Raw genomic sequence first — 55273 nt, 5'->3', positions numbered from 1 at the left:
GTTGGAGACGATGACCAGGTCGGGCTTCTGGGCGACGATGGCCTCGACGTTCGGCTTGAAGCCGGACAGGTCGGTCTTGGGGGCCTCGGCCGGGTAGTTCGACTGGTCGTCCACGGCGACGACCTGGGGGCCCGCGCCGATGGCGAAGAGCGTCTCGGTGTGGGTGGCCGAGAGGGAGACGATCCGCTCGGGCTTCTTGGCGAGGGTGACCTTGCCGTTGCCCGCCTCGACGGTGACGGGGAAGCCCGCCCCGGAGTCAGGTGCGGAGGCGGGGGCGGAGGAAGCGCTGGGGGCGGCGGACGGGGTGGCTGTGGTGCCGGTCTGGCCGCATCCGGCCAGGATCAGCGTTCCCAGCAGCGCGCCCGCGAGGGCCGTACGTCGGGGCCTCACGAGTAGTCCTTTCACTGTCGGAACCGAGAGACCCGCGTTTGAGCGACGGATCACCCTTTTCCACGAGGGTTGATGACGTCAGCGCAGAGGCAGGCGACCTGGCTATGACAGTTGCGGGACAGCGCCGGACTCACACCGGACTTCGCTGCGACCCTGCGCATCGGACAAACGCTATCAATCCTCCGGATGCCCGCGGCGTCAAGGGGCCAGTTGGGACTCCGCCTCGGCGATGATCTCCTGGAGCCTGAGCCCGTGGGCGGCGTCGAGCGGGTGGCCGCCGCCGTTCCGCACGGTTCCGGCGAACTCCTCGGCGATGGTGTCCAGGGGGTCGTCGTCGAAGTGCGGGAGCACGGCGCTGCCGGTGCGGCCGTACACGGCGAACGTCGCGGGCGGCAGGTCGCCGACCGCGGCCATGCACAGCGACGCCTCGGAGACCGCGCCGCCCTCGTGCTCGAGCAGCAGCCCGGTCCAGCCGAGCGAGTTGCCGTGCGCGCGCACGCCGGTCACCGGGCCGAGCGCGGCGCCCAGCAGGTCGATCACGTGCGGGCCGACGTCGAGCAGCACGCCGCGCTCCAGCCGCCAGGGGGTGGCGAAGGGGTGGTCGCCGAGGAGGGTGCCGGAGATGTTCGCGGCGTGGCCGCCGAACGGCTGGATCTCGCGGCACCGGGCCAGGAAGGCGCGGGCCTGGGGGGCGTACCGCAGGGTGAGCACCAGCTGGGAGGCGACGCCCGCCTCCGCGACGGCCTCGGCCAGGCGCCGCGCGCCGTCCAGCGTGTCCGCGAGCGGCTTCTCCAGCAGCAGTGCCTTGCCCGCGCGGGCGGCGCGGACGCCGAGCTCGGCCTGTACGGCGGGCGGCACGCAGAACGCCACGGCCTCGCAGGCGTCGAACAACTCCTCGACGCGCTCGAACACCGGTGCTCCGAGCCGGGCGGCGGCCTCGGGACGGCGGGCCCACACCCCGGCCAGCCGCGTGTGCGGCCCCTTGGACAGCATCGGCGCGTGCGCCATCTCGGCCCACGGGCCCGCTCCGACCAGCCCGACCGCCACCGGCTCCATGAGACCTCCCCTGTTACCGCACGTATGGGGAGGATCTTCCCACACCACCGGCATGACGGCCGGTGGCTCGATGGGCGGGTGCCCCGCGCGGCGCCCGCCCATCGGCGTCAGTGGGGCCCGTCGTTCAGATCGCGCCGGCGCTGGACGGCGTGCTGCGGGCGGTGGGCCAGGGTGCCGGAGTCGATGGTCAGGGTCTGACCGGTGATGCAGCGGGCCTCCTCGGAGGCGAGGAAGCACACCAGGTTCGCGACGTCGTCGGGGGTGCACGGCCACGGCAGGAGGCGTTCGGCGGCCTTGTCGGCGAGCTGCCCCTGGCTCAGGGCCCGCTGGGCGGCCTGGGTGAGGACGAGGGCGGGGGCGACGGCGTTGCAGCGGACGCCGCGGGAGCCGTACATCGTGGCCACGTAACGGGTGAAGCCGATCAGGGCCGCCTTCGAGGCCCCGTACGCGGCGTGGACCTCGTCCCCGACCAGGGCGGACACCGACGACATGAGGACGATGGCGCCGCCGTCCGGCATGGCGGGCACCGTGTGCTTGACCATGAGCATGGCGCCGCGCAGGTTGACCTCCATCGTGCGGTCCCAGACCCCGACGTCGAGCGAGTCCAGATCCCGGTCGCGGCCGTAGACGCCGGCATCGAGCGCGGCGGCGTTGGAGTGCAGGACGTCCACCCGGCCGAACGACGTCACCAGGGCCGCGACCGCCTCCTCCACCTGCTTCTCGTCGGAGACGTCGCAGGTCAGGGCCATGGCCGTGCCGCCGTGGGCGCGGATGGCGGCCGCGGTGGACTTCGCCCCGGCCGCGCGCAGGTCCAGGACGCCGACGCATGCACCTTCGGCGGCCAGGCGGGCCGCGCAGGCCGCGCCGATGCCCGAGCCCGCGCCCGTCACCATCGCGACCCGCCCGTCGAACCGGCCCGAGGGGCGGGCGCTCACCACTCCACCGCCAGGGCCGTCAGGCCGCGGCCGACGATCGACCTGCGGTGGGCGACCGGCTCGCCGGGGACGAGCCGCAGGCCGGGCAGGCGGCGGCCGAGCACGTCGAGCGCGGTGCGCAGCTGCAGGCGGCCGAGCGCGGCGCCGACGCAGAAGTGGATGCCGTAGCCGAAGACCATGTGCTCGGCGGCGTTCGGCCGGTCGATCAGGAAGCGCTCGGGCTCGGGGAAGACGCTCTCGTCGTGGGCGGCGGAGTCGGTGGAGAGCAGGACGAGGGCGCCGGCCGGGATCGTGACGCCGTGCAGGGGGATGTCGGTCACGGCGTAGCGGAACGAGCCCAGCGACGCGCCGTCGATGCGCATGCACTCCTCGGCGGCGTTCGCGACCAGGTCGGGCGGCACCGGCCAGGCGCCTTCCCGCAGCAGGCGCAGGACGGTGTTGCCGAGCTGGTTGGGGACGGTGTCGTTGCCGCCGAGCAGGATCGTGGAGATCAGCTCGACGACCTCGCGATGGGTCAGCTCCGCGCCGATCAGGGAGGTCATCAGGGACGTGAAGTCGTCCTGCGGGTCCTTGGCCCGGGAGGCGACCAGACGGTCCACGTAGTCGAGATAGGTCAGGAAGCTGCCGGCGAGTTCGAGCTGGCGCTCCGGCGGCTGCGGCGACAGGAAGAGCTGGAACCAGTCCTTGACGTGCGCCTGCACGAACGCCTCGTCGGCCTCGGGCACGCCGATGAAGCGGGCGGTCAGCTTGATCGACGGTTCGTGGCCGATCTCGCCGACGAAGTCGGCGCTCCTGCGCGGCTCCAGGCGGTCGAGCAGGTCCTCGTTGAGCCGCCGGAACTCCTGCTCCATGGCCGCCACGGCGCGCGGCGTGAACGCCTTCGACACCGATCGGCGCAGCCGGGTGTGGTCGGGCGGGTCCACGTTCGCCACGAAGCTGGACAGGAACGAGCCGTGCTCGCCCAGCTTCTCCCTGGTCTCGCGGGTGAGGCTGCGGGAGATCGTGAGCGAGCCCTTGGAGGAGAAGCGCCGCGGATCGCCGTAGGCCGCCCGCACGTCGGGGTAGCGGGTCAGGACGTACGCGCCGAGGTGCTCGCTGCGGAAGACCGGCCGCTCCCGGCGCAGCCCGCGAAGGAAGTCGTACGGGGCGGCGACGTGCCAGTCCGCGCTGACGTCGAAGTCCTCGATGTCACCGGTCATGCGAAGATCCTCCGCGGGTTGTCGACGAGCATCTGGTGGACCTGGTCGTCCGTGACGCCCCTCTTGCGGAGCTCGGGAACGACGTCGCGGGGGACGTGGAGAAGGTGGTAGTTGGGGTGGCGCCGCCGTACGACGTCGGCGTCGAAGCGGTCGTTGAAGCAGTATGAGTCGTGACTTAGGACCATTTTTCCGGCGTGTCCGCGCTCGCATAGCTTCGCCACGATCTCCACGCGGTCCTCGAACGGGCTGATCGTCTCGATGCCGAAGCGGTCCATGCCGAGGTAGGAGCCGTTGGCGATCAGCTCTTCCAGGTAGGCCACGTCCGTGGAGTCCCCGGCGTGCCCGATGACCACCTTGCCCAGGTCCACGCCGAGCTCGCCCAGGAGGCGCTGCTGTTCGAGGCCGCCCCTGGAGGCGCTGTGGGAGTGCGTGGTGATCGGCGTACCGGTCTCCAGGTGCGCCTGCGCGACCGCCCGGAACACCCGCTCGCAGCCCTTGGTCATCCCCAGGTGGTCGGAGGCGCACTTGAGCATGGCCGCCTTGACGCCGGTCCGGCCGATCCCCTCGACGATGTCCCGTACGAAGAACTCGGCCAGCCGGTCCGGCCCTCCGAACAGCGACCCCGGGCCCCGGTTGGCGAAGTACGGCGGCAGGGCGTCGTAGGTGTACAGGCCGGTGGCGGCCACGATGTTCACGCCGGTCAGCTCGGCCACGCGCTGGACGGCGGGGACGTACCTGCCGAGCCCCACCACGGTCAGGTCCACGACCGTGTCGATGCCCTCGGCCTTGAGCGCGTCGAGCTTGCCCGCCGCCTCGCGCGCCCGCGTCTCGAGGTCCCAGCCCTCGGGGATGTCCGGCCAGCTCCACAGGATCTCGGGGCTCAGCCCGAAGACGTGCTCGTGCATGAGCGTCGCCCCGAGCTCCGCCACCGGCCCCCGTAAGGTCTCAGGCATCCCGGCCTCCGAGGCTCACGACGGGGAATCTCTCGTGCTCGAACGGCCGGTTGACCTCGAGCCCGAGCCCGTCGGTCTGCCGGTAGGGCAGGCCGGTGTAGAGGGCGTCGGCGTCGAAGTACGTGACGGTGAACGACAGGCGCGGGCTGTCGCGGCGGTTCGCGGGCGCGCCGTGCACGGTCAGGGCGTGGTGCACGGTGGCGTCGCCCGCTTTGAGGTCGAGCGGCGGCGACAGCTCCAGCTCCTTGAGCCACGGGTGCTGGGTGAGCTGGTCGTCCCCCGGTCGGGTGAAGCTCCGGCCGAGCAGCCCGTACCGGTGCGAACGGTCGTAGAAGCGCAGCGACCCCATGTCGGCGGGCACGTCGGCGAGGGCCAGCCACACGGTCAGCATGGCCGAGCGGTCCATCGGCATCCAGGGGAAGTCCTGGTGGAACTCGGTCGCGCCGTGCTCCCCCGCCTCCTTGACCAGGAGGTTGGTGACCTGCACGCGCACGGCCCGGACGCCGCGCAGCAGCCGTACGGCGTTGCGCCCCATCTCGGGGCTCGACGTCAGCGCGCCGAACATCTCGTCGCTCGCCGCGATGTCCCTCGACTGCCCGAACGCCTCGTCGACCAGCGTCTCGTGGCTCCTGGACCGGCCGTTCATGAAGCCGGTGGCGCGTTCGCGCAGGGCCGCGACGGTGCCCGGGTCGATCAGCCGGCCGAGCCGCACCCAGCCGTGCTCGCCGAAGAACGCCGCCTCGTCGTCCGTCACCTGGCGCACCGGGATCTCCATGCCCCCAGTCTGGCACCTAAGCAAGCGCTTGGTAAACCCGCGATTTGAGTAGCCCATACTCATGCACGCCCCGCCCCCGCGGGCTCACCCTCGGGGCATGACCACAGTTGAGACAACCTCCTCCACCGCCGGTTTCACCCGGAGCGCGATGATCGCCTGCGCCGCGATCTCACCGCTCACCGTCGCCGTGTCGCTCCTGCTCGGCTCGTTCGACGCCACGGCCGAGGGCGAGCCGTACATCCGCGCCATCGTCGCCGACCTCGGCGCGTACGCGCTCTGGAGCTGGGTCGCCGCCCTCGGCGCCGTCACCCTCATCCCCGCGATCTTCGCGGTGAGCAAGGTGGCCCGGTCGGGGCGGCCCGTGCTGGGGCTGATGGGCATGATCCTCGCCTTCGCCATGGCCCTGCCCTTCGGCCTGACCTCCGACGACACCATCTACGCGGCCGCCAAGGCCGGGCTCGACGTGCCCACCACGAACCGGCTCGTCACGCAGCTGAGCGAGGGGATGCCGACGTCGGTCCTCGGGTTCACGTTCTTCCTGAGCCTGCTCGGGTTCGTGCTGCTGGGGGTCGCCGCACTCCGCAGCGCCGCGCCGAAGTGGGCGGCCATCGCCATGATCGTGGCGCCGTTCCTCATCCCGGTCGCCTGGATCGCCGGGCTCCCGGGCGCGGTGGGCGGCGTGGCCTGGCTCGTCTTCACGGCCGCCACCACCGGCATCGCCCTCGCCCTCCCCTCCCGCTGACCCGCGCGGCCGGTCGGCGCGTACAGTGTCGCCCAAGCGCTTGCTCAACGTGATGGGAGGCATCGTGCGGCGGTTCAGGTTCGGGGCGGTGGTGCGGGAGGCCGAGTCGGGCGCGGCGTGGGCGGAGAAGGCGCGACGGCTCGAAGCGCAGGGGTACGACGTGCTCCTCGTGCCCGACCATCTCGTCGGCCCCAGGTTCGCCCCCATCGCCGCGCTGACGGCGGCCGCCTGCGCCACCACCCGGCTGCGGGTCGGCACGCTGGTGTTCGCCAACGACTTCCGGCATCCGGCCGTGCTGGCCAAGGAGGCGGCCACGCTCGACCTGCTGTCCGGCGGGCGGCTGGAGGTCGGGATCGGGACCGGGTGGATGGCGCGCGACTACGACGGGGCCGGGCTGACGCTGGAGCCGCCGGGGGTGCGGGTGGAGCGGCTGCGGGAGGCCGTGGCCGTGCTCAAGGGGCTCTGGGGGGACGGGCCGTTCAGCTTCCAGGGCAAGCACTACCGCATCGACGGCCTCGACCAGCAGCCCAAGCCCGTACGGAGGCCGCGCCCGCCGATCGCGCTCGGAGGTGGCGGGCCGCGCATGCTGCGGCTGGCGGCCGAAGAGGCGGACGTCGTGAACCTCGGGATGCGGGTCCGGCCGGACGGGAGCGGGCCCGACGACCGGGACGGCGGGCCGGCGGCGTTCCTGAGGAAGATCGAGATCGTGCGCGAGGCCGCGGGCGAGCGCTACGACGCGCTGGAGCTGGGGACGAGCGTGGTGCAGGTGGGCGAGCGGAAGGCGGAGGAGGCGTGGAGCGCGGCCGACAGCTCGTCGCTCGGCGAGACGCCGCAGGTCCTGCTCGGGACTCGCGCCGACATCATCGACAAGCTCCGCTATTGGCGGGATGAGCACGATATTTCGTATTTCGTGGTGCATCATGAGCGCGACCTGGACGCCTTCGCCCCCGTGGTCGAGGAGCTCGCCACCTGACGCCGGGCCGGAATCGGGCATACCGGATGATGGACTCCATGGAAGAGATGCTGCTGCTCCGGCACGGTGAGACCGAATGGAGCAAGGCGGGTCAGCACACCGGACGGACGGACCTGCCTTTGACGGAGCACGGCGAGGACCAGGCCAGGGCGTTGGCGCCGCTGGTCAAGGGGCAGTCGTTCGACCTGGTGCTGGTCTCCCCCGCCCAGCGCGCACGGCGTACGGCGGAGCTGGCCGGCCTGACCGGTTACGAGGTGGACCCGGACCTGTGGGAGTGGGACTACGGCGGCTACGAGGGGATCACCACGCCGGAGATCCGCGAGAGCCACCCCGGCTGGTACCTGTGGCGGGACGGCGTGATCCCCGGCGACGCCGAGCACCCCGGGGAGAGCGCCGAGCAGGTCGCCGCCCGCGCCGACCGGGTGATCGAGCGGGCCAGGAAGGCCGGGGGGCGGGTGGCGCTGGTGGCGCACGGGCACTTCCTGCGCGTGCTGGCCGCCCGCTGGCTGGGCCTCGGGCCCGAGGAGGGCAGGCTGCTGAAGCTGGACACGGGCACGTACTCGCGGCTCGGCTTCGAGCACGCCGAGCCCGTGCTCCTGACCTGGAACGCCCCGATCAGCTGACGGGTCAGCCGACCTTCGAGCGCACGGCCGACTCGTGCAGGGCCCGGCTGACCAGCCAGCCGCGCAGCGACCCCAGCGCGGGGTCGTAGGAGAGCGGCTGCTCCCACAGGGCCGTGAACACGTTCTGGGTGATCTCCTCGGCGTGCGCCTGGCTGCCGGTGACCCTGACCGCGACCCCGTACACGTACGATCCGTGCTGGTCGTAGGCGTCGGCCAGCGCGTCGAGGTCACCGGCGGTCAGCCGCGTGCACAGTTCCAAATCGCTCATCAATCGCACCCCAACGTGGCGGCGGCGCTGATCATGTCGCGGGCGAGGGCGGAGTCGCCCTCGGCGGCGTACGGGAAGGAGGCGGGCGGCCGGCGGTTGGCCAGCAGCCGGCAGAAGTCCACCGCGCCGGCCGACAGCAGCACGGCGACGTGGTCGGAGGTGGGCGACAGCGGGATCGTCCAGGTGCCGCCGCCCGGCCCGGTCAGCACGACGGTGGCCGAGACGTCGCGGCGCGGCTCCCGCATCGCCCGCGGCAGCAGCGCCAGCCCGAACTCGGCGATCATGTGCACGTGCTCGGGACGCGGCGGCTCCTGGGAGCGGTCGGTGGCGGCCCTGATGTCGTCGGCGTGCGTCCACGTCTCGAACGTGCGCTGGATCAGGGCCTGGCGCAGCGGCGCGCGGGCCGGCCGGGCTCCCGCCAGCGCGACCTCGACGCCGAGCAGCACCTCGCTGCCGGCGGAGACCCGTTCGAGCAGGCTGCCGGCCTGCTCGCGCCAGCGCCGGTGCACGGGCAGGCCGCTCATGCCGCGCACGCCCATGAACCGGGCCACGGTCGCGTCGTTGGCCGCCAGGTGCTCCATCAGCTCCCTGACCGTGCCGTGCCCGGCGATCGGGGCCTCCCACTGGGGCCCGCTCAGCTCGCCGAGCAGGTCGTCCATGAGCGCGACCTGCTCCGCGTACGGGACCACCACGGACGACACGCCCAGCACGGCCGGGCTGCGGCGGCGGCGCGCCTTGGACAGCACCGCCTCGCGCAGCGTGGGCGGCGGCTCTGCCGCCGGGTCGGGATGGTCGAGCAGCGCGATGGCGGCGCGGCAGTCGGGGCACGCGGCGACGTGCTCGTCGGGGCTCTGCCCGTTGGAGAGGTACGAGTCCGTCATGGCCACCTCCGCAGCCGACGCTAACCCGGCGGGACCTCCGGCGCCAGGCGGCAACCGGGGAACGGTGCCAGAAGCGTCTCACGCCAGGGGCCTTCCAGATAGTCGCGAGCCCGTTTGCTCCAGTCCAGAAGCCGGGAATCGGGCGCGACCTCGTCGTCGAGGCCCAGGGCGGCGTCGCGGGCGCGCTGGGTGGCCAGGTGGTCGTCGAGGGAGACGGCCCAGACGGTGACGGCCTCGGTGTCGCAGAACAGCACCTCGTACAGCCCGACCAGGGTGTGGCCGTGCTCGGCGAGCAGCGGCGCCCGCTCGGTGCGCACGGCGTGCAGGTAGTCGAGCGCGGCCCCCGGGCGGACCCGGGCGCTCTCGAAGAGGTAGAGCTCGGCGGCGGGCGCCTCGGACAGCGGCGGGCAGCCGGGCACGGCGCCGAGGGGCCGGGAGAAGGCGGAGAAGCGCAGGTCGTCGATGTCGGACAGGAAGAGCCGCTCGTCGACGCCCTGGTAGATCTCCATCATCTGCCGCCAGCCGCCGTCCCACCCGCCGTGGCAGTCCCACAGCGTGACGGCCTTGAACTGCGGATGGCCGGTGATGCCGACGGCGTAGAAGGCGCCCACCAGGTCGATCTCGCGGGACCTGATGGACATGCCGGAGGTGAGCGAGGGCGCGGCACGGCTCTCGTCCTCGCGCTTGTAGCGGGTCAGCCAGGTGAGGTACTCCAGGGGCCGCCTGGAGTTCATCGGCCGGAAGTCGACCTCCTCGATCAGGTGGATCGCGCGCCGCACCACGCCTCCTCTACCAAGCGGTTGCTTGGCACGAGGATAGCGATCAGGTCAGCGCTTGGGAAGGTTGCGGCCCCCGCCCCGTGAGCCACTCCAGGACCCTGCGGTGCCCGGAGGCGGCGTCCTCGAAGTGGCCCCAGTGCCAGTACCGCGGCTGGTCGCGGATGCCGGTCACCCAGGTCCGGTAAGAGACGGAGGCCCCCGTGGTGGCGGGCGCCACTCCATACGTACGGATCACGACCTTGCCGCCGGGTGCGAACAGCACGTCGTCGGCGATCGGATACAGGGTCATCTGGTCGAGCATGAACCTGATCCTCGCGGCAACAGAAGGCCGGGCTGTTAAGCCTCCGGCGCGCCCCCGTTAAGCGGGCGCGCCGGAGGTTACAAGGCTGTTAAACGAGCAGGCCGTCGAACTCTCCGTCCTTAACCCCGAGCACCAGGGCCCGGATCTCGTCGCGGGTATAGATGAGGGCAGGGCCGTCGGGGAAGCGCGAGTTGCGGACCGCGATCCCCCCGTCAGGAAGCTCGGCGAGCTCCACGCAGTTGCCCTGCGAGTTGCTGTAGCGGCTCTTGCGCCAGGCGACCTGAGTCAGGTTCGCCGCGGGCATGCCGTTGTAGGTCTGGTTCATCTACATCTTTCTGAGAAGACCGCCGATGAGCTCGACGGTGCCCCCTGGCGTGGTGCTCTCCACGCACAACTGCTCCATGGCCGTGAGGTACGGGTCGATGTCCTCGCGTTTGTCCAGGTACAGGGCACCCCATAGCTGCTCGACGTAGACAACGTCCGACAAGTCGGACTCGGGAAACCGCAAGATGCTGAACGCGCCCCCTTCAGCGGCGTGCTTGCCGAACCTGAAGGGCATCACCTGAATGGTGATGTTGGGAAGGGCAGCCACTTCCAGCAGATGCTGGAGCTGCTCCGCCATGACCTCCCGCCCGCCGATGGTCCTCTTGAGCGCTGCCTCGTCGATGACGGCCCACAGGCGGGGTCCGTCCTTCTGGGTGAAGCGCTCCTGACGCTGCATGCGCATATGCACGCGGCGCTCGATTTTGTCCGGACTCAGACCGGGGTTGCCAAGCTGGAATACCGATCGCGCATACGAGGCGGTCTGCAACAAACCGGGCACGAACTGCACCTCGTAGGTGCGGATCATCTCGGCGGCCTCCTCCAGGCCCACGTAAGTGGTGAACCACGAAGGCAGCTCGGCCGAGTACTTGTGCCACCACCCGGGGGTGTTGGCCTCGCGAACCATCTCCAGCAGGGCACGGCGCTCGGCATCGTCGACGACGCCGTACAGGGTGAGCAGGTCTTCCACGTCACGTGTCTTGAAACCGACCCGACCGAGCTCCATCCGGCTGATCTTGGACTCGGACGCCCGGATGTGGAATCCGGCCTGTCCGCGGTCGAGCCCGCTGGCCTCACGCAGGCGCCTGAGACTCGCCCCCAGCATGATGCGCCGAACGGTCGAAGCAGAACCGGGCGGATCAATGGACACGTGCTGCTCCTTGTTCGTTTCCTTGCGACGCGGTGGGCCGCGTTCGGCGGTCCACCGCAAGTAGCGGAGTATGCACCTATGGTGGGCCGCGCCCAGCGGATCGCCATAAGTAGCGGAGTCTGCACTTACGGTGAGCTGCGGTCGGCGGCCCACCGCATGTTGCGGGGTATGCACGTACAGTCTGTCACTTCACGGCCGAAAGATCATGGGCCGCGGACAAGATCCCCTTTCCCCCATATTGACCATTTGAGGGCAACGGTAGCGCGTGCACAGGTTGTCTGCACGTGCATTCGCTCTTGCACCTGCACGCGAGTTTGTCGCAGAATGATCACGTGCAATCCACCACGGCGCCCGGCCAGTGGACCACGTTCGATTGGTGGCCTCCGGTCGGCTGGTGGCCGGAGGCGGCCCGCGATCTGCTGGTCCCCGGCCCGTCCGCGAGCGCCACGTTCGTGCTCCCGCCCAGCCCCGCCTCGGTCCACTCGGCCCGCAGCTTCACCACCGGCACGTTGTCGGGATGGGGGCTCGCCGAGCTGACCGAGAACATGGAGCTGGTGGTCTCCGAGCTCGCCACCAACGCGCTGCGCCACGGCCTGCATCTGGACGAGCCCCACTGCCGGCGCCCCGTCCACATGTCCCTCGTCCGCCGGGGACCCCTCGTGACCGGCGCATTCACCGATCCAGGCTCATCGGTGCCGGTGCTGCGATACCCTGGCCCCCTTGACACCGGCGGCCTCGGACTCCACATCGTCGAATCACTCAGCCTCCGCTGGGGCTGGTCCGCACTTGCACCTCACGGGAAGATCGTCTGGGCAGTCCTCTCCTGACCGGGGGTGATCTGCATTACCGTGGATGCTCATGGCTCACGGTGAGTCCCCGCGTGCGACCCCATGAGAGTTGCTCACAGATGGAAGATCACCTGCTCGGCTGGCTGCGAAAACTGAACGAAGACAGGCTGGGCCGTGTCCTGGCCAACAGGCCCGACGCCATCGCCGCTCCCTGGCCGCGGCGGCTCGACACCCTGGCCCAGCGGCTGAGCAACGGCTTCGCCGTGATGGAGACCCTGCGGGCCCTGCCGCTGCCCTGCCTGCAGCTCGCCGAGGCCGCCCTGGCCATGACCCGCCCCACGGCCGAGCGGCTGGCCGGCTTCGTGGACGCGCCGGTCGAAGAGGTGACCCCCTGGCTGGAGCACCTGTACGACCACGCGCTGGCCTGGCCGGGCGAGGACGGCGTCATCCATCTCGCGGAGGGCGTCGCCCGCTGGTGGTCCGCCCCGCTCAGCCTCGGCGAGCCGCTGGACCACTACCTCAACTCCTGGTCGATCGGCAACGACGCGCTCCACGCGCTGGCCCGCAACCTCGGCCTGTCCTCCCAGGGCCACAAGCGCCGCGTCATCACCCGCGTCACCGAGGCGCTCGCCGACCGCGAACGCCTCAACGCGCTGCTGCGCAACGCCCCCGACGGCACGATCCCGCTGCTCGACCGGGTCGCCTGGCAGGGCCCGGCGCTCAACGTCGACGGCGGCCGGTTCGTCACCCCCGGCACGCCGGAGAAGTGGTGCGCCGACCACGGCCTGCTCTTCCGCCCGAGCTGGCACGTCGCGGAGATCCCCCGCGAGGTGGCGATCTGCCTGCGCGGCCCCGGCTACCACCCGGCCTTCAGGCCCGAGGCTCCCGAGGTGGCCACGATCCCGGTCGACCCCGAGGAGGTCGACCACCTGATGACGCTGGCCGCGCCGCACGTGGTCGAGCGGTGCGCGGCCCTGCTCGACAACACCGCCAAGACGCCGCTGCCCCTGCTCAAGACCGGCGGCGTTGGCGTGCGCGAGGTGCGCAGGGTGGCCAAGGAGACCGGCTGCGACGAGGACGAGACACGGCTGCTCCTGGAGGTCTGCGCGGTGGCCAGGCTGCTGGCCTGGGACGAGCAGTCGGGCGGCATGATCCCCACCGAGCGCTTCGACCGGTGGCGGCTCGACGAGGGCTCGGCGCGGCTGCGGGTGCTGCTGGCGGCCTGGTGGCGCATGGAGCGCACGTCGCTGCGCAAGGTCGACGGCAAGTACGGCACCGTGCTCGGCGACGACCCCTCGGGCAGCGCGGTCGCCAGGATCCGCAGGGCCGTGCTGCCGGTCCTGTCCGGTCTGCCCGCGGGCACGGCGTTCGCCGACCGTGACAGCCTCGTGGCCAACGTCCACTGGCACGCGCCGCTGCTCGACCTGGAGCTGCTGCTGGCCTGCGCGCCCGCCGTGCTCGACGAGGCCACGCTGCTGGGCCTGCTGGCCAACAACGCGATCACCGACCTCGGCCGGGCGATGGCCGGGCTCGTCGCCGGGCCGGGCGACGAGAACGACGACGCCGTGCCCATGGTCGAGCACGACCCCGTGCTGGCAGAGGCGGCCACCAGGGCGCTGGCCAGCGTGCGCAGGAGCGCGCTGTTCGGCCCCGACCTGACCGCGGTCGTGACCGGGCCGCCGTCGGCGGAGCTGGCGGCGCTGCTCGACCGGGCCGCCGACCGCGAGTCGCGGGGCGCGGCCTCGGTGTGGCGGTTCACGACCGAGAGCGTGCGCCGGGCGCTCGACCACGGCTACGACGCCGACGCCCTGCTCGACGAGCTGGCCGGGGTCGGCACGATCCCGCAGCCGCTCGAATACCTCGTACGCGACACCGCGCGCAGGCACGGCGAGGTCACCGTCACCACCGTCGGATGCGTCGTCCAGGCCGGCGACCCCGCGCTGCTGGCCGAGATCGCCGCGCACCGGCGGCTGGGCCGGCTGGGCCTGCGGCTGCTCGCGCCCACGGTGCTGGTGAGCGCCGCGCCCGCCGACCGCACGCTGGCCGCGCTGCGCGAGGTCGGCTACTCCCCCGTGCCCGTCGCCGACACCGGCCAGATCACCATCCACCGCGCCAGGCCCGAGGAGCCGCCGAACGGCAAGCTGATCCTGCTGCCGGGCGGCCAGGTGGCCGAGCTGTCGGAGTTCCCCGGCCTCGCGGAGCTGGAGGTCCCCTACATGCTCGCCGAGCCGACGCCCGACCCGTACGAGCATGCCCGCCGCCTGGTCACCGCCGGCCGGACCGCGGACGACAGGAACGGCCGCACGTGGGCGATCATCGGCAGGATGGCCACCAGGCTGCCGACGGCCCAGCAGTCGCTGCTCGGGTTCGTGGTCGACCGGGGCGTGCGCGCCGGCATCACGCTCACCGACGGGCTGACCGCCACGATCAGCCACGGCGAGCTCAAGGGCGGCGCGCTGGACGCCTGGTGCGAGGAGGCGGGCGACTACCTCGAGTTCCCCCTCGCCGAGATCGTCGAGGTCAGGGGAGCTCTTTAGCCTTCTTCAGGTTGGCCACCAGCCCTTCGAGGAAGGCCGCGTAGCCCTGGTAGCTGTAGGGCGCCTCGGCGTTCCACGGGTAGAGCTGGCCGGCCTTGACCGCGGGGAGCTTGGCGAAGGTGGGCTTCTTCATCATCTCCTCGGGCTTGAGCGACTGGGTGCGGGTGTCGTAGAGGATCACGTCGGCGTCGTACTCGTCGGCGTTCTCCCAGCTCAGCGTCTGGAAGAAGCCGCCCTCGTCCACCTTCGCGGGCTTGACGACGTCGAGGCCCGCGTCCATCAGGTGCACGATGTCCGGGTACTCCGGCGGGTTGACCACCCACATCGCGTCGGGGCCGCCGGACATCATGAGGATCTTGAGATTCTTGAACTGCGCGAGCTCCTTGGTGGCGGCCTCCATGCGGGCCTTGGCCTCGGGCACGCCCTGCATGTCGGCGCCGAGTGACCTGGCCAGTTCCTCGTACTTGCCGATCACCTGGGTGGCGCTGCGGCCGGTCAGCATGATGCCCGCGGTCGGGGCGACCTGCTCGATGGTGTCCTTCGACTTCTCGGGCACGTACCAGAGGGTGCCCTTGATGTACATGCTGCTGACCAGGAGGTCGGGCTGGAGCGCGATGTACTGCTCGACGTTGAACTCGTCCCACACGTTGCCGAGACCCTGGACCTTGGTGATGTCGACGTTGCCGACCTGCGGGTCCTTGGAGCCGTCCTTGAGCTTGTGCGGGCCGAACACGGCGACGGGGCGCACGCCGAAGTCCCACAGGGCGGCGGCGGCGCCGACCTGGGCGACGATCCTGGACGGGGTCTTGGGCTGCTCGGCCTTCTTGCCGCGGTCGTCGGTGAACGTCCAGCTCTGTGCGGTGGAGGACGAGGCGGTGGGAACGGCTGACCCGCCGGGGGCCGCCGGCTCGCCGCCGCACGCCGCCAGTGTCAGGGCTGCCGCGAGGCCCGCGGCGGACGCCAGAAAACCCCTGCGAGGCAGAACCGGTCCCGACATGTACATCTCCTAAGGTTAGGCTTGCCTGATTACTGGGCGTTTAGATTAGCCTTGCCTAAGTTTGACCGCTACGAGAGGGGGTCGGGTGCGCCCGGCTGAAGACACGTCCCCGCCGCGCTGGGGGGCCGTGGAGGACGATCCGCCCGCCACCGGCCGCCCCGCTCCCGCCGCACGGGCCTTCGTGCTCGTCACCGGGCTCGTCGTCACGGTGGGCGTGCTGGCGCTCGTGGCGATGGCGAGCGTGGCGCTGGGGGCGCGGTCCGTGTCGTTCTCGACGGTGATCGACGCCTTCCTCGCCCCGAACGGCTCCAACGACCACACGGTCATCCGCGAGCTGCGCGTCCCGCGTACGCTGCTGGGCCTCGGCGTCGGCGCGACGCTCGGCCTGGCGGGGGCGCTCATGCAGAGCCTGACCCGCAACCCGCTGGCCGACCCCGGCCTGCTGGGCATCAACGAGGGGGCCGCGCTCGGTGTGACGCTGGCGCTCGGCCTGTTCGGGGTGTCCGATCCGGCGGTCTACGTCTGGTTCGCGTTCGGCGGCGCCGCGCTGGCCTCCGCCGTCGTCTACGCCCTGGCCTCCGCGGGCCGCTCGGGCTCCAGCCCGGTACGCCTCGCGCTCGCCGGCGTGGCCTTCGGCATGGTGTGCACGGCGGTGGCCTCGGCCATCCTGCGCATGGACGCGCAGACGTTCGACCGGATGCGGTTCTGGCTGACCGGGTCGCTGGCCGGGCAGACGGCAGACACATTGGTGCGGCTGGCGCCGTTCATGGTGGCCGGGCTGGTGCTGGGGCTGCTGCTGGCCAGGCCGCTCAACCTGCTCGCCCTCGGCGACGACGCGGGCAGGGCGCTCGGCGTGGCCGTGAACCGTACCAGGATCCTCACCGGGGTGGCCGTCACTCTGCTGTGCGGCGCGGCCACCGCCGCCGCGGGGCCGCTGTGGTTCGTGGGGCTCATCGTGCCGCACGCCGTGCGCGCGGTGGTGGGGCCCGATCAGCGCTGGGTGCTCCCCTACTCCGCGCTGGCCGCGCCGGTGCTGCTGCTGGCGGCCGACGTGGTGGGCCGGGTCATCGCCCGGCCCGGAGAGGTGCAGGTGGGGATCGTGTGGGCGGTGATCGGCGCGCCGATCTTCATCATGCTGGCCAGGCGCAGGCGGGTGGCGGCGCTGTGACCGTCCGCGTCGGCCCCTGGTCCGTACGGCTCGCGCCCCGCGCCCTGCTCGTCGGCGCGATCCTCGTCGTGGTCGCCTGCGCGGTGACCGTGGCGGCCATCTCGACGGGTGAGTTCACGGTGCCCGTGCCCGAGATCGTCTCCGCGCTCTTCGGCCAGGGCACGCCGGTCGCCGAGCTGATCGTCAACAAGCTGCGCGCCCCTCGCGTGGTGACCGGGCTGCTGGTCGGCGCGGCGTTCGGGGTGAGCGGCGCGATCTTCCAGAGCCTCACCAGGAACCCGCTGGGCAGCCCCGACTTCATCGGCTTCACCGCCGGCGCCTCGACGGGCGGCATCGTCGCCGTCGTGGCGGGCGGCTCGGCGATGGCGATCGCCGGTGGCGCGCTGGCCGGGTGCGTGCTCACGGCCGTGCTCGTGTACGCGCTGGCCTTCCGCGGAGGCGTGCAGGGCTACCGGCTGGTCCTGGTCGGCATCGGGGCGAACGCGCTGCTGCTGGCGGTCAACTCGTACCTGCTGACCAGGGCGAACATCAACGACGCGGCCACCGCGGGCGCCTGGCTGACCGGCAGCCTGAGCGGGCGCGGCTGGGATCACGCGATCCCCGTGGCGCTGGCGCTGGCCGTGCTGCTGCCGGTGTGCGCGTTCGTGGCGCGCCCGATGCGGATGATCGAGATGGGCGACGACGCGGCCAAGGCCATGGGGATCCGGGTGGAGGTCGTGCGCGCGGTGGCGATCACGGCCGGCGTGCTGCTGTCCGGGGTGGCCACGGCCGCCGCGGGGCCCGTCGTCTTCGTCGCGCTCGCCGCGCCGCAGCTCGCCCGGCGGCTCACGCGTTCGGCCGGGGTGACGATGGGGGCCTCGGCGCTCATGGGCGCCGTCCTGCTGACCGTCGCCGACCTGGCCGCCCAGCGTGTCCTCGCCCCCACCCAGCTGCCCGTCGGCGTGCTGACCGCCGCCATCGGCGGCACGTACCTCGCATTGCTCCTGCGAAAGGACCGCCACTGATGGCCCGTTTGTCAGGCACCGATCTCACGCTCGCCTACGACCAGCGCGTCGTGGCGGCCGACCTGAGCGTGGCGATCCCCGACGAGTCCTTCACCGTGATCATCGGCCCGAACGCCTGCGGCAAGTCCACCCTGCTGCGCGCCCTGGCCCGGATGCTCAAGCCGAAGTCCGGCGCCGTCCACCTGGACGGGAGCGTGATCACGTCGCTGCCGTCGAAGGAGGTGGCGCGGCGGCTCGGCCTGCTCCCGCAGAGCTCGGTCGTGCCCGACGGGATCACCGTGGCCGATCTGGTGGCCCGCGGCCGCTACCCGCACCAGCGGCTCATGCGGCAGTGGTCGCGCGCCGACGAGGCGGCCGTGTCCGAGGCCATGCGCGCCACCGACGTGGCGGAGCTGGCCGACCGGATCGTGGACGAGCTGTCGGGCGGGCAGCGGCAGCGGGTGTGGCTGGCCATGGCGCTGGCTCAGGAGACGCCGATCCTGCTGCTGGACGAGCCGACCACGTTCCTGGACATCTCCCACCAGATCGAGGTGCTGGACCTCTGCGCCGACCTGCACGAGGCCGGACGCACCATGGTGGCCGTCCTGCACGACCTGAACCAGGCCTGCCGGTACGCGACCCACCTGATCGTCATGCGGGCCGGCGAGATCGTCGCGGAGGGGGATCCGACGGAGATCGTCACGCCTGAGCTGGTGCACCGGGTGTTCGACCTGCGCTGCGAGATCATCCCGGACCCGCAGTCCGGCACCCCGCTCATCGTCCCCGAATCCCGCCGCCGCATCTCCACCTCCGCCTGACCCACCACCCCGCCGACGACCGGCCCGCGGGCTCGGCGGACCGCGCGGTGAGGTCAGGGGGTAGTGGTCAGGGCGGTGGCGAGGGTGGTGACGGCCGTGGCCGCACGCGCGGGGCCGTAGGCGTCCTTCAGGGCCGCGGCCGCCTCCGCGCCCATCGCGGCCAGCAGCGTGTGGGACAGCGGGTCCGCGTCACCGCCCGGGCGGCACTCGGCCAGCAGGATCGCGACGTGCCTGTGCCAGAAGCGGTAGGCCCCGATCCGGTAGCGGGCCCCCGGGCTGGCGGTCTCCGACATGCGGACCAGGTCCAGGTGGGCGAAGAGGTAATCGAGGTAGGCGGCCACGAAGGCGGCCAGCCGCTCGGACGCGGGAGCGCCGGGCCCGAGGGGCGGCGGGCCGGACAGGACGCGCTGCTGCAGGTCGCGTTCGCGATCGTCCAGGAGCGCCACGGCGAGCCCCGACTTGTCACCGAAGCGCCGGAAGAGCGTGCCCTTGCCCACCCCGGCCTCCGCGGCGACGGCGTCCATCGAGACCGCCTCCACCCCCTTCTCCGCGAACAGCCGGGCGGCCGCGGCCAGCACCTTCTCCCGGTTGCGCGCCGCGTCCGCCCGCTCTTTCACCGGCTGGCCGACCAGAAGCTCCAGTGACTCCGACATGATTCGGACTCTAGTCCATTTCAGTGCCCGCCGCCGTCGCTGATGAGCCCGGGGACCCTGCTCAGAGTGCTCCGCAGCGGCGCACAACGAGCAGTGCCAGTGCCCGCGTGACCTCGCGCAGCTCCCGCAGTTCGACCTGTTCCCTGGGAGCGTGCGCGTACCGCACGTCCCCGGGGCCGTAGTGCAGGGTCGGGATCCCGCCGGCCGCGTACAGTCGCAGGTCGCTCCCGTACGGCGCCGCCGCCTCGGCGGGCCGCGCGCCCGTGACGTCGGCGACCGCCCGGCCGACCTCGTCCAGCAGCGCATGCCCGGCGGGCAGCCGGCCGCTGGCGAACTGGCCGCCGGGCCACGTCACCACCGGCGGGTTCGCGCGCAGCCAGGGATCGGCGACGTCGGCGACCGCCTCCTCGAACGCGGCCCGCGCCGCCGCCGGGTCCTCGTCCAGCCGCACCCCGAGCCGGCCCTCGGCGACCAGCAGGTCGGGCACGGTGCTGGCCCAGTCGCCCGCGCGCACGGTGCCGACCTCGATCGGGTACGGCGCTCCGTCGCCCCGGAAGAGGCCGGGAACGTCCCGGTTGCGCTCGGTCTCCAGCCGCCTGATCGCCTCGAACACCGGCCAGAACACCTCGACCGCGCTGACCCCCTCGTGCCGCGTGGCCCCGTGGGCGGCCCGACCGGCGATCTCCAGCCGGAAGGTCAGCGCGCCCGCGTTGGCCGTGATGACCGCGCCGCTGGTGGGCTCGGTGATGACCGCGGCCTGCGCCGTGTGCCCCCGCGCGAGCGTGGCGAACGCGCCGAGCCCGCCGTCCTCCTCGCTGATCACGCAGTGCACCGCCAGCGGCCTGGCCAGCCTGACCCCGGCCTTCTTGATCGCCCGCGCGACGGCCAGGTTCGCGACCAGGCCCGCCTTCATGTCGCAGGCGCCCCTGCCGTGCAGCACGTCGCCGGTGATCCGGGCGGCGAACGGGTCGTGCCCCTCCCACTTGGCCAGGTCGCCGGTCGGGACGACGTCCACGTGACCCTGGAGCGCGAGCGCCGGCGACCCCTCGCCCTCGGTGACGGCCACGACGCCGTACCCCTCGCTCCTGGGCGCCTCGGTGCCGGGGAAGCCGGGGCGGGCGGCCAGGCCGGCGAGGTCGAGTTTCCAGACGTCCACGTCCATGCCGGCCTCGGTGAGCAGGCGGGCGAAGCGGTGCTGCAGCTCCGACTCGGCGTCGGTGCCGGTCACGCTGGGGACGCCGACGGTCTCGGCCAGCAGGCTCACGGTCTCGACCTCGTCGATGGCGTTCAGGACGCCTGCCTCCACGTCGCGCATGGAGCACACCTTACTCATGAACCCGAATCGCGCTTTGTGGCGATACAAGGCGTGCGGACATGGGTGAGCTGGATCGTGGTGGTGCCGTTCGCGGGGTGGGCGGCGGTGCGGTTGAGCGGGTTCGAGCCGGACTGGCCGTGGGTGCCGGTGGTGGCGTACACGCCGTACGCGGTGTGCGCGGCGGCGGTGAGCCTGGCGCTGTCCTGCGTGCTGCGGCGGTGGGCGGCGGGCACGGTCGCGCTCGTCACGGTGCTGGCGTTGGTGCCGGCCGTGCTCCCCCGGGCCCTGGTCGACGGCAACCCCGACGCCGACGGGCCGGTGCTGCGGGTGCTCGCGGCGAACCTGCTGGTGGGGCGGGCCCACACGGCGGAGCTGATGGCGCTGATCAGCAGGTTGCGGCCGGACGTGCTGACGTTGCAGGAGTTCACGCCGGACGCCATGCGGCGGCTGGACCGGGCGGGGGTGCGCGCGCTGTTGCCGTACGCCGTCACGCGGCCGCGGGAGGGGGTCGGCGGGTCGGCCGTGTACGCGCGGCACCCGCTCACGGCCGGGCAGGCCATCAACTTCGGCGGCTTCGGGCAGGCCAGGGCCTGGCTCAGGCATCCCGGCGGGGCCCGCGTGGAGATCGTGTCGGTGCACCCGTGCGCGCCCAAGCGGATCGGGCGGCAGCCGTGCTGGCAGTCCGGCCTGGAGGCGCTGCCGCCCGCGGGCAAGGAACTGCGGGTGCTGGCGGGCGACTTCAACGCCACGCTCGACCACCTGCCGGTACGCGCCCTGCTGGCGAGCGGCTACCGGGACGCGGCCGACGTCATGGGGCGGGGATTCGTGGCGACCTGGCCGCAGGAGGGCTCGCGGGTGGGTCTGCCGGGCGTGGCGATCGACCACGTGCTGGCGGACTCGCGGATGGCGGTGCGGGAGTTCCAGGTGCTGCCGCTGCGGGGCACCGACCACCGGCCCGTGTTCGCCGAGCTCAGGCTGCCGTGATCGCGCTTCCGGAGTCTCGGGGGTGTCCTGACTCGTAAACTTGGGCTGTGGTTGAGCCCAAGTTCGAAATTCAGATGCTGCACGACCGGGTCATGATCAGGCTGGAGCCGGAGGCACAGGAGCGGCGCAGCGGCTCCGGGATCGTCATCCCCGCGACGGTCAAACTGGCCAACCGGCTGGCCTGGGGCGAGGTGTGCGGCGTCGGTACGAACGTGCGCTCGGTCAAGGTGGGCGACAAGGTGCTCTTCAACCCGGAAGACCAGTCCGAGGTCGAGGTGCACGCGCAGGTCTATCTGGTGATGCGCGAGCGCGATCTGCACGCGGTGGCCACCCAGGAGACCGACCACGGCACCGGCCTCTATCTATGATCCTCGGGTGAAGGAGAGCCAGAGTTCCGCTGCCCACGTCGTACGGGGCAGTTCCGCGAGCACGCGTGTCGCCTTGCCGGTCAGGTCCAGCACCACCAGCCGGTAGGCGGTGCCGCGCGCCACGACGGCGATGACGTGGCTGTCGTCCCACCAGCCGAACAGCGCCTCCGGCCGGGCGTTCACCCGCTGGGCGATCTTGCCGGTGGCCGGGTCGACCAGGCAGAGCTGTTCCTTGAAGCGTGCCGGGCACCAGGTCGTCAGGCGGGTGCCCGACGGCGAGAACGAGTCCTCGGGGCCGGTCGGCAGGCCGACGCCGGCGTAGGTGCGCAGGACCGCGCCGTCCGAGGCCCGGTAGACGCGCAGGCCGGTGCCGTACATGGAGACGAGGTTGCCGTCGGGGCTCCACCAGAAGCCCGCTTTCGCGCTCAGGCCGGTGACCCTGATCGTGCGGGCGGTCTTGGCGGCCACGTCCACGACGGTGTAGCCGATCACGCGCCACGTGCCGCCGGTCTTCTGCTCGACCGTGAGCGCGACCCGCTTCCCGTCGCGGGACCAGGAGGCGTAGGAAGCCGTCAGGGGCTTCTTGACCGTACGGATCCGGCCGGCGGCGCCCGTGGTGCGGTCGGTGACGATCAGGGAGTCGTAGCCCGACCGGTACGCCCTGGGCACGCCTGCCGTCAGCCGGCCGCCGGGCGCGACGGACACCTCGGACAGCGCCTGTTGCCAGGTGAACGTGCTCCCGGTCGTGGACCTGAGGTAGGTGCGCTTGGTGCCGAGGCCGTAGGCGGTCAGGCGTACCGGATCACCCGTTGTTTCGCGATATTTCACGCCTGCGGTCCCGGGGAGGACGAGGTCCGCCCGGGCGGCGGGACCCGTGAACCCGGCGGACGCGTGGCCGGAAAGCGTTAAGGACAGCGCGATGGCGATTTTGGCGATCACGCCCGCAGAATAGGCAGGAAAGCATGGAATATCGGGCCGGTATACCGGACCGATCTATATGTGACCCCGGACGAACGCGATCGCGTCGAAGCCGAGCGTGCGCAGCCCGAAGTAGACGATCACCGCGGCGGCGGCCACCGTCGCGACGAGCACGACGACGCGCACCAGCCAGCCCTGCCGCTTGTACCACTCCATCCAGGCGTGCAGCGTGCGCTTGCCGAACTCCAGCACCCTGCGGGCCCAGTGGAACTCCACGGCCAGCACCGCCAGCCCCGCGAACACGACCGCCCACCCCGGCCCGGGGAAGGGCACCATGATCAGCCCGGCCACCACCATGACCGTCCCGATCACGCCGAACACGATCTTCAGCGTGAGCGCGCCCGTGCGCGTGGACCTGATCCCGTCCAGCCACCCGTGAAGGCCCGTACGGCGCTCGGGCATGCTGGAATGCTCGGCGGCCTCGCCCTTGAGCATGTCGGCGTCGCCGGTGTCGGAGTTCTGAACCTGCACAATTCCCCCCGGCAGTCGGTGTGCCATCCAGGATACGGGCCCTCACTGGGTGCCGACTTGCAGGCGACTAGCAAGGCCTGAAACCCTCCGAACGGCAAAATTTCCCGCCAGAAGAGGCTACTTCCGGCAAACATCGGTTAATGTCTGCTATGCCCGAGGTCTTGCTTCGCACCGTCACCGGCCCTGTACGAGCCGCGGCCATCACCGGCCCCGTCCTCCCGCACGAGCACCTGCGTACCGACATGCGCTGGGCCGTCGGCATCGACTCGGACCCGTACCGGTGGCTCGACGAGGAGCAGGCCGTCACCGCCGAGCTCCGCGAGCTGCGCCAGGCCGACGGCCTCGGTCTCGTGGTCGACCTGACCTGCATGGGGATGGGCCGCGACGCCGCCGCCCTGGCCCGCATGGCGGCCGGCAGCCGGGTGCCGGTGATCGCCTCGACCGGCCTGTTCGCCGAGCCGTTCACGGACGTCGGCGACGCGGACGTGGACACGCTCACCGCCCGCCTCATGGACGAGATCCTCAGCGGCGTGGACGACATGGGCGTCTTCCCCGGCGTGATCGGCGAGGTCGGCACCTGGGGCGCCGAGCCGACGCCGCGCGAGGAGCGCTGCCTGGTCGCCGCCGCCCGCGCCTCGCTGAAGTCGCGCCTGCCGGTCGCCACGCACGGCGCGCATGCCCCCGCGCTCCTGGAGATCCTGCTCGGCCAGGGCCTGCCGGGCTCCCGGGTGGCCGTCGGCTACGCGGGCACCGACCTGGGCGCGGCCAGGAAGATCGCCGAGGCGGGCGCGTACGTGAGCCTGGGCGTGCTCGGCCTGGGCGCCGACCAGGCGGCCAGGATCGCGCTCGGCCTCATCGAGGACGGCCACGCGGAACGCCTGCTGATCAGCACGGGGCTGAGCCGGGTGGCGCAGCTGCGCAAGTACGACGGGCCGGGCTACGCGCACCTCTTCCACGCGCTGCTGCCGCGCCTGCGCGAGGCGGGCGTCGGCGAGGACATGATCGGCCTCATCACCACCGCGAACCCGGTGCGCTGGCTCACAGGCGGAATGGCTTGACCCCAACCAATGTCAAGGTTGCAGACTCGCCTGCATGACCTTCACACCAGCGGAACTTGACTACCTGTCCTCGCAGCACCTCGGCCGGCTGGCCTCCGTGTCGCCCGACGGGCAGGTGCAGAACAACCCGGTCGGCTTCTTCGTCGACGCCGGGACCGGCACGATCACCATCGGCGGGCACGCCATGGGGGTGTCCAAGAAGTTCAGGAACGTCGGGAAGGGCAGCACCGTCGCGCTCGTCGTGGACGACCTGGCCTCGGTCGATCCGTGGGTGGTGCGCGGCATCGAGATCAGGGGCACGGCGGAGGCGCTGAGCGACGTCGACCCGCCCGTGCCGTACTTCTCGAGAGAGATCATCAGGATCACCCCGAGGAAGATCACCTCGTGGGGGCTGGACGGCCCGCGCCAGACCCGGAACCTGTGAAAGCTCGCTAGGATCGGGGCAACGCGAACCTTGGCCGGGTGGGGATGGTGACGGAGCAGACGCACAGGGCCGGCCGCCTGCGCCGGCCGCTCGCCGCCCTGTCACGCCTGACCCGGGTCGGCGACGTCCCCGTCGTGATCATGCTGGCGTGGGCGGGCTGGCTGGCCGTCCCGTGGTCGTTCAGCGGCCTCGCCCAGGCCCGCGCCGCGGCCGCTGCCGCCGCGGCGGAGGCCGAGCCGCCGCCGTTCTCCACGGAGTCCGTACGCGCCGAGCCACCGTCGTTCTCTTTCGCTGAGCCGCCGCTTTTCGCCGAGTCCGTACGAGCCGAGCCGGCGTGGGGCATCCCCGCCGCCCAGCCCCACCGGCTCACCACGGTGCGTTCCGCCGACGGCGCCGGGCCCGACCTGCTGGCGGCGGAGCGGGCCAGGATCGCCGGAGAGGTGCACGACGCGGCCGGGCACGGGCTGGCGGCCATCGCCATGCAGGCCGGGATCGCGCTCGTCACCCTGGACGACGACCCCGAGCAGGCGCGCGCCTCGCTGCAAGCGATCAGGGAGACCAGCACGACGGCGCTCGCCCAGCTGCGGGCGGCGCTCGACGGCATCGACCCGCCGGGGGCCGACCTCGCCGGGCTGATCGACGGCGTCCGGGCGGCGGGCGTGCCGGTGGACGTCGAGCCCGCGGACCTCGCCGTGCCCGCCCATCTCCAGGCCGCCGTCTACGGGGTGGTGCGCGAGTCGCTGACCAACGTTCTGCGGCACGCGGGGCCCACCAGGGCGCTCGTGCGGGTGGGCGGGGGTCCGGGCGAGTTCGTGGTGGAGGTGGCCGATCGGGGTGTCGGCCGTACGGGCGCGGGCGAAGGGCGTGGGCTGGGCGGGATGCGTGCCAAGGTCACCGAAGCGGGCGGCCATCTCGCCGCGGGACCGCGCGAGGGCGGCGGCTTCCAGGTGACCGCCCGGTTCCCCCGGACCTCCGCGTGACCACCCCGGACGGCGCGACCTCCCCAAGCCGGACGCCCTCCCCGGACGGCGCGGCCCCCTTGGACGGCGCAACCGTCCCGGACGGCGCGTCCTCCACTGAGGGCGTGGTCAGGGTGGCCCTCGCCGACGATCAGGCGGTCGTGCGGATGGGGCTGCGGGCCCTGCTGGAGCGCGCGCCCGGGATGGAGTGCGTGGGCGAGGCCGCCGACGGCGCCGCCGCGCTCGCGCTGATCCGCCGCACCCGCCCCGACGTCCTGCTGCTCGACATCCGCATGCCCGGCATGGACGGCCTGGCCGTGCTGCGGGCCATCGCCGACGACCCCGAACTGCGCGCCACCAGGATCGTCGTGGTGACGACCTTCGCCGTCGACGAGTACGTCTTCGCCGCCCTCCAGGCCGGCGCCAGCGGCTTCCTGCTCAAGGACAGCGCCCCGGAGGAGCTGGTCAACGCCGTACGTGTGGTGGCCGCCGGGGAGGCGCTGCTCTCACCGGCGATCACGAAGAAGGTCATCGGGCTGTTCGGGCGGCACGGCACCGAGCCGGTCGAAGGGCTGGAGACGCTCACGCCCCGCGAACGGGAGCTGGTGGCGTGGGTGGCCACCGGCCGGTCGAACGAGGAGATCGCCAAGGAGCTGGTGATCAGCCCCGACACCGTCCGCACCCACGTCAGCCGCGCCATGCTCAAGCTGCATGCCAGGGACCGGGCCCAGCTCGTGGTCTTCGCCATGCGAGCCGGGCTCAGCGTGTGACTTACCGCAGGAAACCCTCGTAGTTGCGCTGCTGGAGCTGGGACTCGATCTGCTTGACGGTGTCCAGCCCGACCCCGACCATGATCAGCACGCTCGTCCCGCCGAACGGGAAGTTCTGCTGCGTACCCGGATCCCGGAGGATCGCGAACGCCACCAGCGGCAGCAGCGCCAGCACCCCCAGGTAGAGCGCCCCGGGCGCGGTCAGCCGGGAGAGCACGTACGCCAGGTATCGCGCCGTGGGCCCGCCCGGCCGGATCCCGGGAACGAATCCCCCGTAGCGCCGCATGTTGTCCGCCACCTCCACGGGGTTGAAGGTGATCGACACGTAGAAGTAGGCGAAGGCGACGATGAGCAGCACGTACACGCTCATGTAGAGGGGATGCGTCCCCGAGGTCAGGTTGAGCTCCACCCACGTCCGCGCCGAGTCCCCCAGCAGCGGCGCAGCCAGCGTCGGCAGGTACAGCAGCGAGGAGGTGAAGATCACCGGCACGATCCCCGCCTGGTTCACCTTCATCGGGATGTAGGTGTTGGTGCCCCCGTACATCCGCCGCCCCACCATCCGCTTCGCGTACTGCACCGGGACCCTCCGCTGCGCCTGCTCCACGAACACCACGGCCGCCACCAGGCACAGCCCGGCCGCCGTCATCACCACGAAGCTCACCGGGCTCATCACGAAGATCTTCGCCATGTATCCCGGGAAGACGGCCACGACCTGCGTGAACATCAGGATGGACATGCCGTTCCCGATGCCCCGGTCCGTGACCAGCTCGCCGAGCCACATGACCACGCAGGCCCCGGCCACCATGGTCAGCACGATCACGGCCACGGGCAGCAGCCCCTCGTCGCGCAGCAGCGGCTTCGCGCACCCGGGCAGGAGCTGCCGGGAGCGGGCGAGCGCGACGATCGTCCCGGCGTTCAGCACGGCGAGCCCGACGGTCAGGTAGCGCGTGTACTGGGTGATCTTCGCCTGGCCCCGCTGCCCTTCCTTCCTGAGGGCCTCCAGCCTGGGCACCGTCACGGCGAAGAGCTGCATGATGATGCTGGCCGTGATGTACGGCATGACGCCCAGCGCGAACACCGACAGCTGCAGCATCGCGCCCCCGCTGAGCATCTGCACCATGTCGAACAGCCCGCCCCTGGCCGACCCCACGCACTCCCGTACGGCCACCACGTCCACCCCCGGGGAGGGCATGAGCTGCCCGAGGCGGAACAACGCGATCAGTCCCAGCGTGAACAGCAGCTTCTTACGCAGCTCCGGCACCCGGAACGCCCTGGTCAAGACGGTCAGCATGGTCAAGGAGTCTGACCTGGGCGGCGCCCGGGGTCGTCCGCCGAGACGAGGCACCCGCGTACGCAAATCCGCGTAGGCGGGCGTCAGGACGGCAAGGCGGTCAGGACGGCACGCGGTAGTCGTCGTCGCGGGCGTCCAGGATCGCCATGTGCCCCGGCAGGTGGCCGATCGCGTACTCGACGCCGCTGGCCATGACCGCCGCCTGCGGCGTCACCCCGCACGCCCAGAACAGCGGCACCTCCCCCTCCCGCACCTCGACCGGATCGCCGAAGTCCGGCCGGGCCAGATCGTGGATCCCGATCCCCGCGGGGTCCCCGACGTGCACCGGCGCCCCGTGCACCAGCGGATACTGCCCGCTCACCTCGATCGCGGTCTTCACCAGCTCGCCCGGCACCGGCCGCATCGACACGACCAGCGGCCCCGACAGGCTCCCGGCCGCCGTGCAGGCCACGTTCGTGACGTACATCGGCACGTTCGTCCCCAGCTCCAGGTGCCGCACCGGCACCCCGGCCGCGAGCAGCGCCCGCTCGAAGGTGAAGCTGCACCCGATGAGGAACGGCACCAGGTCGTCCCGCCACCGCTCCACCACGTCGCCGAGGTCCGCGACCGGCTCGCCGTCGCGGTAGAGCCGGTATCCGGGCAGGTCGGTACGGAGGTCGCCGGGGAACAGCGGCGTGGACCAGGCGCCCGGCTCCCCTACGTCCAGGACGGGGCACGCCTGCGGGTTGAGGTGGGCGAACAGCAGCAGCTCGTACCGCAGCCGCCGGGGCACGGCGATCAGGTTGGCCTGCGTCCATCCCAGGCACCACCCCGCCGTGGGCACGCGCTCGCCGGCGCGGAAGCGCTCCCGCGCCTGCGCCGGGCTGAGATCGGCGACGTCCACACCCCCGACAGTACGCCCGCGTGACAGGTCCGCGTGATGCCGGGCGTTTCCGGGGTAGCGGGCCTGCCGTGCGTCTCGACGTGAACCTCCTCGACTACGTGCTCATCGCCATCTACTTCGCCACCGTGCTCGCCATCGGGTTAGCCGCCCGCAAACGGATCAGCTCCAGCCTCGACTTCTTCCTCGCGGGGCGCGGCCTGCCCGCGTGGATCACCGGGCTCGCGTTCGTCTCGGCCAACCTGGGCGCGATCGAGATCCTCGGCATGGCGGCCAACGGCGTGCAGTACGGCGCCATGACCGTGCACTACTACTGGATCGGCGCCGTGCCGGCCATGGTGTTCCTCGGCATCGTGATGATGCCCTTCTACTACCGCTCCAAGGTCCGCAGCGTCCCCGAGTTCCTGCGCAAGCGCTTCAACGGCGCCACGCAGCTGCTGAACGCGATCACGTTCGCGGTCGCGCAGATCCTCATCGCGGGCGTGAACCTCTACGCGCTCGCCCTGGTCATGGAGGCGCTGCTGGGCTGGCCGCTGCCGGTCTCGGTGGTGGTCTCGGCGGTGATCGTGCTGGCGTACATCACGCTCGGCGGGCTCTCCTCGGCGATCTACAACGAGGTGCTGCAGTTCTTCGTGATCCTCGCCGGGCTGATCCCGCTGACCGTGCTCGGGCTGATCAAGGTGGGCGGCTTCTCGGGGCTGGCGGACAAGGTACGGCAGAGCCCGCTCGGCGAGGGCGGCCTGCACACGTGGGCGGGCACGGCGGGCGACAACCCGATGCACGCGCACTGGATCGGGATCGTGTTCGGCCTCGGGTTCGTGCTGTCCTTCGGGTACTGGACCACGAACTTCGCCGAGGTGCAGCGGGCGCTGTCGGCCAGGAACACGAACGCGGCCCGGCTCACGCCGATCATCGCCGCGTACCCGAAGCTGTTCATCCCGCTGGTGACGGTGCTGCCGGGGATGATCGCGCTGGTGCTGTTCAGCGGCTGGGGGCAGGGGCAGGCGTACAACAACGCGATCCCGATGCTCATGCGGGACCTGCTGCCGAACGGCGTGCTCGGGGTCGCGGTGACCGGGCTGCTGGCCTCGTTCATGGCGGGGATGGCGGCCAACATCAGCGGGTTCAACACGGTGTTCACCAACGACATCTGGCAGTCGCACCTGCGGCCGGACCGCGACGACGGCTACTACGTGCGGGTGGGCCGGATCGCGACCGTCGCGGGCGTGGCGCTGGGCGTCGGGACGGCGTTCATCGCGGCCGGCTACTCCAACATCATGAACTACCTGCAGGCCCTCTTCTCGTTCTTCAACGCGCCGCTGTTCGCGACGTTCATCGTCGGGCTCTTCTGGCGGCGGATGACGCCGTGGGCCGGCTTCTGGGGACTGCTCGCCGGCACGCTGGCGGCCTTCGCGTCGTACATCGCGTTCAAGGCCGGGATCGTGGACTTCGGCACCGAGCTGAACGCCAGCTTCTGGGGCGCGGGCCTGGCGTTCGTCGTGGACGTGATCGTGTCCGTGGCGGTCACGCTGGTCACCACGCCCAAGCCCGCCGAGGAGCTGCGCGGGCTCGTGTACGGGCTCAACGCCACCGACCTGGAGGACGACGCGCTCGCGGGCGACGCGCGCTGGTACCGCTCGCCGGTGCTGCTCGGCACGGGCGCCCTCGTCCTGGCCGTTGTGATGTACGGGGTGATCCTGTGAGTGACATTCGGATGGTGATCGGCGGGTTGTTCCTGGTGTACGGGGTGATCCTCGTGGTCGCAGGGGCGCTCGGGAGCGCGATCAACCTGTGGACCGGCCTCGCCATGGCCGTCTTCGGCGGCGCGTTCGTGGCCTGGGCCCGAGCCAGACGCCTCTGACCGCCCCTCCGGGCCCCGGCCCTGACCGGCACCTTTCGCTTTCGCGGCCCCGGGCCCGGCAGCACTGACCAGCACCTTTCGCAGCCCCGGCCCGGCAGCACTGACCGGCACCTTTCGCAGCCCCGGCCGACGGCCCTGACCGGCACCTTTCATGGCACCGGTCCGGGCCAGACGGCCCTGACCGGCTCGGTTCGCCCGTTCATCGCAGGCCTTACCCGTCGCAGGCCCTACGCGCCGCGATCACATCGCCGACATCTCGTCCAGGCAGCGCGCGATCAGCACCCCGGGTGGACCGGGTGGACCGGGTGGACCGCTCATACGCGCACCGGGGACGGCCGACGATGCCTCAGCACCCTCAGACCCTCAGTACTCGACCTCGAACGTATGAGCCCCAAGGGCGTACCCGTCCTGCCTGGGCACCACGTACCCATGCTCGATCAGGTGCTTGAGGCTCTCGCGCACCTGCTCCTCGGTCAGCCCGCACGCCCGCACCAACGCGGCCGGTACCGCCATGCCGTGCTCCACCGCCAGGGACGCCACCGCCTCGTAGACGTAGACGTCGACGTCCGACAGAGCCTGCACATCGTGGGCCTCGATCATGATCGCTGTCTCGCCCCCTCCCTCAGCCGGTTCGGGTCGACCTCACGGTCCGGGTTGCGGCGAAGGTACTCGGATTCCAGTTCGTTCATCCGGGACGTGTGCACCGCCAGAGCGTCGTCCGACCCGTGGAAGAAGGTGTCGCTCCGGGTGGCGTGCAGTTGCCGCAGCTCGCGGACCAGATCCTCGTCGCTGAGCTGCGCCGGATCTATTCCCATCGTCGTCATGGGCTCCCCCTACCCCAGAGACCCTCGACAATATCTGTCACATTTCCTGACATATGGGCATTGTTTGTAAGAGATCGCCGCCTTACCGTCCCCTTATGGACCTCGAGCTCAGGCACCTCAGGATCGTCCGTGCGGTCGCGGACGCGGGAAGTGTGAGCAAGGCCGCATCCCAGCTCGGGCTGGCCCAGCCGGCCCTGACCGCCCAGCTCAAGCGCATCGAGCGGGTGCTCGGCGGCACGCTGTTCGAGCGCGACAGGCATGGCGCGCGACCCACCAGGCTGGGCGAGCTCGTGCTCTCCAGGGCACGAGTACTGCTTCCCGCGGCGCAGGAGCTGCAGGAGGAAGCCGTACGTTTCGCCGCCGCCCCCTCCCCCGGATTCCGCATCGGCGCCACCAACGGCCCCATACTGGGCGGCCTGGTCGACCGGCTCGCCGCGGAAGGGGCGGTCAGCACGTACACCTCCTGGTCGGCCCACGAGCTGACCAGCATGGTCGAGCTCGGCCGCCTCGACTACGTGCTGACCGGCGCCTGCGGCGACTCCGGCACCCCCACCGGCGCGCTCATGTGGGAGACGATCAGCCTCGACCCCGTGTTCTGCCTGGTCGGCGAGGACCATCCGGCCGCCAAGGAGAAGGAGGTGGAGCTCGCCGACCTCGCCGGCGAACAGTGGGCGGTGACACCCGGCGACGGTTGCTTCGCCGACTGCTTCGCCACGGCGTGCGCGCGAGCGGGGTTCACCCCGGGCACGATCTACGAGACCGACGTGTCAACCTGCACCCACCTCGCCCAGGTCGGCCGCGCGGTCGTGCTCTGCCAGGCCACCCACCAGGCCGCCCAGGGCCTGACCATGGTGCCGTTCGCCGGCGCGCCACTGCGCTGGCGCCAACTCCTCGGCCACCACCCCACCGCCCCCAAAGCGGACTGGGTGGTGGCACAGGCCAAACAAGCCCACCTGGACGCCGTACGCCGCAGTCCCGTCTACCACGACTGGCTGGTCCGCAACCCCAGCTACGGCACCGCCCCATAAGCCCCGCCCCGTAAATCAGCGCCCCCGCCCCGAAGACCACCATCTACCCCGGACACCACCCCCACCCCTTGAACCCAAACACCACCTCGGGGAGGGCACCCCACCCTCCCCCGCACACCACCCCACCTCAGGCGATGCTGTACCCCCGCCTCGGCCGCCACTCGAACGGCGCGTCAACCAACTCCTCCAACGGAGTCCCATCCAGCAGACTCTGCAGCACCCACCGATTAGCGAAATGCAACACCACGAGCACCAGACCCCTGCCACTCATCCATCATGCCCCGCAGAAACCCCGCCATCTCCGCCACGACCTACCGATAGCTCTGCCCACCCGGCCACGGCATATCGATATGCCTACTCCGCAACGCCGCCACCTCACCGACCGGCCGCCCGTTGCAGACCCCGTAATCGCACTCCCCGAGCCGCCGATCGAGCCTGATCTCCTTGCCGCCGCCCGCAAAGGCGATCTCCGCCGTCCGCACAACCCGCCCCAGGTCGGAGGCATAAACGACGTCCACCGCCGTCCACCGCGCCCCCAGCTCCACAGCCAGATCCCGCCCCCACGCGGACAACTCCCCGGGTAACCACCCGGTGGCGATGCCCGTCTCGTCGTCCACGGCGATGGAGTGAGTCTCGTAACCCAGCGTCACGGCCACACCCAGACGCTACCGCCCCATCAATCCCTTACGACTCCGCTGGTAGCGAAGACCCCGAATATGATCGACCGAGGCTCCAACAACACTGCCGGGCATGGAATGATATCCGCGGAGACTCGTCTCCCGTTCGGCCGGACGCCACGACCGCATCCGATGCTCTAGCCTTAGCATGCGCAGGGGCTCGGCACGGTCTTCCGACGTCCCACCGCACGTCACACAACTTAATCCAGGGGCGGTAGCTCAGCCGGTCAGAGCATCGGACTCATAATCCGTGGGTCGTGGGTTCAAGTCCCACCCGCCCTACTCTTTCTCTTAGGCGTTGACCTGCAGTTCCCTTGATCACGCCGAATCCGTAGGTCGGTCATGGCCCCGAGGGGAGACCGAAGGGAGACCGGCAGTCTGGGATGCCTCCTGTGGGTGCCAACAACTCGGCCGCCCTAAGCGACCTGCGCGTACTCGTGGATCAGCCCGCCGAGGCGGTCACGTCGAATGACCTTGATATCGCCCTCGGCCGGATCGGGAAGGGCCCGCAGCGGAGCGGCTTGGCTCAGGGAGCGATGTGGGCGATGCGCATTGAAGTGGATCTCGTAGGCAGCCAGCACGCGTCGTAAATGGCGGGCGTTGACAATAAGGATCCGATCGAGAAGTTCTCTGCGCAAGCCGCCGATCCAGCGTTCGGCGAACGCGTTGGCCCGCGGAGCCCGAGGCGGACTCTTGAGAATGCGGATGCCTGCGGCCGTGAAGACTTCGTCGAACGCCGCGGTGAACCTGGTATCCCGATCGCGGATGAGGAACCTGAACCCCTGCGCCCTGTTCCCCAGCTCGATCATCAGGTTCCTGGCCTGCTGCGCAGCCCACGGCCCGGTCGGATGCCCGGTGACACCGAGAACGTGCACACGGCGGGTGCTGATCTCCATGACGACCAGGCCATATAGGCGCTTGAACAGCACGGTGTCGCAGTGGAAGAAGTCGCACGCCAAGATCCCTTCAGCTTGAGCACGCAGGAACTCACCCCAGGTCGGTCCTGCGCGTCGCGGCGCTGGGTCGATGCCGGCCTTCTTCAAGATGAGCCACACTGTGGAGGCCCCGACCCGGTACCCCGAAGCGGCGAGTTCTCCGGCGATCCGCCGGTAACCCCACAGCGGATTCTCCCGGGCCAGACGAAGCACCAAGGTCCGGATGGAGGCGCGGGTGGGAGGCCGCCCCTGGCTGCGGCGTTTGAAGGTCCAGCGCCGCCGTACCAGGTCGGCGTGCCAACGCAGCAGCGTCCCCGGCGTCACGAACAACCGTCGACGACCGGCCGGAGACAGCAGCCGCGCCAGCGCGCTGATCACCGCCCGATCCGCCCACGACGGCCGAGGCCTTGCCACCTGCCGACGCAACACCGCGAGCTGATGACGCAAGACGAGGTGAGTAGCCGGGGGGAGTTTCACCCCCCGGCTCTCTCAGAACCGGACGTGAACCTCGCAGCTCATCCGGCTCCCATTGCCCAGCCATCAGGACGTGCGCCGAAGCGCCAGTGCGCGAACAGTGCGCCTGCCGACAATTCCATCCACGCAGCTCAAGCGGCATATGAGTACTCGTGGAGGACGCCGCCGAGCCGGTCTCGTCGGCGGACATTCAGGTCGATGATTCGCTCTGGGTCCGTAATCGGATCGGGGACGGTGCGCAGCGGGGCTGCTTGGTTCAGGGCTTGATGTGCTCGGTGCTGGTTGTAGAAGTGTTCATATTCGCGCAGGGCGTGCCGCAGGTGGTGTTCGTTCCAGATCAGGCAGCGATCGAGCAGCTCGTGACGGCACGACTGCACCCACCGCTCCATGATCGAGTTCATCCGCGGCATCCGGATACCGGTGAGCACCGTCTTGATGCCGGCCTCGGCGAGCACCTCGTCCATGAGGGCAGGGAACTTTCCATCCCGATCGCGGAGCAGAAAGCGCGCCCGACAGCCCGCATCGTCCAGATCCATCACCAGATTCCTAATCGCTTGGATGACCCAGCTGGGGCTCGGGTGTGCGGTGGTGCCGAGCACACGGACCCGCCTGGTGGCGTGCTCGATCACCGCCAGGATGTACTGGCGTTGCCCGTTGAGGGTGATGGTCTCGATGAAGTCGCAGGCCAGCATGGCGTCGGCTTGCGAGCGCAGGAAGTCGGCCCACGTGGTGGCCGCCCGCTCGGGCACCGGATCAAGACCTTCCCGCTTGAGGATCTCCCACACCGTGGACGGCGCGACCTTGATACCGAGTGTGGCGAGCTCACCATGCACCCGCCGATAGCCCCAGCCGGGGTTCTCTCGCACCAAGCGCAGGATGAGGGCGCGAATAGAGCGGACGATGGGTGGGCGGCCAGGCCGCTTCGGCCGGCAGGTACGGGCATGACGACGTCGCATGAAATCGCGGTGCCAGCGGAGAACCGTGTCCGGACGGATGAGGAGCCGCAGCTGGCACAGGACCTCGCGCGGCAGCGACGTCAGAAGCGCGGCAAGGAAGGCTCGGTCCTCGGGCGCGAATCTCACTCTCGTGTCGGCGCCGAGGTGGCGTTCAAGGACGGTGATCTGGTGACGCAGAGCAAGTATCTCCACGTCCTTGTCCCGATCGCCCATGGGCAGCAACCGCAGCGCGGCGAACGTGTTCGTGACGGTCAGGTAGGCCAGGCGAAGCAGCACAGCGGATCATCCTGCCGTACGCGCTTCCGTCTCCCGGGTGACCAGAGCTCGCGAACGCCACGCGAAGCCCTCGCAGAGTCATGACCTGGGTGGACGTAATTATCGGCAGGCGCAGAGTCGGTGGGATGGCGGTCCCGGTCGCTTTTCCGGCCCTCAGGGGCTTCAAGTTCAGCGGCGGTCCAGGGTCATGAGCCGCTTGTGGGCGTTGGTCTTGATCTCGTCGTCCGCACCTTCCAGGAGGGCGGTGGCACGGGCGATCTCCTCGGTCATGGTGCGGCCGGGGCGGCGCGGTGCGATGTGGTCGAGGTAGTCGGTGATGGTGCGCTCGGCGGCGTACGCAGTCCTGCTCAGGCGCTCGGTCTCAGCCCGGTACATGGTGGCGAGTTGGTCACTGCGGCGGGTGGCAGCATTGCGGGTACGCAGCGGAGCGTCGTCCTTGACCGGCCACAGGTCACCGATGAGCTTCTCGAAGTCGCGCATGGCGATCTCGGTCTGCGCAAGCAAGGGTCTCCTCAGCCGCCCACTCCGCGTAGTACTCGACCGCCAGCCCGAGCATGACGACGACCAGTTTCTACGCCCGGCAAAGACCGTCCAGGAGAGCCTGCTGCTCCGCAGTTCTGAGGCGTACGACACGGTCTCATCTCATCTGTACGCGAAGCTGCCGCACTGCCGCGGCTGCTCCTGTATCTGAGCGACGCGGTGCGCCGATGGCCGGCCACTTGGGAGCGGAAGAGCGGCCGACCCCGAGCGTCGGCCGGATAGCCCTTCTCTTTCGAGCGCTTGACCATAATCCAGGCGCCCGATCTACTATGGCCGGGTCCCCACCCCACATGAGTTCGCGCCTGCGTGCGCGGGATTTGGAGGCGGGGAATGTTCCCTGAGCCGATCTGCATCTACGAGCACCACAGCGATGGCATCGAAGTCAGCGACTGGCAGCCCGAGCATCGGCAGCTGCGTGTGATCGAGACGCAGTATCCGACGCCGTCGTACCGCTATGACACCGTCCAGGCGTCGGTGCACGTGACGTGCCGTCGTCATCGCTGGAGCGGCCGCGTCAGCGTGAATGCCGACTGGCGGCCGCCGGGCTTCGCTGCCTGAGCGTGCGGGGCCTGCAGCAGCGGGCTGCAGGCCCTGCTACAGATCATGAGAGCAGTGCGGGCAGACTGCCGAGTCACGAGGCGTAGAGCGGCGAAATCCGATAACGTCCCAAAATGTGGACAATAAGGAATTAGACGCAATCACCGACGAGGTGATGGCGCTCCTCGCGGGCGTGCCAGATGTCCCGCCGCTCAACCCTGAAGAGCCCCGATACCAGGACATCCGGCGGCTCCTGCGCAGCTTCGCCGAAACGGTGACGTGCCTCCCTGGAGTTGAAGAGAGCGTCATGCGCCTGCTTCCACCCCAGCCTCTGCCACCCTTCGAATCGATCACCGAGTGGCCGCCCATTGGTGTCTTGGTCACAAAGAACGCTGCAGCAGGGGCACAGTTCGACCCCAAGCGCGCGAAGCTCGTCGTCTTCCTCCTGCTCATATCAATCAATTTGGTCCTAATGAAGGATCAGCCCGAGTTTGCCGCTGCCCTGGATCTGCTGATTGGCGGGGTTACCGTCTCCGGCCATGCCGCCAGAGCGGTCGAGCGGGCTGTGGAGAAGCGGGCGCGGGATCGAGGCTGAGGACGCACGGAGGCTCTCGACCAGGACTGATCCTCGGAAGTCGTGCGAGCAGTGCGGGCAGCAAGGTGAATCCGCTCGCTCGGGCGCCGGTTGGGACGTTGTGGTCACAAACCTTCGAGCGGGGCTCGTCGGAGCTCCTTGCCAATCGCAAGCTGCGCCGTCTGAAAGGCGTCGCGTGAAGTCTCTGCGTTGCAGGTCATTTCGCCAAGCGTGGCGCTGTCCACGAGCACGTGCGTGGTTCGAATGAATGCGCCTAGCGCTTCGCGGACGGCATCGGATCGGCAGCGCTCGCGGCGCACTGTGAACTCACTGATCAGCTGGTTCTGGCGTTCCATGAGATCGAATGGCATCTGGCTCTTGGCGTCTGGCCGCCCTTCGAGGCGCACCCTGTTCTCCGCCAAGATGCGGGCGTTCAACGTTGCCAGGTCCAGGAGCGATTGCTGCAGCAGATGTAGATTCTCCCGGTCCTCCTGATACAACTGGACGCGCAGAGCGTCCTTGCGTGCCTCTGACTCTCGCCGCTGAGCTCGGCGATCCGTGAGCGTCTGTCCTACCATGGTGAGCACTCCGCCGAGGATGACTCCGCCTGCCGGCAGTAGGGCGAGTAGTACTGGATCGACCTGGACAGCGCTCGCCATTGTTGCCATCACATACATCGCGTTCTCCTACGACACCCAAACCCTGTGCGTTTCCATCTTGCAGATCTCCTCGGCCGCGACCTACAGGTCGTGCGCCCTCATCTGAGCATGAGCGCCAGCGTGCCCAGTAGCCCCGGCGCGCTGACGACGGCGATCACCGTGCACAGGCGGAGGGTGGTCCCCCACGTCTTGATCGCGGTCCTGACGGTGGTCCAGTACCCGGCGATCGGGCCTCTCCCCTCGTGTCGTTGAGGAAAGCGTTTCGCGAGCCGTCGTAGGTCGGCGGGTAGGCCTGTGGGGACGTTCGGTATATGTCATGCCGGGCATCACTGATCCCCGACGTAGCGGTAGACGCGTACGCCGTCATCGTCCACCGAGGCTGTGGACTGGTAGGTAGGGCAGCGTACGGGCGCGAGCGAGTCGAAGGAGGGGCTGTCGAGCGTGAACCAGGGCGTCACCGGAGACATTCGCCAGAGCGCGGGCCACTCCCGCACGAAGGTGACCCGCAGCCCGTCGTGTGGGCCACCGACCAGCCTGCCCACGTTGGGCTGGACATCGTGGAGCTGGTCGAGCCTCACAGCGTGCCCTCCTTCATGATCTCGCCGTCGCGGTCGATCACCCGCCAGGCGCCGGGCGCCAGGTCCCCGCGCAGCACGACTGGTACACCGAACATCGCGCCGGCAAGTGGCGGCGGTGTCCAGCCGACCGGCCGCCACGCGTCCTCGGACGGCGCGCCCTCGGGCTGAGCGGTAGCCTTCAGCCAGTTGAACATGCTCTGGCCCACGTCCATGCGGGCCACCCGGGGCGGCTCGGGCAGGTGCTGGGTCAGTCCTTGCAGGTGGGCGAGGATGTCGCTCACGGCTGTCACCATTCGCGGAGCGCGTCCATGCGCGCCCTGGCCACGTCTTCGGCCAGCCGGCGGTACTGGTCGACAGGGACCGACTCCACGTTGACGACCTGCCGGAGCATCGTCGTCGTGGCTCGTCTCGGGCACACATCGCACATCGTGATGCCGCCGATCATCCGCCGGGCTACGTCGTCGCCCCACGGCCCGTCGAGCCGCAGATGCCCGCATTCCAGAGTCAGCCGCCAGATCATGGCATCCACTCCTTTCGCTACTCGCGGTGGCTGGCGTACGACAGGCCGGGCGCTTCCCGAGCGGCTGGAGGTCGGCGACGGCTTTCTGAGTCTCCAGCCAAATCGCTGAATCCTATAAAAGGCTCACGCTCAACCTGTACGGGAGTTAGCGTGTAAGCGCGGATCATGTGCCTCTCTCGGCGGAGACGACTGGGGGTGCGCACGGCGTTTCTCAAACGATCGAGGAACGCCGTGCGAGCCAAGTACGGCTGAGTCGATAGGACGCCTGGAGGCTACATGTTGCCCGAAGAGGGAAAGCGGAACCGATGGTGGTGGGTTCCGGGATCTGCCGCGGCGGTTGCATCACTGCTCCGCCTGGCTTATGAGATCCTCCGCGACCACTCCCGCCTCTAGCAGGCGAAGAGACCGGGGAAGCGCGGAACCCCCGCCGTGCCCACCCCGGTCTGGCCTTGCTAATCGCGGACTGGGCGTCCGACTGCCGGATGATCTGGTTACCCATGATCAGAACCTCCCTTCAGCGACTTGGACGACGGTCAGCCCGAGCGATCGCCACATTGCCACCACCGAAGCACGGTCGTCGATCACTCCGAATACCTCCCGGTCGGCGAAGTGCTCCTTGTAGATCTCTCGTTTCACCACCGTGTCGGACCGATTGTCCCGATCGCCTCGCATCCACACACCTTCGGCCTCACCACCGACATGCCGGGCAAGCCACCTCTCGGTCTGCCGCCGGCACCGCTCCTTCCGGCCGGACACGTACGCGATGCGGTGGCCATCGTTGAGCAGGGCTTGCACGATCGCAACGACGGGCGGATTCGGCAGGTCCTCGCCTACCCGGTCCCAGTCGTACGGACCCCGGTCACCGCGCAAGGCGAGCGTGCCGTCAATATCGACGATCCACAGCTTCGCGTCGGTCAACGATCCACCTCAGGGTCGCCGGACAGCATGCGACCGGCCCGTTCGGCGCGGCCTGTCTTGCGCTCCAGCTCTTCCACCCGGGCGCGCAGCTGCACGTTCTCCTGGCGGAGGCCGGCGACGGCGCGGTCGGCGTTGATGGCGGCGTCGGCCAGGGCCACGAGGTCCATCACGACGACCTCGCAGTTCGGCCGGAGGACCTCGACGGCGTCGGCGAGGTAGCGTGCAGGCTCGCCACGCTCGGGGTCCGGGAGTGGGCCGTAGACGGGATTGCTGGGCATGATGGCCTTCCTGGTGGTGGCGGCGTGATCCACGTCAGTGAGCAGGCGGCGCAGGTCGGTGGCGGCGTGCTTCAGGAACTCGACGATCGCCTCCTCGCGGGCGTAGCTGGCCTCGGCGCGCTCGATGGCCGCTGGCCTCTCCGCGCTGGGCCGAAGCCGGGCTACGTCGCGTTCTTCGGCTAGGTTCGTCCGAAAGACCATGACCTGTCCGATGGCGGTCCAGTCCCGTAGAACTCCTCTTGCCGGGCGTTGCGCGCGTCGGCCCAGTCGATGCGCTCGACGGCGGCCAGGCGCTGCCGGATGTCGTCATGGTTCGTGGTCACGTCGCCTCTTCTTGGCCGATCACTTCGGCGATGTTGTCTGCCAGCTCGGCGTAGATCATGAAATCGGGAACGTCCTTCGCATCGGCCCCATGGACCGCCAGACGGCGCTGCGCCTCGGCCTGGACCTTCTCCGTGTAGAAGTGCTGCATCGACTCGGAGAACTCGGTCATCTTGAGCAGGGACGCATAGTGTCCAGGGACAGCCGCGAGATGCGCATGGAGGCGAGCTTTCGCGATCGCGGTGTGAGGGCGAGCTTCCGCTGAGGCGACCGGGCCAGTCCCTACGAAGACGCCTCGGTTGCTGATCCTGAGGGCTGCAAGTTCCGCATAGAGGTCTGTGACGCGCTGGAGTTGCTCAACGAGGAACTCTCGTCGTTCCCTGGCCCTGAGCTCCCGGAATTGCTCTTGCTGGTCCTGGGCAGCCTTTCGAGCGGTGACCCACAGACCGAGTAGGGCGACGATTACAGCGGCCAGGGTTCCCCACCCCTGTAGGTGATCAGTGATGGTCACTGTGTCTGCCTTCCGCTGAGCTCTTCATCGGCGAGACTGGCCAGGGCCGCGGCGGCCGCCGACACCTCTCGCAGCTGCTCGGGGCTCATCGCGGCGAGCCCGGCGCGGGCCTGGCTGACCTCACCCCGGTACATCCACCCCATCGCGCCTTGGGCGGCGAAGGTGCGGCCTACCTGCCCGAGCGTTTCGCCGAGCTGGCGCATGGAGCGCTCGAAGTTCTCCTGCCACTCCGGGCTGCCGAACGGCGGCGTGGTCACGGCTTGGTCTCCACTCTCTTGATGCCGCCCCGCACGTTGACCCGGACCTTGATGACGGTGTCACCGGGGACATCGCTGTTGCGGGCCTCCTCAACGAACAAGGCGAGATCGTCAAGCATGAGGCCCTGCTTGGGGTCGGCAGCGTCGAACTGGACGCTGCGGGTGATCATGATGCCTCCAGGGGTAGTTCGCTGGGCGTCTTGAGAGCGGCGGTCTCCACGAGAGAAGGCATAGGCGGGAGGACGGATGCCAGCCACCCGCCCGGTTGTGCGGTGAAGTGCGGCGCAGCTTCCGACGTCCAGTGGGAGCGCATCGCAGTGGACGTCATCACGTCGCCCGTGTGTCGATTAGTCCAGGTGACGTCCTGCTCCTCAGCGAGGCGGACGCACACCCGGCCGCGCTTGGCGCCGTCGGGGTAGGCGTTCCAGTTGATGCCGTGTTGGGACCACAGCATCTCCTGCATCTGGTTTGTGCTCACGCCATGGAGTTGCTGGTGGGAGAACTTGGACTGCGCCGCCATAGTGATGCTGTTACGTACGCAGTCTCTCTGTCGCCACAGGAAGTAGTTCGCCACCTCAACCACGTCGGGGATGGTGAAGGCGCGGGCATCGAAAGTGGCGTACGCGTCGTCGTAGTCCACGCTGTAGCGGCGGTTGAACGCTACCGAAGCCGTAGACGCTGCGATCGACACGACCTTCTGAACGACGCCACCAAACCATGGCTGCGTGCCGTGCGACTCGAAATCCGTGAGCAGTACGGAGCACTCGTCCGACTGCGTGTACGCGAACACGGCGCCGGACATCTCCTCGCACAGCGCGTTTGCCACGGCGTCCATCGACGCCATCACGTCGTCATCGAATGGCCTGTCGGCGTGCCGCAAAAAGCTGTGGAACGCCCGGCCGTCCACGCGCACCACGGCGTACGTACGGCGCGGCAGCAGCGTTCGTGTGACCGCCTCGTAGCTCTTCATCCGATCGCCCAGAGCTGTCTTGTCGCTCACGATGCCTCCTGGCCGTAGTAGTAGGTGGTCCGGCCGTCGCTCCAGCTCAGCATGGCGGAGCCGTCGAGGCGATTCTTGTCGATGCGGCCGCGGGGCCGCTCGCCGTTTTCGTCTTCACAGCGCGAGTTGGAGCACGCCACGCGGCCGGACTCCTGAGCAAGCCGGATCGAGTAGGTCTTGCAGTACGGGCAGGCGGGCGGCAGCTGGCCCTTGGGGACGTGAATCGGGATCCGCTTCTCGCTCTCGTCGATGTCGCGGATCTGCCGGACCTGCTCGACCCATCGATACAGGTGCCGGCACACGTCCCGGGTAAGGTCATCGCCTACGCCATGCATGAGGCGGACGATGGAATCGAACGCGTCGACCGCGTTCTGGTCGCTGCCGCCACGCTCTTCCGTCAGGGCACCCACCGCCTGGTACTTGAGGGTCAGCTCCCACTCCCGGGCGCCGGCGTGGATAGTCATGAGCGCTGGGCCGGCCTCCGCGTGCCAAGTGCTGGCGACCCGGTGACCTTGTGATGCTGCATGCTGCCTTTGGTGGCGTCGGCGACGGGTTCGGGCAGCAACTCCTGGAGGCGGGGCAGCAGGGCCTCGGTCTCGGTGACGAGCGTGGGGATTTTCTCGGCTGGAGTTCACAGGGCGAACGCGACGCCTCTCTCCCGCAGTCATTGTCCGCCGACGTTGCCATCAAACGACACGACGCCCTCCCAAAAAATTCGGAAGGGCGTCGTGTCAATTATTACGAGATTTTCGCCAGCCATTCCCGGTCACCGGACCGGGAATGCAACCGCGTGAATTCCTGCTCGAGACAATCACTTAGACTGGACGATTCAGCGCGGATGAATCCTTCGCCCCCCGAGCCCCGAACCCGACATACTCCCGAATCCCACCACGAGCACGCAACCACGCCGTGTTACCTCAGACGTTCAACCGCTGTACGCCAGCCAAATAGCCTTGCTCCGCTGGCACAGCAGCCCGACTACGTAGCTCAGGATCGAACGCAGTAAATCGACAGCCGTTTGGCAGAATAGCATGTAGAGCCCCTGGTTGTGACGGCAATGGTTGGATGATCAACCCGCCTACCAGGAGCTCTACTACGTCGCCAGGCGAACGACCCACTCGCGATCAGACTTTAATCAGCGCAACTCTGGCGCGGGAATGAAGGGCCAATTTAATGAGCCGCCCTCCTATGAAGCGTGACTTTCCGCATTGTGCCTGCTGCATTCCTGAACCAGACTGTCAAGGTCGAGCCTTGAGGAAACATCGCAGAAACTGCCGCTGCACAGGAGTATTTTCTTGTGCATGGACCACCCGAATGGTTGACCTGACGTTCAGTGATTTATTCCCTTCTGCCTCATGGCCATGCGAGTTTCGTCTCTACATGACTGACTGATCCATGCAGGCCATTCGGCGGATTCCCGATTGCGGGAGACTCCAGGAGTTTTTATTGATTTCATCCGAGAAGGAGGAATAGCCGCTGGGGACCGCCGCAGCAATGCGGCGGTCCTACCCGACCCGGAGGTGAGGTTCCTCCGGGCGACCCGACCTTCACATCACCGGCCGACGCCGGCATCGCGAGCATGTTGTGACCAGGACACCCCCCGGGGAGCCTGAAACGGTTTGTTGTAGAGCAAGTCGTCAGCTTTCCCCAGCAAGATAGCTTCTGGCTGCTGCCCAGACGTTCTCGAATTCATCACGGCTTATCTCGGTGACTTGCTCTGCGTCCTGCCAGCCTTCGAGACTGCCATCAGCCAGGACGCCGTATCGGCCTTCGTAGTTCTGAAGAGCGACAAGGTCATGATGATCACGCAGCCGGAGGACTTCGTCGAGTGCAGCTGCGGTTATGGGTTCCCGATCGGGCCCATACAGGTCGACCTGCCGGGCAGCCCATTCATCATCGGTAAGCTCGTAGTAGGACCAGATGTCGTTTTCGGCGGAGTAGCCACGGATCCAACGTGTCATGCCATCATAGTCTCAGGTCCGACGGAGTTTTGCTCGATGCGTTGTCGTAGCGTCGATGACTCAGGCGATAGTTTTCCCGCCCGAGAGTTTCCACGTAGAGGAGGCTCCCGCCTGATTGGCTGCTCGGCGGGCGGGACAGCAGGGATATGTCGCCCGGGGTCGCTCGGATGGGCGACGGTTCCGCCGCCCGCAGGGTAGGCAGTCACCCCTTCCAACGTTCGTGAGGGCAGCGTGCCGGTACTGGCCACATGGGTACTGGCAGGGCGCATCGGCGCTGCCAGCAGACGAGGGGACTCCGTGGTTCCACGACCAACTGACGCTTGACTCCGTATCGACTTCGGGGCATGGTCGCGATGCCCGGCGTCAACGAAGGCCGGCTGTGCCTGCCGCCGATGCCGCGAGGCCAAGATTGACGGCGATAATGACATGCTTTCAGCGGGCTTTTCTCCAGGGCGGGTGAAGCTAGCGAGCGCCGCGAGCGGAGCAGCATCAGCCATTGAAACCTTCCTGCATTGGTATTGTGGAAACTGCAGCCGATACGGCGAGGAGGCTCCCACATTGGAAACCTCCTCGCGCTACGCCACAACACCGTCGCCGCCCGGTAGCCTCGGCGACAAAACCGCACGGCCACCATGCGCGATCGCTGATACTTCTTGTCTCAGCGGCCCAGTGCTGCTTCTATCATCCATCAGCGCCAGTGACCGGTTGATGTCGACGCCCCCTAGCCGGAGCGGCGCTGGGCTCTCCATAGTGTCGGGACTAGGCATCTCTCAGTTCAATTGATCTAGTACCCCCTACCGTCCTCCCATTAATAGCGCCATATCGGATGTTTCGTGCCGCTTTGTGAACCTCGACTAGTTTCTGCCCCAGCCCGCTAGTCGGTCGCGAATGTCGAGCGGTTGCGAGTTTGGTACGACGTACACGTTCTTTCTACCCCTGACTACCTGCAGGTTAGTTACGTCGATCATCACATAGTGGGTAAACCTCTTCCCCTGGAATTGGTTTCTTATGAAAGCCCATGACAGCTGCCCTCGCCTTTTCGTACCAGGCTCGATGTCCGTAAAGTACTGACCGTCACCGTATCGGGCATCCTTTGGATTGACGGCCTTTAGAGAGGGCAGGAGAAGGCCACTTTTTATGATTGCCTTCATGCCCTCTTCTGTCGTGTAGTGATATAGATACTGTCGGTCGTCGTCATCATCGATGATGTCGTCGAGCAGACCCTTGATATTCTTCTGGAGTGTTGGCGGCTTCACCTTGCCGCCGTATTCGTCGGACAGCCCGGAGTTCGCCGCCGCATCAAAGCCGCGATTTATGGCACCGTAGGTGGTCAGATTCCAGGTTGCTGCTGGGCAACGGCTCCCCATCTGCGTGCAGATTCCCTGGGCGTAATACCAGCCCGCCCTTTCGAGCGTGGCGCTATCATGAGCTTCCCGGCTCCCACTTGTACGAACGTTGGGAATATTGTCTTCCTGGCCTTCGCGCCATCTCTTTCGGAACTCATCCCGCGCCTTCTCGTCGGGGAGGCTGTTAATGATCCGAGTGTCCGGTGCTGTGCCGCCCCAACTGCCACCGCCCGTGTCGACATTATGGCCATCGATTTCGATCCCGCCGATGGGGTTGCCGCCGGCGAAGGCGTAGCGGTTGGCGGTCCAGGGGTCGAGGGAGAGGGACAGGTCGTCCAGGGCGCCGTTGTAAGCATCGAGGTTGAGGAATCGGTTGATGCCGGGGTTGTAGTCGCGGAACCCCATGTCGTACATGCCGGTGGAGTTGTCCCAGCGCTTGGCATTGAAGCGGTAGGGGTTGTACTCCTCCTTGGCCGTCGGATCAACCGGGTCCGGCTTGTCGACGCCGGTGAAGAGCTTGTCGTCGTTCTTGCCATAGGCGGTGTAGCCGTAGGTGGCCCGGGTGTCACCCGACTCCGAGGTGATCTGCTCGACGTCGGTGTGCGGGTTGTACCCGTAGTAGGACGACTCATCGCTGTTGTCGGCCTTGACCTTGACCTGGGACAGCCGCTCGCCCCACGGCGAATATTGGAAGGACCTGACCAGTTTGCCGGCCACTTCTTCGTCCAGGACCTCGCCGGATAGGCCGAGGTAGGAGTAGGCGGTGGTTTTGGCTGAGGCGGTGCCTTCTTTTTCGGTCTTGGTGGTGGTGCGGTCGAGCGGGTCGTAGGTGTAGGTGGTGACCGTGTTGGTGGTGCCGTCGGCGCCGAGCTTCTCGTGCTTGGTGACGTGGTCGAAGCCGTCGTATGTGTACTTCTCCCAGGTCTTGCCGCCGCCCTGGATGGTGCGCAACCGGCCGTAGGGGTCGTACGTGTAGGTGGAGGTTTGGCCGCCGGTGACGGAGGTCATCAGGCGGTTGCGGTCGTAGGTGAAGGTGGTCTTCTTGCCGAGGACCTCTTCTTCCCAGACGTTGCTGTTGGCGTCGTGGGAGTAGGTCTCGGTCTCCGCCGTCCCGCCGCCGACCGGGGTCTTCACCGTCTTGGTGATGCGGTCGCGGGGGTCGTAGGTGTAGGCGTAGTCGTGTTCCAGGTAGGCGCCGGGGTTGTCGGCGTTCTGGATCTTGGCGTGGTCGCTGGCGCGTTGCAGGTTGCCTTGGTAGCCGATGGTGTGCTCGGCTACGACGGTGGCGTTGGGCTTCTTCTCCAGGCTGTGGCGTAGGACGCCGGACAGGAAGTAGTCGTAGGTGACGGTGTTGCCGTTGGCTTTGGTCTCGGTCTCGCGTTCGCCGCGGCTGGTGTAGGTGTAGCGGGTGGTCTTCGGCGCCGGGTCGGTGGCCGACTTCTTGTTGACCACCTGCTCGACCAGGTCACGGACGTCGTAGCCGTAGGTGGCGACCGTCTTGTCGTGGGTGCGCTCGGTGACGGCGCTGTTTTCGTTGTAGCGGTAGCCGGTGGTGTTCTTCAGCGTGCCGTTGAGCGACTCCTTGATGGCGTCGATCTGGTTGAGGTTGGTGTAGGAGATGTCCCACAGGTCGATCTTCGCGGTCGGGGACTTGTCCTCGATCTGGGTGAGGTTGGCGTTGGCGTCGTAGGTGTAGGTGAAGTCCTTCTTCTCGCTGTCGGTCTCGCCGCTGTTGTCGCGCACCAGCTTGACCGCGTCGGCCGCCACGGTGCCGTTGGCGTCGTCGGTGAGGGTGACGCTGTGGGCGGTGCCAGCGGTGAAGGCGAAGGAGCCGAGCTCGACCCAGGTGCCGGGGTTCTTGGTCTGGTCGAGCGTGACGCTCGCTTCACCGCCCTGATGCTTGACCTTGTATTTGGCGTTGGTGGCCGTGGCACCGGACGGGTAGCGGACCTGCACCTTGTAGGTGCCTTCCGACGGGGTGGTCAGGTTCCAGGCGAATGACGATTGGCCGGTGCCCGCGGGGGCGGTGGCGTAGTCGTAGCCGACGAACCCGGTGGCCGGCTCGGCCTGGGGGCCGACGATGTTGGACGCCGAGCTGCCGGTGAGGGTCCAGGTGCCGGTGGTAGCGGTCTGGCCGGTGTCGGAGTTGTCGGACAGGACGACGTCGAGGCCGAGGGGGATTCCGTCGTCGGAGTGGGTCTTGAGTTTGCCGTCGGGGTAGTACGACCAGTCCAAAGCCCGCTGGCTGGAGCCGCCCGCGCTGGTGACGGTGCGGTTGGTCTGCAGGCCGAGTTCGTTGTAGTCGTAGGTGGTCTTGATGTCCCAGGGGTCGGTGGCGGTCTTGGACCAGCCGTTGTCCCAGTAGGTCATCGTGGAGACGTTGCGGATGCTCTGCCCGTGCGAGGGCGGGTGAGAGATCTCCTTCAGCCGGGAGACCGCGTCGTAGGTGTACAGGACGCTGTCGGGCTTGTTGTAGACCGGGTCGGACCGGTCGTAGGGGTAGATCTCCTCGATCGGACGGTTGAGCTTGTCGTATTTGGTTTCGGCGACAAAGTCGACCAGGTCGCCGCCGCGTTCCACCCCGCGCGGGGTGATGGTCTTGGTCTTGTTGCCGACCTGGTCATAGGCGAACTGGGTGGTGACGTACTTGATGAGACCGTCGGTCTCGGAATGCGGGACCTTGGTTTCGACCACGTCGCCGCGCTCGTTGTAGGCGGTGATCGCCTTGTTGTCGTCCTGGTCGGTCTGGCCTACGACCCGGCCATCAAGGTCGTACTCGGTGGACGTCTCGTATCCGGCCGCGTCCTTGACGGCGGTGACGCGGTGGTTGCGGTCGTAGGTGTAGAACGCCGCGTAGTCGCCGGTGTCGGCGGTGGCGTTCTTGCGCGGGTCGACGACCTTGATGACGTTGCCGACGTCGTCGTACTCGTAGGTGATCTTGTTCTGTCGAGCGTTGGCGACGTCGGTGGCAGTGACGCCGATCAGCTGGTAGATGTCGTCGTACGTGTACGTGGTGGTGAACTGGGCCGGCTCCGCGCCGGGCAGGTTGCCCTTGGGTTCGGTCTGGTTCTCCAGATTGCCGGCCACGTCCCACGTGAAGGTGGCCTTGCGTACCGGTCCGTTGTCGCTGTCCTTGGGCAGGAACGACTCGGTCAGCTGGTCGGCCTTGTCGTAGACGGCGGTGGACACGGCGCCGTTGGGAGCTATCGCCTTGGTGACGTTGTCGTTGGCGTCGTATTCCGGGGCCGGGGTGACGATGAACACCGGCGGGGAGGCGTCCTGGTCCTTGGGGACCTTGGACTCGAGCGGGCGTTTGAAGATGTCGTAGGTCTGGCTGGTGGTCTTGCCGAGTGCATCGGTGACCGACCGCACGTTGCCGCGCACGTCGTAGTCGGTGACGGTGCTGTGCTCGTACGCGTCGGTGATCTTCTGGGGGTAGCCGGTCGGGTGGTAGTCGGTGAAGGTGGTGGTGCTGCCCTTCGCGTCGACTGACGTGGCCAGTTGGCCGACAGGGTCGTAGGTGTAGGTGGTGGTGTAGTCGTCAGGATCGGCCGTTAAGACGCCGAGCGGGTCGGTGACCTTGAGCAGGTTGCCGTTGCCGTCGTAGCCGAACTCCCACGTGTAGTGCTTCGCGCCGTCGCCGGCCCGCAGGGTGTTGCCGTTCGGGCTGGTCTTGAAGCGCAGGTCGGCGACGAAGCCCTTGAAGTTTTCCGGGCCCTCGTAGGTCAGGGTGGTGGGGGCGGTGCGGTTCTTGTTGGCCTCCGCGTCGGTGATCTTCAGCGGGTAGCCGGTCTTCGGGTCGTACTCCCACGTCGTGACGGCATATTCCGTCTTGCCGTCGTCCTTGCCCTTCTCGATCAGCGTGGTGACGTTGTGATCGTCGTCCCACTCCAGATCAGTGATCTCGTTGTTGGCGTTGGTGATCAGATCCGGGCGGCCGTACTTGTCCAGCACGTACTTGGTGGCGTGCTGGAGAGGATCAGTCACGGTCGCGTGGATGACGCCGCCTTGCGGGCCGTCCGGGTCGACGTAATCGAACTTGGTGACCCCGTCGAGCCGGTCAGTCAGCGTCTCGACCTTCCACAAGTCCTTGGGGTCGACCGGCGCCTCGTAGTACTTCAGCTTGGTGCTGTTGCCGCGCGGGTCTTTGACGTTGACGAGCTTGACATTCTTGGTGCCCTGAGTGGCGTCGTATTGGAAGGCGAACGTCTTGGCCTCGTCGTCACCGGCGCCGTCGATCATCCGGGCGAGCAGGCCCTTGTCGGTGTAGGCGAAGGTCACCTTCCGGCCGGCGATGTCGGTGATCGACTCGACGTTGTCGATGATGTGCGGGTTGGTCAGCTTGGTGTCGTCGACTGGCTGCCAGTTCTCGTCGTCGATGTAGGTGTAGTCCTGGCCCTTGGCGTAGTAGTCGAAGGTCAGGGTGCGACGCCCGGCCGCGTCGGTGATGTACTGCAGGAACTTGGTCGGCTTGTTGTTGGAGTGGCGGCGTTCGTAGGTGAACGACATGGTGTTGCCGTTCTTGTCCACGATGGCGGACTGGGAGCCCTCGCTGTCGAAAAAGAACTGGGTGCGGTCGGGCTTGGTGAACACCCATTGCCGGTCCGGGTCTGCGGATGGTTCGGTGGAGTTGTCGGGCTTGGCCACCCGTTGCAGGTACAGGTGCACGCCGCGGGGATGGGTGTAGTCGCAGACGCTGGGGTTGCATTTGGTGTTGCCGTGCGTGTCGAGCGTCCACACGTGGGTGGTGCCGTCGCCGTCGGTCAGGCGGATCTGGTCGGGCCAGTCCTTGCCGGGCGGGTGAAACTGTAGCTGTGAGCCCAGCTTGGACAGCGTGCTCGTTTGCAAGCTCCAGCCGTAGCCGAGTGAGGCCGTGCTCGTGTCCAGGCTGTTGTAGGTCATGCGGGCGAAGGTCTGCGGCCCGCGGGAGGGGTTGGAGAAGGCGTTGTAGTTCCAGACGACGTTGCCGGCGTACGGGTTGACCAGCGCGGTGGTGCCGGCGCCGGTGTTCTTGCCGGTGTAGGCGTAGAACTTCTCCAGCCCGAGCAGGTCTGATGTCGGGCTGTCGACGCGGATCTGCTGCGGTAGCTGCGGGAGGTGGTGGGTGGCCGACTTCCAGTTGTTGGTGGTGGTGTCTTGCACGTCCCACACCAACTGCGCGCCCTCGGCCAGGTTGCCGACCGAGGCGGGTGCTTTGACCTGGGCGTCGACGCTGAGGGTGGCACCGGGCGGCATCTCGTACGGGATCGGTGTCTTCAGTTGGTCGGCGGGGGTGGAGATGTCGGTGCCGTTGGGCAGCATCCAGTGGTAGGACACCGCGGTGGTGTTGGCGGGCCAGGTCTCGGTGGTGGTGTTCTTCACCATCACCGGGATCTCGCGGGTCTCATCCACGTCCAGCCGCTCGGGGGTTCCGGGCGCGTAGAGGGAGGTGATGGCGCCGGTGTCGGCGTAGGTGACCTCCAGCTTGGGGCGCAGCAGTGGCTCGGTGGTCTCGCTGGCCAGGAACTGCGCCGATTGCTTGGCCGCGCCGGTTTCGTTGCCGACCTTGACCAGCAGCCCGTGGTTGGAGCCGGGGGTGGAGGTCCAAGCTTTGGCCGCGTCGGTGACGTTCCAGCGCCGCCAGCCGGCGGTATCGGTCAGACCGGAGACGGTGGCCAATGTCGTTGCGGTGAAGTCGCCGCCGGGCGTGGTCCACGGGCTGTTCCAGGTCGCCGCTTCGTCGAAGGACTTGGTCAGCTGGTGGGCGGTGAAGGATGCGCCGGTGCCGGTCGCGGTGGCCTGCCACAGCGATAACTTGGCGTCGGCGATCTGCGCGTCAGTCGGGATCTGTGCGGCGTAGTCGTCGAACTTCGTGACGGCGCGGGTATTGGCGAGCGTGGTTGCGGTATTGGCGACCTGCAGCCGCTTCTGCTGTCCCACCACATCATGGCCGGTGGTGGGCTCACCCGAGGCCAGGGTGGTGTCGGCGGAAGCGTACAACGTCTTCGTGACGTAGCCGGGCTTGGGCAGGAAGACCCGCACCTTCTGCGAGGGCACCACCTGCCCGTTCTTCAGCACCGCCTCCACCCAGTAATCGGCGCGGTGGGAGTATTCCGGGGCGGCAGCGTCCTGCGGGGCGGCGCCGCTGCTGGTGTCGACATAGGAGGTGACATCCGGCGCCAGCGTGGCGATCAGGCTGCCCGCCATGGCGCCGGAGGTGTTGGAAGTGACCTGGCACGCCGACGGGCACTCATGGCGCACCCGGTACTCGACCAGATCATCGCTCGCGTCGCCCGGAGTCGGGTCGGCGTAGGCCGACCACGACAGGGACGCACCCACCGAGGTCGCCACCGTCGGCAGGTTGAGCGTCACCGACGGCTTGCCGAACGTCACCAGCAGGCGCGGGTGCGCGGTCGGGTCGACGGTCAGCGGATCGACCGCGGTGAAGTCGTCCATCGCCTGGTACGAGACGCCGCCCACCGGCGCGGTCCTGGCCTCGTTGACCGCCTTCAGCAGGATGCCGCCCATCGGCGCGCCGGCCGTGGCGTACCAGGCGTTGACCATGGCGGTCACGTCGAAGCTGTGCCAGCGCGATAGCTCGCCGACGTTGCGGGTCACCGTCGAGGCCGCCGTGGCGGCGAAGGTGGGCTGGTTGTTCCAGCTGGTGCCCTGCACGTTCCACGAATTGTTGGTGATCTCGTGTGCCGCCAACGTCACCGCCGCGCTCTCGCCCAGCGCCTGGTCGAAGTAGAGCTCCAGCTTGGCCTGGTCGATCCGGGTGCCGAACGGCAGCACATCCTCCTCGTCGGCGGGAGGGCCGAAGTACAACAGCGCCCGGTTCAGCCCGGCCGAACTCTTGCCCACCGGCAGCTTCCAGGAGTCGGCGAAGTTGCCGTTGGCCGAGGCGTCGGTGACGTAGGTGTCGTAGTGGTCGAATGTCCAGTCGTTGATCTTGATCGTGGGGTCGATCACCACCGGCCACTTGCGCTCGGGCGCGGCCAGCCAGGCGGCGTCCGGCTTCAGCGTGATCGTCGCCTCACCCCCCTGACCGGCGCTCAGTTCCTGGGTGATGGTGCCGGTGCGCTTGCCATACGGCGAGGCCGGATCGTTCTGGCTGTCGAACATGAACGGGCGCGGGATGGTGAACGCCGTTTTGTCGTCCTGGCCAGCGAAGGTGATCGAGCCATCGCTGTTCTGCCGTGCTTGCATACCACCGCCGGTCTTGACGGTGAACGCGAACACCGTGCCGGCCGCGGGCGGCTTGGACAGCGCGATGTGCTCCTTCACCCCCGAGGCGGTGACCGTGTAGACCAGGTCGGCGCCGTCCCACACGCCGGGGTAGGTGACGGTCGAGCCGTTCACCTGCGGAGAGATCTGACGAGCGTCGCCAGCCACGCCGAAGGTGACCTGCCGCTTGCCCACCGCGATCCGGGCCAGCTTGTCGCTCTTGTCGCCGAAGCGGGACTCGAACCCGGCCTTGTCGTTGCCGTGGACGAACCCGTCCCCCTCGGCCGAACCGACCGTGGTGTCGATCGGCTGCCAGGCGCCGGAGGAATCCTGGTAGTACACCGGCCTGGTGGAGAGCTCGGCCTGCGAGCGGCCGTCTTCCAGCTCGTAGACGGTGCCGTACCGCCACCGCTTGCCGGTCAACTCCTTGACCCGTTTGCCGGGCGCGGCCGCCTGCGCAGCGGCCGTCGAGGCGCCGCCGCGGCCGGGAAGGGTGATCTTCTGGTTACTCAGGCGGATCTCGCCCTTCGGTTCCTCGGCGAACCAGCCAGCCACCTGCGCGGCCACCCAACTCGACTGGGCGGCCACCCAGCTGGAGGCCAGGGCGAGTGGTCCGGGCTCTGCCGGGCCACTCTGCGCCGCGGCAGGCGGTGCCGAAGCGAGCGAAGCCACCAGCGCGAGGGCGGTGATGAGAACGACATGCCGGCGTAACCGTGCGTGACGTTTAGGCCCGGACCGTTGGGCCGATTGCGGTCGTGGGACGGGTAATTGCGACACAGGCACACTCCACAAGGCATGCGGCCCCGAGGGGTCGCGGATAAGGAGGATCTAAAGATCCCTTGAGGCAAAACATCCGCATCACGCCACAAAACGGCACATTCGGTCAAGAACCACAGAAAGTGATCCATCCGAAGAGTCGAACACACTGTTGAATGACCCACGAAGGCCCGTCGGGCTGCGAAGATCCGCCCCAAGATGGGGTTCCAGCCAACCCCCAAAAGGTGTAACGGAGAGTGAAAGGTCCAGGTCGCTGAAACCGCTCCGCGGAGTACCTGGGAGTCAACTCCCAGCGAACTCACAGCAACTGACTCAGTCCGTAAACCTTCCTCGAAAACGCCCTCGACGTGTGGAAACGCACGTCGAGCAGGTACGCGGCGACAAATCTTTGCCCGCCGCCCTTGACCACCGTCACCATCCATGTCTAGATCGATAAGGCTTGCCGCTGCCCACCCACGCCCCGGGAGAACACCCATGCCAGCGACCAGAACCCGTCCACGGTGACGACCCGGCCCCACCAAGCCACCACCGAACGGCGGCGCACCCGCGGACAGGCGATCAGGACCGCCACCGTCCTGGCCGGCCTCCTCCACCTCGTCGCGGCCGCTCTCCTGATCGGCATTCCCGCCAGCTCCCCCACCTTCGACGAAGTGCCGATCCCGGAGAGCAACACCACCAGCCCGCCCCCAGCCGCCCTTTCCGCCCGCCCCAACGCCACACCGACAAGAGCAACCTCGGCCCCACGCCGGATCATCGCCTCCGCCATTGCTCCGACGAGCCGCCCGCGCCCGACCCCCACTGCGCGCCGAAACCGCACCACTCCACCCGCTGCCGCCGCCCAGGCAACGCCCCCACGGCACCACCCCCATACTCCAGCCGCGCTGCCGGACGTCCCCAAGCCGTCGAAACCCGACAGCCGGCCCACAGCAACCGGCACGCAGCAGGCGTCGCTGAGCGCACCTCCCGAGACCAGCCCTTCGCACACCCCACCCGGCCAAGGCGGACAACCACCGGGACAAGAGAAGAAATCAGCACAACTACCTGTAGACGACCAGCCCTCCCAGGAACTGCACACCCCACCCGGGCAAACACGGAAAGCAACATCGCCGTAGTGCGGCCACAGCAACCCTGGACAAGCATCCGTGGCGAGGTGTCGCAGCCGATGCCTCTGATCGCCTTCACACGGCTTCCGGCCGAGCACTGGGTGCTGTGCCTGCCGAAAACTCCATCCATGCAGTTCAAGCGGCATGCGAGTACTCGTTGAGGACTCCACCGAGCTGGTCTCGTCGGCGTATGTTCAAGCCGGCGATTCGCTCTGGATCGGTGATCGGATCCGGGACGGTACGCAGCGGGGCCGCCTGGGCAAAGGCTTGATGGGCGCGGTGCCGGTTGTAGAACCGTTCGTACTCGCGCAGGGCGTGCCGCAGGTGGCGTTCGTTCCACAGCAGGCAGCGGTCGAGAAGCTCACGGCGACACGATTGCACCCACCGCCCCATGACCGCGTTCATCCGCGGCATCCGGATACCGGTGCGCACAGTCTGGACGCCGGCCCCGGCGAGGATCTCCTCCACCCGAGCGGGGAACTTCCCATCCCGGTCACGAATCAGCAGGCGGCGTACCCGCGTGCCCGAGCCGGCGTGATGAGGCGGCGGGCGCCATCCACGGCTGGAGTGCCGCCCCGCCGAGGTGGTCTACCGGGGCGCCCGGCCTATGAATAGTCGTCCTCGTCGTACTGCTCCAGATGCAGCAG

The 55273-nt window shown here is 68.8% G+C and carries 61 protein-coding genes and 1 tRNA gene (1 of these 62 cut by a window edge); 20 read left to right on the top strand and 42 right to left on the bottom strand.

From position 1 onward, the window contains the following. The 6 genes from ACWEPL_RS12640 to ACWEPL_RS12615 all read right to left on the bottom strand — a co-directional run. Positions 1-390, bottom strand: the beginning of a protein-coding gene (locus ACWEPL_RS12640) for an ABC transporter substrate-binding protein (RefSeq protein WP_452436137.1). Its footprint begins 579 nt before the window's first position; the window shows 390 of its 969 coding nt (coding positions 1-390); the start codon lies at positions 388-390; its stop codon lies off the left edge, out of view. Positions 391-588: 198 nt separating this feature from the next. Next, entirely contained in the window at positions 589-1446 is an 858-nt protein-coding gene (locus tag ACWEPL_RS12635; RefSeq protein WP_350728671.1) for a Gfo/Idh/MocA family protein, read from the bottom strand. A gap of 107 nt (positions 1447-1553) precedes the next feature. Continuing rightward, positions 1554-2381, bottom strand: a complete 828-nt coding sequence (locus ACWEPL_RS12630) for an SDR family NAD(P)-dependent oxidoreductase (protein ID WP_452436135.1) — start codon at positions 2379-2381, stop codon at positions 1554-1556. Further along, entirely contained in the window at positions 2378-3580 is a 1203-nt protein-coding gene (locus tag ACWEPL_RS12625; protein ID WP_452436134.1) for a cytochrome P450, read from the bottom strand. The genes ACWEPL_RS12630 and ACWEPL_RS12625 overlap by 4 nt, the downstream gene beginning before the upstream one ends. Beyond that, positions 3577-4533, bottom strand: a complete 957-nt coding sequence (locus tag ACWEPL_RS12620) for a phosphotriesterase family protein (RefSeq protein WP_452436133.1) — start codon at positions 4531-4533, stop codon at positions 3577-3579. Before ACWEPL_RS12620 ends, ACWEPL_RS12625 begins: the two co-directional genes overlap by 4 nt. After that, a complete protein-coding gene (locus ACWEPL_RS12615; RefSeq protein ID WP_452436132.1) occupies positions 4526-5308 on the bottom strand; it encodes a phytanoyl-CoA dioxygenase family protein in 783 nt (260 codons plus the stop codon). Before ACWEPL_RS12615 ends, ACWEPL_RS12620 begins: the two co-directional genes overlap by 8 nt. A gap of 97 nt (positions 5309-5405) precedes the next feature. Here ACWEPL_RS12615 and ACWEPL_RS12610 point away from each other — a divergent pair, with 97 nt between their 5' ends. From ACWEPL_RS12610 to ACWEPL_RS12600, 3 genes are all read left to right on the top strand, one after another. Then, positions 5406-6050, top strand: coding sequence for a hypothetical protein (locus ACWEPL_RS12610; RefSeq protein WP_452436131.1), 645 nt, complete (start codon positions 5406-5408; stop codon positions 6048-6050). Positions 6051-6114: 64 nt separating this feature from the next. Beyond that, positions 6115-7023, top strand: coding sequence for a TIGR03621 family F420-dependent LLM class oxidoreductase (locus ACWEPL_RS12605; RefSeq protein WP_452436130.1), 909 nt, complete (start codon positions 6115-6117; stop codon positions 7021-7023). 38 nt (positions 7024-7061) lie between these two features. Further along, positions 7062-7646 carry a histidine phosphatase family protein gene (locus tag ACWEPL_RS12600; RefSeq protein ID WP_363963199.1) on the top strand — a complete coding sequence of 195 codons (585 nt, stop codon included), beginning with the start codon at positions 7062-7064 and terminating at the stop codon, positions 7644-7646. Positions 7647-7650: 4 nt separating this feature from the next. Here ACWEPL_RS12600 and ACWEPL_RS12595 read toward each other — a convergent pair whose 3' ends face one another. The 6 genes from ACWEPL_RS12595 to ACWEPL_RS12570 form a co-directional block, all read right to left on the bottom strand. Next, the gene (locus ACWEPL_RS12595) at positions 7651-7914 is read right to left on the bottom strand and encodes a sigma factor (protein WP_355206387.1); all 264 of its coding nucleotides are present in this window, start codon (positions 7912-7914) and stop codon (positions 7651-7653) included. After that, positions 7914-8795 carry a maleylpyruvate isomerase family mycothiol-dependent enzyme gene (locus ACWEPL_RS12590; protein ID WP_452436129.1) on the bottom strand — a complete coding sequence of 294 codons (882 nt, stop codon included), beginning with the start codon at positions 8793-8795 and terminating at the stop codon, positions 7914-7916. The genes ACWEPL_RS12595 and ACWEPL_RS12590 overlap by 1 nt, the downstream gene beginning before the upstream one ends. 20 nt (positions 8796-8815) lie before the next feature. Next, positions 8816-9574 (bottom strand): hypothetical protein, encoded by a 759-nt coding sequence (locus tag ACWEPL_RS12585; RefSeq protein WP_350741572.1) that lies wholly within the window; start codon positions 9572-9574, stop codon positions 8816-8818. Positions 9575-9617: 43 nt separating this feature from the next. After that, positions 9618-9875 (bottom strand): 3'-5' exonuclease family protein, encoded by a 258-nt coding sequence (locus ACWEPL_RS12580; protein WP_350741570.1) that lies wholly within the window; start codon positions 9873-9875, stop codon positions 9618-9620. Positions 9876-9963: 88 nt separating this feature from the next. After that, positions 9964-10200 (bottom strand): DUF397 domain-containing protein, encoded by a 237-nt coding sequence (locus ACWEPL_RS12575; RefSeq protein ID WP_185072716.1) that lies wholly within the window; start codon positions 10198-10200, stop codon positions 9964-9966. After that, positions 10201-11022, bottom strand: a complete 822-nt coding sequence (locus ACWEPL_RS12570; protein ID WP_350741585.1) for a helix-turn-helix domain-containing protein — start codon at positions 11020-11022, stop codon at positions 10201-10203. It lies immediately after the preceding gene. 377 nt (positions 11023-11399) lie between these two features. Here ACWEPL_RS12570 and ACWEPL_RS12565 point away from each other — a divergent pair, with 377 nt between their 5' ends. Further along, a complete protein-coding gene (locus ACWEPL_RS12565; protein WP_350741568.1) occupies positions 11400-11894 on the top strand; it encodes an ATP-binding protein in 495 nt (164 codons plus the stop codon). 80 nt (positions 11895-11974) lie between these two features. Further along, on the top strand, positions 11975-14392 hold the full coding sequence (locus tag ACWEPL_RS12560) for a helicase-associated domain-containing protein (protein WP_452436128.1): 2418 nt from the start codon (positions 11975-11977) through the stop codon (positions 14390-14392). On the opposite strand, the gene ACWEPL_RS12555 is transcribed toward ACWEPL_RS12560, so the two are convergent. Continuing rightward, positions 14376-15389: an ABC transporter substrate-binding protein gene (locus ACWEPL_RS12555; protein WP_363963190.1), complete on the bottom strand. Its 1014-nt coding sequence runs from the start codon at positions 15387-15389 to the stop codon at positions 14376-14378. The two genes, ACWEPL_RS12560 and ACWEPL_RS12555, sit on opposite strands and share 17 nt — an antisense overlap. 85 nt (positions 15390-15474) lie before the next feature. Here ACWEPL_RS12555 and ACWEPL_RS12550 point away from each other — a divergent pair, with 85 nt between their 5' ends. Genes ACWEPL_RS12550 through ACWEPL_RS12540 form a run of 3 tightly spaced genes read left to right on the top strand, consistent with a single transcriptional unit; the run spans position 15475 to position 18358 of the window. Beyond that, positions 15475-16557 carry a FecCD family ABC transporter permease gene (locus ACWEPL_RS12550; RefSeq protein WP_452436127.1) on the top strand — a complete coding sequence of 361 codons (1083 nt, stop codon included), beginning with the start codon at positions 15475-15477 and terminating at the stop codon, positions 16555-16557. Beyond that, complete coding sequence (locus ACWEPL_RS12545) at positions 16554-17561, top strand: FecCD family ABC transporter permease (protein WP_452436126.1); 1008 nt, start codon at positions 16554-16556, stop codon at positions 17559-17561. Before ACWEPL_RS12550 ends, ACWEPL_RS12545 begins: the two co-directional genes overlap by 4 nt. Continuing rightward, positions 17561-18358 (top strand): ABC transporter ATP-binding protein, encoded by a 798-nt coding sequence (locus ACWEPL_RS12540; protein ID WP_355206402.1) that lies wholly within the window; start codon positions 17561-17563, stop codon positions 18356-18358. Before ACWEPL_RS12545 ends, ACWEPL_RS12540 begins: the two co-directional genes overlap by 1 nt. A gap of 53 nt (positions 18359-18411) precedes the next feature. Here ACWEPL_RS12540 and ACWEPL_RS12535 read toward each other — a convergent pair whose 3' ends face one another. Continuing rightward, complete coding sequence (locus ACWEPL_RS12535) at positions 18412-19011, bottom strand: TetR/AcrR family transcriptional regulator (RefSeq protein ID WP_452436125.1); 600 nt, start codon at positions 19009-19011, stop codon at positions 18412-18414. Between the two features lie 61 nt (positions 19012-19072). Further along, on the bottom strand, positions 19073-20326 hold the full coding sequence (locus ACWEPL_RS12530; RefSeq protein WP_452436124.1) for an ArgE/DapE family deacylase: 1254 nt from the start codon (positions 20324-20326) through the stop codon (positions 19073-19075). A gap of 51 nt (positions 20327-20377) precedes the next feature. On the opposite strand from ACWEPL_RS12530, the gene ACWEPL_RS12525 reads away from it, so the two are divergent. Together ACWEPL_RS12525 and ACWEPL_RS12520 are read left to right on the top strand one after the other, a co-directional pair. Then, complete coding sequence (locus ACWEPL_RS12525) at positions 20378-21310, top strand: endonuclease/exonuclease/phosphatase family protein (protein WP_452436123.1); 933 nt, start codon at positions 20378-20380, stop codon at positions 21308-21310. A gap of 47 nt (positions 21311-21357) precedes the next feature. Beyond that, a complete protein-coding gene (locus tag ACWEPL_RS12520; RefSeq protein ID WP_363963178.1) occupies positions 21358-21678 on the top strand; it encodes a GroES family chaperonin in 321 nt (106 codons plus the stop codon). On the opposite strand, the gene ACWEPL_RS12515 is transcribed toward ACWEPL_RS12520, so the two are convergent. Together ACWEPL_RS12515 and ACWEPL_RS12510 are read right to left on the bottom strand one after the other, a co-directional pair. Next, positions 21673-22617 (bottom strand): TolB-like translocation protein, encoded by a 945-nt coding sequence (locus tag ACWEPL_RS12515; RefSeq protein WP_363963176.1) that lies wholly within the window; start codon positions 22615-22617, stop codon positions 21673-21675. The two genes, ACWEPL_RS12520 and ACWEPL_RS12515, sit on opposite strands and share 6 nt — an antisense overlap. A 54-nt stretch (positions 22618-22671) precedes the next feature. Next, the gene (locus tag ACWEPL_RS12510) at positions 22672-23127 is read right to left on the bottom strand and encodes a TIGR02611 family protein (RefSeq protein WP_452436122.1); all 456 of its coding nucleotides are present in this window, start codon (positions 23125-23127) and stop codon (positions 22672-22674) included. Between the two features lie 149 nt (positions 23128-23276). Here ACWEPL_RS12510 and ACWEPL_RS12505 point away from each other — a divergent pair, with 149 nt between their 5' ends. The 4 genes from ACWEPL_RS12505 (at position 23277) to ACWEPL_RS12490 (ending at position 26338) form a co-directional block, all read left to right on the top strand. After that, a complete protein-coding gene (locus ACWEPL_RS12505) occupies positions 23277-24185 on the top strand; it encodes a phosphotriesterase family protein (protein ID WP_452436121.1) in 909 nt (302 codons plus the stop codon). A gap of 34 nt (positions 24186-24219) precedes the next feature. Further along, complete coding sequence (locus ACWEPL_RS12500) at positions 24220-24609, top strand: PPOX class F420-dependent oxidoreductase (RefSeq protein ID WP_452436120.1); 390 nt, start codon at positions 24220-24222, stop codon at positions 24607-24609. A gap of 44 nt (positions 24610-24653) precedes the next feature. Next, positions 24654-25589 (top strand): sensor histidine kinase, encoded by a 936-nt coding sequence (locus tag ACWEPL_RS12495; protein ID WP_452436208.1) that lies wholly within the window; start codon positions 24654-24656, stop codon positions 25587-25589. Positions 25590-25693: 104 nt separating this feature from the next. Then, positions 25694-26338, top strand: a complete 645-nt coding sequence (locus tag ACWEPL_RS12490) for a response regulator (protein WP_452436207.1) — start codon at positions 25694-25696, stop codon at positions 26336-26338. A gap of 1 nt (position 26339) precedes the next feature. On the opposite strand, the gene secY is transcribed toward ACWEPL_RS12490, so the two are convergent. Both secY and ACWEPL_RS12480 read right to left on the bottom strand, forming a co-directional pair. Then, positions 26340-27629: a preprotein translocase subunit SecY gene (gene secY, locus ACWEPL_RS12485; RefSeq protein ID WP_452436119.1), complete on the bottom strand. Its 1290-nt coding sequence runs from the start codon at positions 27627-27629 to the stop codon at positions 26340-26342. Positions 27630-27729: 100 nt separating this feature from the next. Continuing rightward, positions 27730-28512 (bottom strand): putative hydro-lyase, encoded by a 783-nt coding sequence (locus ACWEPL_RS12480; RefSeq protein ID WP_452436118.1) that lies wholly within the window; start codon positions 28510-28512, stop codon positions 27730-27732. Positions 28513-28580: 68 nt separating this feature from the next. On the opposite strand from ACWEPL_RS12480, the gene ACWEPL_RS12475 reads away from it, so the two are divergent. After that, positions 28581-30212: a sodium:solute symporter family protein gene (locus ACWEPL_RS12475; RefSeq protein ID WP_355206434.1), complete on the top strand. Its 1632-nt coding sequence runs from the start codon at positions 28581-28583 to the stop codon at positions 30210-30212. Continuing rightward, positions 30209-30370: a hypothetical protein gene (locus ACWEPL_RS12470; RefSeq protein ID WP_363963164.1), complete on the top strand. Its 162-nt coding sequence runs from the start codon at positions 30209-30211 to the stop codon at positions 30368-30370. The genes ACWEPL_RS12475 and ACWEPL_RS12470 overlap by 4 nt, the downstream gene beginning before the upstream one ends. Before the next feature lie 363 nt (positions 30371-30733). Here ACWEPL_RS12470 and ACWEPL_RS12465 read toward each other — a convergent pair whose 3' ends face one another. Beyond that, the gene (locus ACWEPL_RS12465) at positions 30734-30970 is read right to left on the bottom strand and encodes a hypothetical protein (protein ID WP_363963162.1); all 237 of its coding nucleotides are present in this window, start codon (positions 30968-30970) and stop codon (positions 30734-30736) included. Continuing rightward, complete coding sequence (locus ACWEPL_RS12460; RefSeq protein WP_350741535.1) at positions 30967-31194, bottom strand: DUF6158 family protein; 228 nt, start codon at positions 31192-31194, stop codon at positions 30967-30969. Before ACWEPL_RS12460 ends, ACWEPL_RS12465 begins: the two co-directional genes overlap by 4 nt. A 95-nt stretch (positions 31195-31289) precedes the next feature. Between ACWEPL_RS12460 and ACWEPL_RS12455 the strand changes: the two genes are divergently transcribed. Then, a complete protein-coding gene (locus tag ACWEPL_RS12455; protein WP_363963160.1) occupies positions 31290-32222 on the top strand; it encodes a LysR family transcriptional regulator in 933 nt (310 codons plus the stop codon). A gap of 311 nt (positions 32223-32533) precedes the next feature. Here the strand turns inward: ACWEPL_RS12455 and ACWEPL_RS12450 are convergent, their stop codons facing one another. Next, positions 32534-32878, bottom strand: a complete 345-nt coding sequence (locus tag ACWEPL_RS12450; protein ID WP_452436117.1) for a histidine phosphatase family protein — start codon at positions 32876-32878, stop codon at positions 32534-32536. 229 nt (positions 32879-33107) lie between these two features. Here ACWEPL_RS12450 and ACWEPL_RS12445 point away from each other — a divergent pair. Further along, a tRNA-Ile gene (locus tag ACWEPL_RS12445) sits at positions 33108-33181 on the top strand. Positions 33182-33315: 134 nt separating this feature from the next. On the opposite strand, the gene ACWEPL_RS12440 is transcribed toward ACWEPL_RS12445, so the two are convergent. The 3 genes from ACWEPL_RS12440 to ACWEPL_RS12430 form a co-directional block, all read right to left on the bottom strand. After that, the gene (locus ACWEPL_RS12440; protein ID WP_452436116.1) at positions 33316-34212 is read right to left on the bottom strand and encodes an integrase core domain-containing protein; all 897 of its coding nucleotides are present in this window, start codon (positions 34210-34212) and stop codon (positions 33316-33318) included. Positions 34213-34439: 227 nt separating this feature from the next. Beyond that, the gene (locus ACWEPL_RS12435; RefSeq protein ID WP_452436115.1) at positions 34440-35540 is read right to left on the bottom strand and encodes an integrase core domain-containing protein; all 1101 of its coding nucleotides are present in this window, start codon (positions 35538-35540) and stop codon (positions 34440-34442) included. A gap of 168 nt (positions 35541-35708) precedes the next feature. Next, complete coding sequence (locus ACWEPL_RS12430; RefSeq protein WP_452436114.1) at positions 35709-36044, bottom strand: DUF932 domain-containing protein; 336 nt, start codon at positions 36042-36044, stop codon at positions 35709-35711. A gap of 366 nt (positions 36045-36410) precedes the next feature. Between ACWEPL_RS12430 and ACWEPL_RS12425 the strand changes: the two genes are divergently transcribed. Further along, on the top strand, positions 36411-36638 hold the full coding sequence (locus tag ACWEPL_RS12425) for a hypothetical protein (protein ID WP_452436113.1): 228 nt from the start codon (positions 36411-36413) through the stop codon (positions 36636-36638). Between the two features lie 115 nt (positions 36639-36753). Then, the gene (locus ACWEPL_RS12420; RefSeq protein ID WP_452436112.1) at positions 36754-37212 is read left to right on the top strand and encodes a hypothetical protein; all 459 of its coding nucleotides are present in this window, start codon (positions 36754-36756) and stop codon (positions 37210-37212) included. Positions 37213-37316: 104 nt separating this feature from the next. Here the strand turns inward: ACWEPL_RS12420 and ACWEPL_RS12415 are convergent, their stop codons facing one another. The 17 genes from ACWEPL_RS12415 to ACWEPL_RS12335 all read right to left on the bottom strand — a co-directional run bounded on the left by ACWEPL_RS12415 (position 37317) and on the right by ACWEPL_RS12335 (position 55094). Then, the gene (locus tag ACWEPL_RS12415) at positions 37317-37868 is read right to left on the bottom strand and encodes a hypothetical protein (RefSeq protein ID WP_452436111.1); all 552 of its coding nucleotides are present in this window, start codon (positions 37866-37868) and stop codon (positions 37317-37319) included. Positions 37869-38176: 308 nt separating this feature from the next. Beyond that, entirely contained in the window at positions 38177-38428 is a 252-nt protein-coding gene (locus tag ACWEPL_RS12410) for a hypothetical protein (protein ID WP_452436110.1), read from the bottom strand. Continuing rightward, a complete protein-coding gene (locus tag ACWEPL_RS12405) occupies positions 38425-38709 on the bottom strand; it encodes a hypothetical protein (RefSeq protein WP_452436109.1) in 285 nt (94 codons plus the stop codon). The genes ACWEPL_RS12410 and ACWEPL_RS12405 overlap by 4 nt, the downstream gene beginning before the upstream one ends. Positions 38710-38714: 5 nt before the next feature. Next, the gene (locus ACWEPL_RS12400; protein WP_452436108.1) at positions 38715-38948 is read right to left on the bottom strand and encodes a hypothetical protein; all 234 of its coding nucleotides are present in this window, start codon (positions 38946-38948) and stop codon (positions 38715-38717) included. Between the two features lie 501 nt (positions 38949-39449). Beyond that, entirely contained in the window at positions 39450-39866 is a 417-nt protein-coding gene (locus ACWEPL_RS12395) for a phosphatase domain-containing protein (RefSeq protein WP_452436107.1), read from the bottom strand. Beyond that, a complete protein-coding gene (locus ACWEPL_RS12390) occupies positions 39863-40345 on the bottom strand; it encodes a hypothetical protein (protein ID WP_452436106.1) in 483 nt (160 codons plus the stop codon). The genes ACWEPL_RS12395 and ACWEPL_RS12390 overlap by 4 nt, the downstream gene beginning before the upstream one ends. Then, the gene (locus ACWEPL_RS12385; RefSeq protein WP_452436105.1) at positions 40324-40467 is read right to left on the bottom strand and encodes a hypothetical protein; all 144 of its coding nucleotides are present in this window, start codon (positions 40465-40467) and stop codon (positions 40324-40326) included. The genes ACWEPL_RS12390 and ACWEPL_RS12385 overlap by 22 nt, the downstream gene beginning before the upstream one ends. Further along, the gene (locus tag ACWEPL_RS12380) at positions 40464-40976 is read right to left on the bottom strand and encodes a hypothetical protein (protein WP_452436104.1); all 513 of its coding nucleotides are present in this window, start codon (positions 40974-40976) and stop codon (positions 40464-40466) included. Before ACWEPL_RS12380 ends, ACWEPL_RS12385 begins: the two co-directional genes overlap by 4 nt. Further along, a complete protein-coding gene (locus tag ACWEPL_RS12375; RefSeq protein ID WP_452436103.1) occupies positions 40973-41233 on the bottom strand; it encodes a hypothetical protein in 261 nt (86 codons plus the stop codon). The genes ACWEPL_RS12380 and ACWEPL_RS12375 overlap by 4 nt, the downstream gene beginning before the upstream one ends. Further along, positions 41230-41403, bottom strand: a complete 174-nt coding sequence (locus ACWEPL_RS12370; protein WP_452436102.1) for a hypothetical protein — start codon at positions 41401-41403, stop codon at positions 41230-41232. The genes ACWEPL_RS12375 and ACWEPL_RS12370 overlap by 4 nt, the downstream gene beginning before the upstream one ends. Next, a complete protein-coding gene (locus tag ACWEPL_RS12365) occupies positions 41400-42233 on the bottom strand; it encodes a tRNA(His) guanylyltransferase Thg1 family protein (RefSeq protein ID WP_452436101.1) in 834 nt (277 codons plus the stop codon). Before ACWEPL_RS12365 ends, ACWEPL_RS12370 begins: the two co-directional genes overlap by 4 nt. Further along, a complete protein-coding gene (locus tag ACWEPL_RS12360; RefSeq protein ID WP_452436100.1) occupies positions 42230-42697 on the bottom strand; it encodes a hypothetical protein in 468 nt (155 codons plus the stop codon). The genes ACWEPL_RS12365 and ACWEPL_RS12360 overlap by 4 nt, the downstream gene beginning before the upstream one ends. A 706-nt stretch (positions 42698-43403) precedes the next feature. Next, positions 43404-43571, bottom strand: coding sequence for a DddA-like double-stranded DNA deaminase toxin (locus tag ACWEPL_RS12355; RefSeq protein WP_452436206.1), 168 nt, complete (start codon positions 43569-43571; stop codon positions 43404-43406). 299 nt (positions 43572-43870) lie between these two features. Continuing rightward, entirely contained in the window at positions 43871-44194 is a 324-nt protein-coding gene (locus ACWEPL_RS12350) for a hypothetical protein (protein WP_452436099.1), read from the bottom strand. A gap of 854 nt (positions 44195-45048) precedes the next feature. Then, positions 45049-53301 carry a DNRLRE domain-containing protein gene (locus tag ACWEPL_RS12345; RefSeq protein ID WP_452436098.1) on the bottom strand — a complete coding sequence of 2751 codons (8253 nt, stop codon included), beginning with the start codon at positions 53299-53301 and terminating at the stop codon, positions 45049-45051. 646 nt (positions 53302-53947) lie between these two features. Then, positions 53948-54199 carry a hypothetical protein gene (locus ACWEPL_RS12340; RefSeq protein WP_452436097.1) on the bottom strand — a complete coding sequence of 84 codons (252 nt, stop codon included), beginning with the start codon at positions 54197-54199 and terminating at the stop codon, positions 53948-53950. A 562-nt stretch (positions 54200-54761) separates the two neighbouring features. Beyond that, on the bottom strand, positions 54762-55094 hold the full coding sequence (locus ACWEPL_RS12335; protein WP_452436096.1) for an integrase core domain-containing protein: 333 nt from the start codon (positions 55092-55094) through the stop codon (positions 54762-54764). Positions 55095-55273 lie beyond the last annotated feature (179 nt).

It is taken from the genome of Nonomuraea sp. NPDC004186 (assembly GCF_053603495.1).
This window is presented reverse-complemented; position numbering and strand designations above follow the sequence as displayed.

Bases quoted from the DNA above. Each gene is read 5' to 3' on its own strand.
- ACWEPL_RS12530 (WP_452436124.1), bottom strand. From the start codon at position 20,326: ATGCGCGACGTGGAGGCAGGCGTCCTGAACGCCATCGACGAGGTCGAG.
- ACWEPL_RS12350 (WP_452436099.1), bottom strand. From the start codon at position 44,194: ATGACACGTTGGATCCGTGGCTACTCCGCCGAAAACGACATCTGGTCC.
- ACWEPL_RS12625 (WP_452436134.1), bottom strand. From the start codon at position 3,580: ATGACCGGTGACATCGAGGACTTCGACGTCAGCGCGGACTGGCACGTC.
- ACWEPL_RS12455 (WP_363963160.1), top strand. From the start codon at position 31,290: ATGGACCTCGAGCTCAGGCACCTCAGGATCGTCCGTGCGGTCGCGGAC.
- ACWEPL_RS12370 (WP_452436102.1), bottom strand. From the start codon at position 41,403: ATGATCACCCGCAGCGTCCAGTTCGACGCTGCCGACCCCAAGCAGGGC.
- ACWEPL_RS12560 (WP_452436128.1), top strand. From the start codon at position 11,975: ATGGAAGATCACCTGCTCGGCTGGCTGCGAAAACTGAACGAAGACAGG.
- ACWEPL_RS12580 (WP_350741570.1), bottom strand. From the start codon at position 9,875: ATGCTCGACCAGATGACCCTGTATCCGATCGCCGACGACGTGCTGTTC.
- ACWEPL_RS12570 (WP_350741585.1), bottom strand. From the start codon at position 11,022: ATGCTGGGGGCGAGTCTCAGGCGCCTGCGTGAGGCCAGCGGGCTCGAC.
- ACWEPL_RS12360 (WP_452436100.1), bottom strand. From the start codon at position 42,697: ATGACTATCCACGCCGGCGCCCGGGAGTGGGAGCTGACCCTCAAGTAC.
- ACWEPL_RS12590 (WP_452436129.1), bottom strand. From the start codon at position 8,795: ATGACGGACTCGTACCTCTCCAACGGGCAGAGCCCCGACGAGCACGTC.
- ACWEPL_RS12575 (WP_185072716.1), bottom strand. From the start codon at position 10,200: ATGAACCAGACCTACAACGGCATGCCCGCGGCGAACCTGACTCAGGTC.
- ACWEPL_RS12495 (WP_452436208.1), top strand. From the start codon at position 24,654: ATGGTGACGGAGCAGACGCACAGGGCCGGCCGCCTGCGCCGGCCGCTC.
- ACWEPL_RS12465 (WP_363963162.1), bottom strand. From the start codon at position 30,970: ATGATCGAGGCCCACGATGTGCAGGCTCTGTCGGACGTCGACGTCTAC.
- ACWEPL_RS12595 (WP_355206387.1), bottom strand. From the start codon at position 7,914: ATGAGCGATTTGGAACTGTGCACGCGGCTGACCGCCGGTGACCTCGAC.
- ACWEPL_RS12635 (WP_350728671.1), bottom strand. From the start codon at position 1,446: ATGGAGCCGGTGGCGGTCGGGCTGGTCGGAGCGGGCCCGTGGGCCGAG.
- ACWEPL_RS12540 (WP_355206402.1), top strand. From the start codon at position 17,561: ATGGCCCGTTTGTCAGGCACCGATCTCACGCTCGCCTACGACCAGCGC.
- ACWEPL_RS12610 (WP_452436131.1), top strand. From the start codon at position 5,406: ATGACCACAGTTGAGACAACCTCCTCCACCGCCGGTTTCACCCGGAGC.
- ACWEPL_RS12615 (WP_452436132.1), bottom strand. From the start codon at position 5,308: ATGGAGATCCCGGTGCGCCAGGTGACGGACGACGAGGCGGCGTTCTTC.
- ACWEPL_RS12425 (WP_452436113.1), top strand. From the start codon at position 36,411: ATGTTCCCTGAGCCGATCTGCATCTACGAGCACCACAGCGATGGCATC.
- ACWEPL_RS12600 (WP_363963199.1), top strand. From the start codon at position 7,062: ATGGAAGAGATGCTGCTGCTCCGGCACGGTGAGACCGAATGGAGCAAG.
- ACWEPL_RS12535 (WP_452436125.1), bottom strand. From the start codon at position 19,011: ATGTCGGAGTCACTGGAGCTTCTGGTCGGCCAGCCGGTGAAAGAGCGG.
- secY (WP_452436119.1), bottom strand. From the start codon at position 27,629: ATGCTGACCGTCTTGACCAGGGCGTTCCGGGTGCCGGAGCTGCGTAAG.
- ACWEPL_RS12460 (WP_350741535.1), bottom strand. From the start codon at position 31,194: ATGACGACGATGGGAATAGATCCGGCGCAGCTCAGCGACGAGGATCTG.
- ACWEPL_RS12390 (WP_452436106.1), bottom strand. From the start codon at position 40,345: ATGGTCTTTCGGACGAACCTAGCCGAAGAACGCGACGTAGCCCGGCTT.
- ACWEPL_RS12415 (WP_452436111.1), bottom strand. From the start codon at position 37,868: ATGTATGTGATGGCAACAATGGCGAGCGCTGTCCAGGTCGATCCAGTA.
- ACWEPL_RS12555 (WP_363963190.1), bottom strand. From the start codon at position 15,389: ATGTCGGGACCGGTTCTGCCTCGCAGGGGTTTTCTGGCGTCCGCCGCG.
- ACWEPL_RS12500 (WP_452436120.1), top strand. From the start codon at position 24,220: ATGACCTTCACACCAGCGGAACTTGACTACCTGTCCTCGCAGCACCTC.
- ACWEPL_RS12505 (WP_452436121.1), top strand. From the start codon at position 23,277: ATGCCCGAGGTCTTGCTTCGCACCGTCACCGGCCCTGTACGAGCCGCG.
- ACWEPL_RS12620 (WP_452436133.1), bottom strand. From the start codon at position 4,533: ATGCCTGAGACCTTACGGGGGCCGGTGGCGGAGCTCGGGGCGACGCTC.
- ACWEPL_RS12400 (WP_452436108.1), bottom strand. From the start codon at position 38,948: ATGATCTGGCGGCTGACTCTGGAATGCGGGCATCTGCGGCTCGACGGG.